The organism is Pseudomonas paraeruginosa (assembly GCF_003025345.2).
GTDB lineage: Bacteria > Pseudomonadota > Gammaproteobacteria > Pseudomonadales > Pseudomonadaceae > Pseudomonas > Pseudomonas paraeruginosa.
In genome coordinates this window covers 2,467,869-2,524,113 of record NZ_CP020560.1, presented here as the reverse complement: position 1 = coordinate 2,524,113, position 56,245 = coordinate 2,467,869, and the positions used below count along the sequence as shown (strand labels likewise).

Here is a 56,245-nt window from a genome sequence, read left to right as displayed (position 1 = left end):
TGGAACTACGCGCGCGAGATGGGCTACACCAAACTGGCCACCCGTGCTCAGGCGTGAAACGGAACAGAGAGCGCGGGCGTGATGTGTATGTCGAGGATGACCTCTATGCAGCGGTCTATGAAGCGGCAGATCAGGGACTGAAGGATGCCATGGACCTTTCTTACCTGACGGCCCAGCGCGTGGCCGACACCCTGAAGATGGATGAGCGCGATATCCGCGACAGCACTCTGGCAATTCGCCAAGGCAAGACGTTGGCGAAGCGTCGTATCGAGGTGATCGGGGAACTGAAGCTGCTGATCGACAGGATTATGGCCTGGAAGACTGGATACCGCGTCCGCTCGACGCGCCTGGTCGTCATCGATGACGGCCAGCCGATGACCTATCACATGCTCAGAGGTCGTTTCGACAGGGCCAGGGATGCAGCCGGGATCCCAAAATCTGCTTTCCAGTTCAGGGATCTGCGGGCCAAGGGAGGGACCGATACCGCCGAATCAAGTGGCGACATTCTGCAGGCCCGGGACCAGTTGGGTCACACGACGGTAACGATGACCGAGCACTACATCCGCGACCGAAAAGGCAAGAAAGTGAAGCCGACGAAGTAGAAAATTGCGGAAGTGATCGGGAATTGCGGAAAGAAAATATGGAGGGATTTTCTTACTGGAATCGGCGGAACGCCAGGAAACACGATGGTGCCCGGAGCCGGGGTCGAACCGGCACGGGGTTGCCCCCGAGGGATTTTAAGTCCCTTGCGTCTACCGATTTCGCCATCCGGGCAGGATCTCGCTTCAAGTGAGCTGGCTGTGGGAGCCAAACCGGCATCCCAACCGAGACCCACCCCAAACGGTAGATAAATCATTGTCTTACGTTACCTGACCGGGCGCAACAGTTAATTTCCGTGGGTTCCGCCGGTGTGCCCGGGCGCTTCCAGGGGCAGGACGATGCGGAAGGCGCTACCGATGCCCGGCTGGCTGCGCACCTCGATGGTGCCAGCGTGCTTCTGGACGATGCCATAGGATAGCGAGAGGCCCAGGCCGGTGCCCTTGCCAACCGGCTTGGTGGTGAAGAAGGGGTCGAAGATACGTGGAAGGACATCGGCGGCGATGCCCTGCCCCGAGTCCTCCACCTCGATCCAGGCGTTTTCCTTGTCACATCCGGTGCGAATCACGATGCGCCCCCGCTCCGGCCCCATCGCCTGGGCGGCGTTCATCACCAGGTTCATCACCACCTGGTTGATCTGCGACGGCAAGCACCGCACTTCGGGCAGCTCCCCGTATTCGCGGATCACGTCCGCCCGGTATTTCAGTTCGCTGGCGACGATATTGAGGGTCGACTCGATTCCCTGGTGCAGGTTCGCCCATTGCCAGTCGTCCTCGCTGTCGACCCGCGAGAAGTTCTTCAGGTCCTGGACGATCTTGCGCACCCGTCCTATCCCCTCGCGGGACTCGCGCAGCAGCACGGCGACGTCCTCCTTGACGAACGCCAGCTCGACACGCTCGCCAAGTTGCTCCAGGCGATCCGCCAGTGCCTGGTCGCGAATCGCCGGGCGGGCCTCTTCGTAGGCCTGGAGGACCTCCAGCAAGCGCCTGACATGGTCCTCCAGGGTGGTGTAGTTGGAGGAGATATAGCTGATGGGATTGTTGATCTCATGGGCGACGCCGGCGGCCAGATGGCCGATCGAGGCCAGCTTTTCGGTCTGGACCAGCTGGCTCTCCAGTTCCTGGCGTTCGCCGATCTCCTTCCGCAGCGCGTCCCTGGCCCGCCCAATCTCGTCGGTGATCCGCTGGATATCCCGTTCCATCCGGCTCACCTGCGACTGCAGGTAGGCCGCCAGGCTCCACTTGGCGCAGAGGTTGCCGGCCATCTGGCGCACTTCCGCGCCTTGCGCCGGCGAGCCGAGCAGCAGCAGGCGCTCCTCCGCCGCCAGCGCGGCCAGCAGAGGGAATTCGGCGGGGTGGGAACAGATCACCAGTTGCAGGCGCGGATCGAGCTGCCAGAGCAGCCCGGGCAGCGAGCAGCGGCCGGACACCAGCGACATGCCCAGGAAAGCCACCGCATAAGGCTGGTCGACGTCCAGCGCCGCGCGTATCCGGGCCGGCGCGTCCTCGCCGCTGGCCACGGCATCCACCTCGTAGTCGCCGGCGAGCGCCGCGCACAAGCGGTCGCGTTCCACCTGGAGCTCCTCGACCACCAGCAGACGCCGGTTCCTGATGGGTAACGCCTCCATGATCCGCTCCTCCGGCCGCCCGCACGGCTCTCCTGCGTGCCGTCGCCCGGACCGGAGTAGGACTATGCTTGCCTGAAACATTCAGGCATGACCTTATCCGGTGGACAGACACTCATGAACGATAGCGCACCTCCTTCCAGCGAGACGGAGATCCGCTTCAGCGTCCTGCTGGTCGACGACGAACCGTTGATCCTCAGCAGCCTGCGGCGCCTGCTGCGCAACCAGCCCTACGACCTGCTGCTGGCGGAAAGCGGCGAGCAGGCCCTGCAACTGCTCGACAGTCGTCCCGTCGACCTGGTGGTCTCCGATGCGCGGATGCCGAACATGGACGGCGCCGCCCTGCTGGCGGAAGTCCACCGCCGCTTCCCGGAGACCATTCGGATCCTGCTCACCGGCCATGCCGACCTGCCGACCATCGCCAAGGCGATCAACGAGGGACGCATCCACCATTACCTCAGCAAGCCGTGGAACGACGACGAATTGCTCCTGACCCTGCGCCAGGCGCTCGAGTATCTCCACTCCGAACGCGAGCGGCGGCGCCTGGAGCGGCTCACCCAGGAACAGAACGATCGCCTGCAGCAACTCAACGCCACGCTGGAGAAACGCGTGCAGGCGCGCACCGCCGAGCTGCAGCAGACCGCCGACATGCTCGACCTGGCCTACGAGGAGCTCAAGCGCAGCTATGTGGTCGGTACCGAGGTCTTTTCCCTGCTGGTCAACCAGCGCCTGCCCAAGGACAAGCAGACCAACCAGCAGATCATCGAGCTGGTCCGCGCCTGCTGCGCCACCGGGATCGTCGACGAATCGGACGCACGCGACCTGGCGATGGCCGCCGCGCTGTACAACATCGGCAAGCTGAGCTGGAACGACACCCTGCTCAGCGCGCCCTCGGACCTGCTCTACCATCACGACCGCGACCGTTTCCGCGGCTATCCGGAACTCAGCGAATCGCTGCTGATGTCGCTGGAACCCATGCAGGACGCCGCCCGCCTGATCCGCCACCACCAGGAGCACTGGGACGGCAGCGGCTATCCGGACCATCTGAAGGGCGAGGCGATTCCGCTCGGCTCGCGCCTGCTCAAGCTGGCGGTGGACTTCGTCGAACTGCAGCGTGGGCTGATCCTCGAGCGGCGGATGAACCGCGACGAAGCGTTGATGTACATCCGCAAGTACGCTGGCCGGCTGTACGATCCGGACCTGATCGAACCGTTCATCCAGGTCTGCGCGAGCATCCTCGCCGACGTCACCCTGGCCGACCCTCAGGTCAGTGCCCACGGCACCCGCGACCTGGTGCCGGGCATGGTGCTGGCGCGCAACCTGAACGCCAACAACGGAATGCTCCTGCTCAACGCGGGCAAGGTTCTCAACCTGGCGCTGATCGAGAAGCTGATCGCCTTCGAAGCGATCGAAGGCGCGCGCTACACACTGTTCGTGCGCCTGCCCGAGTCGACCGGTTGATCGCGTTCAGATCCTGAAACGCTCGACCGAGGAGCGCATGGTTGCCGCCACCTCGTTGAGGCGCCGGGCGGTGGCCGCCATCTCGTGCATCGCCTGGGTGTTCTGCTGCGAACGCTGGGCGATGAGCTCCACGCGCTGGGCGATTTCGTCGCTGGCGCGCGACTGCTCGCGGATGGTCTGGGAAATCTCGTCCACCACCGAGGCGGCATGACGAGTTCCCTCGAGGATCTCGTTGATCGACAGCCCGGCCTGGCGGGCGAACGATACCCCTTCGTTGACCCGGCTGACACCGGCCTGCATGCTGCTGATCGCTTGCCCGGTGCTGGCGCGGATGCGCTCGATCATCGCGGTGATCTCCTGGGTCGACTGGGTGGTGCGCGCCGCCAGGCCACGTACTTCGTCGGCGACCACGGCGAAACCGCGCCCGGCCTCTCCGGCCCGGGCCGCCTCGATGGCGGCGTTCAGGGCCAGGAGGTTGGTCTGCTCGGCGATCCCCTTGATCACCTGGATGATCGAATGGATCTCGTCCGACGACTCGCCGAGGGCGGTGATGCTGCTAGAGGACTGGTTGACCACCTCGGCGATGCGGCTCATCCCCTCCACCACATTGAGGATCACCTGGCCGCCACTGCTGGCCAGCTCCTCCGACTTGGCCGAGATCACCCGGGCATTGTCGGCATGGTCGGAGATCTGCGAGATATTGCTGATCATCTGCTCCATGCTCGTCGCCATGCTGGTGGCGCTGTCGGCCTGCTGGCTGGCGCCCTGGACGATAGACTGCGAGGTCTGGCCGATGGCCTGGGAAGTGCCGTGGAGCTCCTCGCTTTCCTCACGGATGATGGTGATCATCTGCCGCAGGTTTTCCTGCATCTCGCCCAGCGCCCGCTGCAACTGCCCGGCTTCGTCGTCGCTGTCGACGCCGATCGGCTCCTGCAGGTTGCCCTGGGCGATCACCCTGGCCGAGGAAAGCAACTTGCGCAGCGGCTTCAGGACGGCGCGCAGCAATTGGCGACAGAGCTGGCCGAGGACCAGGCAGGCGACCAGAATCCCGCCCCCCAGCATCCAGGCCGAATAACGCATGCTGTCCTCGCGCTCGCGGTGGGTCTGCTCGACATGCGCCTCGATCAGGCTGCTGAGCGCTTCGTTGCGCCCTTCGAGTTCCTTGAAGGCCTCGCCGAACGACGGCAGGTCGGCGCGCGCCGCCAGCGGATCGCGCAAGGCCTTTTCGACGATGCCCTCGGCGGAACCGATGTAGGCCTGCAGGTCCGGCTGCAGTTCCACCAGCGCCTGGTGGGTGGCATCGTCGAGCGGCAGGTCGAGGTTCTGCTGGACGACCTTGCGGAACCACCGGCTGTGCTCCTGCAGGTCCTGCCGGACCTGGTCGCCGGCGGCGCTGTCGCCGGGCTGCACGACGAACGCCGCGAGCACGTCGGCGCGCAGCGCATCGTGCATCATGTCGCCTTCCATGTGATTGCGCATGGCGTTGACGCTCAGTTCGTTCTCCGACAACGCCTTGCTCAAGCGGATCTGCCCCCAGAAGCCGACGCCACCAAGGAAGATGGCCGCCATGATGCTGATGGCGCCCGCTGCGATGATTCTCTGCCGAATGTTCATCCCAGGCTCCTTTCCCTGCCGAGATACAGCCAAGGATAGACAACCCGGCGCGACGCGGGACTGCCCGAACGAAGAGCTATCCGGACGGGACCGGCAGGACTCGCCGGGGCCGGCTCAGGAAGCGGCCGGAGTGTCGCTCTGCTCGGCCGATAGCTGGTACTCCTCGCCCGCATAGTAGGCCTTGACCTTGGGATCCATGACCGCGCGCCACAGCGGCGGGATCAGCGCCAGCACCACCATCCCGGCGTAGCCGCTGGGCATCTGCGGGCTGTCGTCGTAGTGGCGCAGGACCTGGTAGGGACGCTTGGCATAGGCGTGGTGGTCGGAATGCCGCTGCAGGTGGAACAGGACCAGGTTGGTGAAGACGAAATTGCTGTTCCAGGAATGCGTATGGTTGGTCCGCTCGTAGCGCCCGTCCTCTCCCTTGCGCCGATGCAGGCCGTAGTGCTCGACATAGTTGATGATTTCCAGCAGGGTCACCGCGACGAACGCCTGGCCGAGGAAGAACAGCACGCCCAGCCAACCGAACGCCCAGCCGAAGCCGACCAGCAGCGCCAGGCTGAGCAGGTACCAGCCGATCAGTTCGTTCTGCCAGCCGAGCACCGGCAGGCCCTTGCGCTTCAGGCGCTCGGCCTCCAGGCGCCAGGCGTTGAGGAAGTTGTACTTGTAGGCATGCGGCAGAAACTGGTAGACCGATTGGCCGAAGCGCGCCGAGGAGGCATCCTCGGGAGTGGAAACGTGCACATGGTGGCCGCGCACATGCTCGACCTTGAACCCCGCGTAGCAGACCGCGGCCAGCAGGATGCCACCGGCAGCCTGCTCCAGCGCCGAGTCCTTGTGGATCAGCTCGTGGGCGACGACGATGCCGACCGCGCCCATCACCGTACCCATCGACAGGATCCAGCCCAGGCGGCCGAGCCAGCCCCAGCCCTGGTAGTCGACGAACACCCCGGCGGCCCAGACCAGCGTACCGATGAGCACCGGCACCGTGGTCAGGGTCAGCAGCACGTAGTACCCCTGGCCGAGCAATTGCGGCGTCTGGGTTTCCTCGTCGGGATTGGCCGGATCGCGGCCGAACAGCATGTCCAGCACCGGACCGACGCCGAATACCGCGAACACCAGAGCAAATGCCCAGAACGCCGGATGCTCGCTGTCCCGGGCCATCCAGTAGTTGAACGGCATCGACAGCGCCAGTAGCAGCCAGAGCCAATAGGCATATTTCTTGATAGCGAGCATGGTGGTGGGGGAAAGCCTTTCGAACATGGTTTGCTCCATAAATTGTCCGACAATCCTACAATCACTACCCTCCCCGAGCCCGCCTCCCGGGTCACCATCACTTAAGGTTGGCCGCCCTTCTTACCCACCGAGAGACTGACCTGGATCAAAAGTCCCGCTCGCACACCTCCTTATGCCCATCGACTTTCTCGATATTCCACTTTCATGCGCCGCCCCCCATGAGCCTGCCGACGCTCCAGCACTGGCCGGCAGCCGGGCTTTCCGCAGGCTGCCGGCATTCATCGCACCAGCCGATAGGAATCACCGGTTATTTCCCATTGATCTCATCGAAGCCGCCGCTAATATCCAATCCAATTTCCAAACAAGGAGCCTCACATGTCTGACGCATTCCTCGCCTCCATCAAGAACCGCCGCACCATCTACGCCCTGGGCAAGCAACTGCCCGTCGCCCAGGAGAAAGTCGTCGAGCTGGTCAAGGAAGCCGTGGCGCACAGCCCCTCCGCGTTCAACTCGCAGAGTTCGCGAGTGGTCGTGCTGTTCGGTGCCGAGCACGAGCAGTTCTGGAACATTGCCAAGGACGAACTGAGGAAGATCGTTCCGGCCGACGCCTTCGCCGCCACCGAAACCAAGCTCGACTCCTTCGCCGCCGGCGCCGGCACCGTGCTGTTCTTCGAAGACCAGTCGGTGGTTCGTCAGCTCCAGGAGCAGTTCGCCCTGTACGCCGACAACTTCCCGGTGTGGTCGGAACAGGCCAGCGGCATGGCCCAGTTCGCGGTCTGGACCGCGCTCGCCGAGCACAAGGTCGGCGCCAGCCTGCAGCACTACAACCCGCTGGTCGACGCCCAGACCCACAAGACCTGGAACCTGCCGGAAAGCTGGAAACTGCGCGCGCAGATGCCCTTCGGCTCGATCGCCGCCGCGGCGGGCGAAAAAGCCTTCATCGCCGAAAGCGAACGTTTCAAGGTCTTCGGCAACTGATCGGCTGACCTCACCATGCAAAAAGCCCCGCGCCCGCCGCGGGGCTTTTTCATTCCCGGCGCATCGCCGGCCGCGTCAGGCGCACCCCCCAGCCCTGCTGCATGCCCGCCGCGGCGAGCAGGATGGCGACCACGCCGAGCCACTGCGCCAGGCCCAGGCGATGTTCGAAGACCACCCAGTCCACCAGGATCGCGGCGACCGGATAGATGAAGGACAGCGCACCGGTCAGCGCCGTCGGCAGCTTCTGGATGGCGCCGTAGAGCAGCACGTACATCAGTCCGGTATGCACGATGCCCAGCGTCGCCAGGCTGGCCCAGGGCACTGCGCCGCGGGGCGGATCGGCCAGATCGGCCAGCGGCGCGAGGATCAGCGCGCCGGCGCCCACCTGGATCAGCGCGATCAGGTGCGGCGGCGTGTCTCGCAGGCGTTTCACGATCAGCGCGGCGAAGGCATACAGCAGCGCGGCGGCCAGCGCCAGGAGAATACCGAGCAGGTAGTCGCCGCGCGCGCCGCCGCTGTCATCGTGGGCACTGGCGATCGCCAGCATGCCGGTGAAAGACAACCCCAGCCAGCCCAGCGTGCGCGCCGTGATCCTCTCGCCGAGGAACACCGCGCCAAGGGCGACCAGCATGAACGGCTGGACGTTGTAGACCGCGGTACCGATGGCGATCGAGGCCCGCGAATAGGAAGCGAACAGCAGAACCCAGTTGCCGACGATGAACACTCCGCTGAGCAGCGCCAGCAGGAATGCCTTGCGCCCCAGGCTCCCGCGGCGCAGGAAGCCGAGCGCGGCGCAGGCCGCCAGCAAGGCGGCGAAGCCGAACACGCAGCGCCAGAACACCACGTCGAGCACCGGCTCACCGGATAGCAGTACCAGCCATCCGATGGTGCCGCAGATCAGCATGGCCGAAGTCATTTCCAGCGTACCGCGACGGATCGGATCGTTCATGAGCGCTCTCCCGCAAGACAGGCCTATGATTATCCGAGGCCACTCGCCGCCTCTCCAGCGCATGGAAAAGGCAAAAGTGAGTCGCGAGCTTTTTTATCGAGGTTATCCTGGCGAAAAACCTTTCGAGACGAAAATGATCGACGATATCGACCAACGCCTGATCAACGCCCTCATGGGCGATTCCCGGCTGTCCCTCAAGGCTCTCGCCCAGATCGTTGGGCTGTCCGCCCCGAGCGTCGCCGAACGCCTGCGCAAGCTGGAGGAACGAGGCGTGATCCGCGGCTATACCCTGGACGTCGACCCCCGCTGCTTCGGCTACCAGTTCCAGGCGATCGTGCGCATCCGCCCCCTGCCCGGCAAGCTGCACGAAGTCGAACGGCAGATCCAGGAGATCGCCGAATTCACCGAATGCGACAAGGTCACCGGCGACGACTGTTTCATCGCCCGCCTCCAGGTCCGTTCGATGGAGCAGCTCGACACGCTGCTGGACCGGGTCAACGGCTACGCGGAAACCAATACCGCCATCGTCAAGAAGTCTCCGGTGAAGCGCCGGCTACCCCCGATGACCTGAGCGAGGCACTCCGCATGCCCATACCCGGCTCAGGTTGCGCCTCGGAACTGCAACTCGTCCCGTTCCAGCCGGAACACTTTCCCACGCTGCGGCGCTGGTTCGCCACGGAAAAGGAATTGGTGCAATGGGCCGGGCCTGCCCTGCAGCATCCGCTGACCTTCGGGCAGTTGCAGGGCGACCTCGCGGAAAGCCGCCGACAACCGCCGCTGCGCCTGCTCTGGAGCGCCTGCCGGGATGGCGAGGTCATCGGCCATTGCCAATTGCTGTTCGACCGCCGCAACGGCGTCGCCCGCCTGGCTCGCATAGCCCTGGCGCCAACCGCGCGCGGCCAGGGCCTGGGGCTGCGGATGCTGGATGCACTCCTCGCCGAGGCCTTCGCCGATACCGACATCGAACGCGTGGAATTGAACGTGTACGACTGGAACTCCGCCGCCCGTCATCTCTATCGACGCGCGGGATTCCGCGAGGAAGGCCTGCGCCGTTCCGCCACCCGGGTCGGCCGGGAACGCTGGAACGTCGTTCTCATGGGGCTCTTGCGGCAGGAGTGGGAAGCGGGAAGCGCCGGCAACGACTGAGGCGCAGCAGCACGCTGCGCCTATCCCGGCACTACAGGCTGGAACGCAGCCGCCACAGCTCGGGGAACAGAATGGTATCGAGCATGCTGCGCAGATAGCCCACCCCGTCGGTGCCGCCGGTACCGGGCTTGAAACCGATGATGCGCTCCACCGTGGTCACGTGGCGGAAGCGCCACTGGCGGAACGAGTCCTCGAGATCGATCAGCTTTTCCGCCAGCTGGTACAGGTCCCAGTAGCGCTCCGGCGCCTGGTAGACCTGCCGCCACGCCTCCTCCACCGACGCCTCGTAGCGGGTGCCGGCGGCCGCCTCCCGGGCGAGCCGCTCCTGGCTCACCGGCAGCCCCTGGGCGGCCATCAGGCGGAGCGCCTCGTCGTACAGCGACGGCGTGTGCAGGGCCTGCTCCAGGGCTGCCAGCAGCTCCGGTCGATGGGCATGAGGCTTGAGCAGGGTGGCGTTCTTGTTGCCGAGGATGAATTCGATCTCGCGGTACTGGTAGGACTGGAAGCCGGACGACTGGCCCAGGTAGGGACGGATGGTGTTGTACTCCGTCGGTGTCATGGTCGCCAGCACCGCCCAGGCATGCACCAGTTGGTCGAAGATCCGCGAGACCCTGGCCAGCATCTTCAGCGCCGGCCCCAGCTTGCCGCTCCTGACGTGCTCGCGGGCGGCTCGCAGCTCATGCAGCATCAGCTTCATCCAGAGTTCCGAGGTCTGGTGCTGGATGATGAACAGCATCTCGTTGTGGTCGGGCGACAGCGGGAACTGGGCATCAAGGACCTTGTCCAGCCTCAGGTAGTCGCCGTAGCTCATGGCATGGGTGAAGTCCAGCGCGGCGTTATGCCACTCAGCCTCTCCGTCCGTTTCTCCCTGGGCCTGGGAGTGAGGGCAAGGACACATGTGAATCTCCTGAATTCGGCGGCAGGCGTTCGCGGCACCGGGAGCCGGGACCGATCCTGCCAGCGGCATTGTCGGGGTGGCTTCGAATCGCTCGAAGCGGGCTCATTTTACGATGCGCCCAATCGAATATTCGTGCAAACCGGCCGGATCGGGCGGTTCTTCATGAAAGCAAATTCGACGGATCGGGGGAAAATTCGAATTTAAGACCAGCCCCGACGCGCCGGGTAAACGCCCGGAACCGGATCGCTTGCCGGCATCGTTCGACACCACACCCTGTCCGCCCTCATCTCCGACGACAAGCCACGGGAGCCGCCCCGACTTCAAGCGGCGTTGCCGAATACCCTGTCCAGATGCGCTTCATAGGCGGCCACCGTCGCCGGCACATCCGGACGCTTCATCACGTCCACCGCCAGAAAGGTCGGCAAGCCGGACATCCCGAGGAACTGGTTGGCCTTGTGAAAGGGGAAGTACACCGCATCGACGCCCTTTCCTTCGAAGAAATCATCCGGTTCGTCGAATGCCTGCTGCGGGGCGTTCCAGGTCAGCGAGAGCATGTAGCGCTTGCCCCTGACCAGCCCACCACTGCCGTATTTCTGGGAATGGTCGGAACGCGTACGACCATCGTTGGCATAGAGACTACCGTGTCCTGCCGTGAACACTTCGTCGATATAGCGTTTCACTGTCCACGGCGCGCCCATCCACCAGCCGGGCATCTGGTAGATCACCACGTCCGCGCGGAGGAACTTGCCCAGTTCTTCCTGGATGTCGTAGCCGCCATCGATGAAGGTCTCGCAGACGTCGAAACCGCGACGATCCAGGTGGACCAGGGCAACCTCGTGCAGGGTCTGGTTGAGGCGGCCGTCGGAATGGGCGAAGCGTTTGCCGCCATTGAGCAGGAGAATGTTTTTCATGGGGATCCGCAGTGGAGGGACCGGCGGTGTGGGCGCCGGACCGGTGTAGGACGAGAGCGGAGGAGATTAGATAATCGAAAAGCAACGGAAAAGCACGTCGGCGACAAAACAGATTTGACCTCGCTTCATGAATGCTTCGTCGGATCGCGCCTTTCCTGAACCGCCGTCATGGGAGCCATGCTGCGCCCCGGCAAAGAGCCCTTGAGGTCGTTGTTTCGATGACAGCGGAAGCCGAGACGTGCCTCGCGGAAAGCCCCCTAGGCACGGGCACTCCCTCGATCACCCTGCGCGGAGGCTCACTGGTAGCTGAAAGTGAAGGTAGCCGTACCGTTCGCGGTCCCTGCCGTCACTTTCTGCCCGGTCTTCTTGTAGCCCGCTTTCAGGGGGATGGATACTTCGACATTCCCATATTCCCCGACTTTCCACTGGTTGACGTTATTTGCCACGGTGGAGTCCGGCCCGAACTTTATCGCCGTATTGTCATCACGCCTGATCTGAATGCCTACTCCAGTTGCAGTGGAACCGGAGGAGAGCGACAGTACGTCGGATGTGTTGGTTGGATTCACGGCGTCCGTGAAGGTGACGAACATTTTCGTTCTCGTCCCTGTCTCGCCACCCGCGCACAGCAGCTTCAGTTCGAAGGAGCGGAACGAGGACTGAGCCTCGAGAATCACCTCGCTCATATCGAGCTGACCGAAGTTGACAGGAATCGTCGGGGTCTGCAATTTGCAAGTGGGTACCCGTGGCCTGATCGGTATCGACCCGTTCACCATTATTCTCCGGGCAATCAAGTTCTCATTGAGCGCCACCGTATACCCAAGTTCTCCGGTAATTTGCCCAGCGGCAGTAATGTTCCCGGTCTTGACCAGCTCAATCGTGAAGTTCGTAGCCGCATTCAGGTTATAGGTCAGGCTGGTTGGCTCATCATGGTACTGCGGCCACCATGCGTCAGGATTGATACCGCCCCGGATACGAAAACCGACTCCCGCCACCGGCGTTGGATAGGTATCGTACTTTCCCGGCCCCGCAGCGGTGGTTCCCACATAAATCACAATGCCAACCGGAGTGGTACAGGATATCTTCCCGCCCGTCCCCGTCGAGGTGCCGGCGGACGAGAAGATAACCGTCCCCTCGGCAATATTGGGGTCGAACTCCGCAGGAGTGAACTTCGGCAAGGTCACGATAAGAGAGGGAACAGTGACGCCGTCGGTTCTTATCACCTTGCAAGTGGCGAAAACCGGGCAGGACAAGAGAGAGAGCAGCAGGATGCAGAAGCTCGTTCGAAGCGAGAACATACTCATGTACTTACAGGAAGGGAATTAGTTAGAGAATGGTTAGCGAAATCCTACTTAAGATCTCTCCCCACATATGTAGGAAAACTCTTAGAGAAAAATGTGAAGCATCCTAAAACCTGATGGATGAGTCTGATTGAGCCCCTTACCCCTGACATCCAATCTCCCGGACGAGCGAGCCACATCGTCCGGGTAACGAACAGCCTTGGTTGATGAAATACGGACATGAGCCCCTTCAGCGCGACATACGGACCGGCCGGGAGACATCGCGTCCCCGGCTCCTCCCGCGGCAGGATCAGGCGTGTCCGGGCAACGTCGCGATGGCCTGGCGCAGGTATTCCAGCAGTTCGTCGGTCACCCACGAACCCAGGCGCAACTCCGGTTCGCAGGCGAGCGCCGCGCGAATCTTCTGCTGGGTTCGCGGATCGTCGCCGGCAAAGGAGCGGAACAGCTCCAGCCAGTGCCGGGCAAGGTCCCGGACCTCGTCGCTGGCGGGGTCCACACCGGCTTCCAGCTTCTCGCGCAGCGCCGCCACCAGCGGCGGCCACTCGTGCATGCGCCTGGGATAGCGCTCGCAAAGGAAAGCGAACTCCTCCGCATCCAGCCAACGCCGGTAGATGGCCAGCCGGGCCTGGTTGAACGCCGCCAGCACATAGTCGCGGATTTCCGCCGTGATGCCGGTCCGCTCGCGCAGCCCAGGCTCGGCAGCGTGCATGGCGTCGAGCTTGGCGAGCAGACGCGGATCGCCAGCGGTATCCTCCTCCAGCATGCTCATCCAGCGGCGCGACAGCGCCTGCGCTTCTTCCGAGGTGGCAGCAAGCCCACATGCCATCGCCTGGCGCACCTCGTCCACCAGCGCGCGCCACTCGGCCTGCCGCGCCGCATCGGCCTGATGGAAACGCAACTGCTGCAGTTCCTGCCGGGTGAAATAACGGTCGTACATATTCATCAGTTCCATAGTCGTCAGCCAATCGGCCAGTTCCGGCTCCTCTCCCCTCGCCAGTTGCGCACCCAGTTGCAACAGGCGATCACGCAGTTGCGTGCGGTGGGCGATCTCCTGCTCCAGGATCCTGACCTGCCGTTCGATCACCGAGCCCAGCGACAGCGCTGGACGGGCAAGCAACTCGCCGATCTCGCCCAGCGACAAGCCGAACCGTCGCAAGGCCTGGATACGGTGCAGACGGGCGACATCCTCCCTGCCGTAGAGGCGGTAGCCGGCATCCGTACGCGCGACCGGGACCAGCAGGCCGATATCGTGATAGTGGTGCAGCGTCCGGACGGTCAAACCAGTGCGCCTGGCCAGCTCACCCACTTTCAGCAACATCGTCGCGACTCCCGTTTTCGTGCGTGGCGGTATCTTCGATCCTCACGTCGCGTGAGGGTCAACAGGAAGAAGGCAACCAGAAGAAAGACGCGGCCGAATCACGTCTTTCGGCGGACTCACGCAACCGGCGCTGCGAGGGAGCCGCCATCGGGCGGCTGCGCTGATGTCGAGCAAGACGGGCCATGCAGTTCCCGCTGGCAGGATCGAAAGCCGGTGCAGGCTCCCATTTGGCAGCTAAGCGAGTAAACTGCAACCCTTCCCGCCTTCACATCCGGCATTGACTCATAGAGATAAGGATATCTTATGAAAACGCTCGCCCAGCGTCTGACCCCCTTCGCGTTCCTGGCTTCCGCAGGCTTCCTGGCGGCCTGTGCGCCTCTCGGCGGAACCGGACTCGGCAGCCCCCAGCGGAACCCCACCAACCAGCTCCTGGACATGCTCGACGAGGCTACCCGCGAGGGCATGTCCGTGGTGCTGGTGCCGGCACTCATGCCCAACAAGAGCGTCACCGACCTTTCCAGCTACTCGCACCGGGTCATCTTCAAGAACAAGGACGTGCCCGGGATCGCCTACATGCAGGCCTTCGCCAACAATGACCTGGAGAAGATCAAGGACGCCGTCTACCTGTGGGATTTCCTCGAGGTCAACATCGTCCCGCCGGGGACCTACCTGCTGTCTGGCGGGATCGACTACAAGATCGACAGCACCCTGGCCCAGGTCGAGGCTCCCAAGGGGCAACCGAAAGCCAGCCCACAGGGCCTGGTGAACCTGTCCGCCGTGCTGTATCGCACCTTCGTCAAGGAGAGTTACTGGCGCGATGCGGCCTATGCCGACAATACCTACACGCAGAACGTCTGCAACGCCGTGCACGTCGCCTCCGGCCAGTGCGTAGGCTGGAGCGCGCAGCAATACAGCCAGCGGGAAAAAGTCTCGGACGGCGGCTGGACCGAAGGCACGAAGATCAAGGATGTCCCGTCCATCAAACTGCAGGCGCAGATACCCGACGCCCACGCCCCACTGTCCTTCACCATACAGCCCGGGCAGATCCTGCTCAGCGATCGCTTCCACCTGAAGACCCCGGCGGTGAGCTACGACAGGAAAAGTTGCAGGGCGGTAGACACGCAGAATATCCAGTGTGCCCTGAAGGACATCCAGGTCTACATGAGACCGGCACCGATGGAACTGACGAAAAAATTCATCGCTCGCGAGCAGCCGACGCTGACCGAGACAGGCCGCCAGGTGCTCGCCCGCATCCAACCGATGAAGACCCGGATCCTTGGCGAGGAAGGCATGCAGGACCTGACCTGGGGTCTTCCGGTCTCCCTGAAGCGGACAGGCAGGTAAGCGAGCCGCCCCGAACTACCGCGCCGAACAGCGTCGCCCCGATCGGCCAGGCGCGGACGCCCCACGGCACGCCACCGGCGGAAACGAAAAGCCCGGCACAAGGCCGGGCTTGGGGCGGCAGTTCCATCAGCGAGCGGCGGGCTCACCACGAAAACGCTGCAACTCTTCGCGGGTCACCCGGCGGTCGCCATCCGCATCGGCCAGCATCAGCAGGGTGACGGCCGAATCCGAATATTCCTGCCCGGTGACCTTGCCATCGCGGTTGCCATCCCAAAGCTCGACAGTGCTCTTCGACACCGCGGCCAGTGTCACCGGCGGAATGACCATCCCCGGCCCGGCCTCGGCAACCATGTTCGCCGCGATTTCATCCGCGTCGACGATGCCATTGCCGTCACGATCAAGACGGCGAAAAGCTTCCGGAGCGGCGGCGCGCGCCTCCTCGAGCGAAAGCGCGCCGTCCTTGTCGGTATCCTGCGAGCGGAAGATATCGTCGATCCCTGCGGCGATTGCCTGGCTCGCCATGCTCCCGAGCAGCAGGCCGGCGCATAGCATTCGTGTAAGCAAGCGCATATGGAAACTCTCCCTGTAGTGGATGCGGTCGGGGCATCCTAACTGCCGCGGCCTGCTGCCGCTACGCGGGAACAGGAAAATTCGGCGTGTTGCGCAAGGAAACTGCGCGCAAAGGTAAAAAGCACCGAACGGATCGAACCCTTGCAAGCGGATCGAGCGGCCCGGGCGCATGCCGGCGATCATCCAGCCGGCTTGCCGTCACGCAGATAACGGGGGCGCTGCGAAGCCTTGGGGTTTCGCCCGGGCAAGGAAAGAAAAAAGCCCCGTAACTCATTGAGCTACGGGGCTTTTCTATTGGAGGCTGAGGTCGGAATCGAACCGGCGTTCACGGATTTGCAATCCGGTGCATAACCACTCTGCTACTCAGCCTTTGAACGAAGCGCCACGCGATCGGCGTGGCGCTGAAATTCTCTTTCCTGGGTAAATTTGACCTTATAACTCTTTGATTTCAAAAGAGTTTTAAGTCACTTACCGCTGGAATGGACGCAATTATGGACGGATTCGCCGACCTTGGCAAGCGCTGCGCGAAAAAAACTTTGCATATCAGTCCATTGCGTTCCATGTAGCCCGTCCGGACAGGCACTCAGTCTCGGAAGATGAATTTCACCACCGCGTCGGCGTGCGCCTCGATCGCTTCGTTCGCCAGTACATCGCGCTCGTGGGAGAACTGCAGTTCGGCGGTGACCAGGTAGGGCATCTGGGCGATCGCCACCACCATGTACAGGAGCATGACCGGGTCCATCCCGGTTAGCCCGGCAGGCAGGCTGGCGCCCTCGATCAGCTTCAGGGTCCGGGCATGATTGGGGCGGATGTAGTTCTCGGACACCCATTGCAGCCGGTCCGACGCCACGATGGACTCCTGCACCATCAGGCGCGCGTGTTCCGGGTGCCGGGCGCAGTAGTGGACGTAGTCCTTGATGTAGCGCTTGAGCGCCGCCACCGGATCCGCCTCGCTCGCCAGGTCCGGAGCCGGAATCTCCTCGGCCAGGCGCTCGAACAGATAGGCCGCGCTGTCCCGCCAGAGCTCCTCCTTGCTGCCGAAGTGATAGCGGATCATCGCGTGGTTGACCCCTACCCGCTCGGCGATGTCGCGCAGGCTCACCGCGGCGAACCCCCGCGTCGAGAAGAGATCCAGCGCCGTCTGCAGAATGTCCGTCCGGGTCTGCTCGCTGCGTTCCTGCTTGGCTACTCGTCGATTCATAGGCCCGCTTCTACCTGCCCCATCTGATTGGATGGTCCGGAGTCTGGCGTAGGTCCCCTCCCATTGACAATACCATTTCAGCCAGGTATCTATCCGATCGGATAATTTAATGACTCCCTCCGATCTCATCCTCTTCCGCCGGCCTCGGCATCGGACGGGCAATAACAACAACAGGCTCGGAAAGGCAGGAACCAGATGTCCGACGCTCTTCCCTCCGCGCACTCCGTTCGCCACAGCAGAGAGCGCCACCTCCCTCGCCCAGCATCGTGGCGCGACGCGCCCTCTCCGTCTCGTCTCCCCGCCCGGCGCCTAGCGGCGTCGAACCGTCACGCCACACAACCAGAAAAAAGGAGCTTGCCATGACGCCATCCCCCGCCCCCTTCAATCCCGGTTTCATCTGGGGGGTAGCCGCCTCGGCCGCCCAGACCGAGAGCCGCAACGGGCGCGGCCGCAGCAACTGGGACCTGTTCTGCGACGAGCGCGGCGGCGTTCTGGACGGCTCGACCAATGCGCTCTGCACGGGTTTCGAAGAGCGCTACCCGCAAGACCTCGCCCTGCTTGCCGACGCCGGCGTCCAGGCTTTCCGCTTTTCCATCGCCTGGCCCCGGGTGCAGCCGAACGGTCCTGGACCGGCCAGCGCCGCGGGGCTGGAGGTCTACGAACGGATGGTCGATGCGATGCTCGAATGCGGCCTGACCCCCTGGCCGACCCTGTTCCACTGGGACGTGCCGACCTGGGCCGGCGACTTCCGTGATCGCGACATCTGCCAGCGCTTCGCCGACTACGCCGAGGTCGTCGCCGGCAGGCTGGGCGATCGCATCGACCAGTGGATCGTCCTCAACGAACCGAACAGCGTCGCGCTACGCGGCTATGCCGCACAGGTCCATGCCCCGGCACTCGACTCCGCGAGCGCCGCGTTCGCCGCCATCCATCACCAGAACCTGGCCCAGGGCCTGGCGTTCCAGGCGCTGCGGGCAAGCCTGCCGGGACGGCCGCGCATCGGTACCACGGTGAACCTGCAGCCGGTGCGCGCCGAGCATGGGCAGCGCTACGACACCCAGGTCCACCTGGTGGACGCACTGTGGAACCGCGCCTTCGTCGATCCCCTCTACGGCAAGGGCTATCCGGCGCCCGTCGACCAGCTGGTGGCACCGCTGGTGCGCGAAGGCGACATGCAACTGATCGCGGTGAAACCGGACTTCCTCGGCCTCAACTACTACAGCCGCATCTACGTTCGCCCGGACAGCGGCGGCTCCCTCGGCGTCGCCCAGGGCGAAGCGCCAGCGCAGTTGCCGCGCACCGACTATTTCCATGTCGAGCCCGATGGCCTTACCGAAATGCTCCTCAGGCTGCACCGCGACTACGACGCCCCCGAGCTGTACATCACCGAGACCGGTTTCGCCCTGCCGGACCCCGCGCCTCGCGACGGCGTGGTGGAGGATCACCAGCGGATCGGATACCTGGCCAGCTACCTGAAAGCGGCCCAGGCCGCCCAGGCGGAAGGAGCTCGGTTGAAAGGCCTGTTCTACTGGTCGGCGACCGACAACTGGGAGTGGGCCCAGGGCTTCGCCAAGCGCTTCGGGCTCATCCATGTCGATCGCAACGACCTGTCGCGGACCCCGAAACGCAGCCTGCATTACTTCGCCGAGTGCATTCGCGCCAACGCCGCCCTCGACGCACCGAAGCACTGAAATACCGCCGCCGGGCAGCACCGTCTCGCGGTGCGGCCCGACGCGCCTGTGACGGCGCTCCGTCACCGGGCGACGAAGCGACGACGCTACACGCCGGATCGACAACAACAGGGCCACAGGCCCAATAACAATGATCAGACCAAGGGGTGTTTCGCCATGGGTACCTTCTCTCTCAAGCCGCCAGTGCGTACCGCCCTGGCTTTCGCCGGACTGCTGCCGCTGTGCCTGGCGGAACAGGCCCAGGCAGTGGAGTTCAGCTTTCTCGACAACGAAGTCTCCGGATCGCTGGACACCACCATCTCCTACGGCGCGCTGTGGCGCGTCCAGGGCCGCGACAAGAACAACGACGACATCAACGGCAACGACGGCAACCGCAACTTCGATCCCGGCCTGGTCTCCGAGGTCTACAAGATCACCTCCGACCTCGGCGCCTCCTGGCGCAACTATGGCCTGTTCCTGCGTGGCTCGACCTTCTACGACACGCAGATCATGGACAAGCGCAACGACTACTACGACAACGACTCGCCGCGCCTGCCCAGCCAGTCGTATCCCCGCGACGACCATTTCACCGATGCGACGCGGGATGTCGCCGGGCACCGCGCGGAAATTCTAGACGCCTACGTCTATGGCAACTGGGATGTCGCCGGTAGACCACTCACAGCCCGCCTCGGCCGCCAGGTCTTCAACTGGGGCGAAGGCCTGTTCTATCGCGGCGGCGTCAACACCACCAACCCGGTCGACGCCTCGGCCTTCCACCTGCCGGGTTCCGAGGTGAAGGAGGTGCTGATCCCGATCGAGGCGATCAGCTTCAATGCGGGCCTGACCGACAACCTGTCGATGGATGCCTTCTACCAGTGGAACTGGAAGGAAACCCGGATCGACCCGGCAGGCACCTTCTACTCGGGCACCGACCTGTTCGCCGATGGCGGCAACACGGCCTACGCAAGGGTCGCTTCGCTGGCCAACCCCCAGTTCCAGGACCTGTATCGCCAACTGGCGGGCAACCATGTCGCCGGCCTGCAGGGCAATCCCTACCTGGACGGCAACGGCGTGCTCAAGGTCGCCAGCGTCGGCCCGGATATCAACGCGCGCAACGACGGGCAGTTCGGCGTGGCCTTCCGCTACTTCGCGGAATCGCTCAACTCCACCGAGTTCGGCTTCTATTTCGTCAACTATCACGCCAAGGAACCCTCGGTGACCGCCCACCTGGACGACGCCTATGCCGGAGTGAACCTCGACCGGCTGGCCTCGCTCGGGGGCTTCGGTAGCTACGCCGAGCTCGCCGCCGCAGCTCGCGGTGGCAATGCGGCCGCATCCCAGGCATTGCGACTGATCAACGGCGCGACGGTCGCCGATGTGACCAACCAATTGGTTGCCCAGCGCGAGTATCCCGAGGATATCCGCATGTTCGGCGTGAGCTTCAACACCACGCTGGGCAATGCCACGGTATTCGGAGAACTGGCCTACAGGCCGAACCTGCCGATCGGCATCGCCGCAACCGACGATCTGCTCGGCGATCTGATGAGCCAGGCTCCCCGGCTGAATGCCGGCCAGATCGTGAATGTCGGCGGCCAGCCGATCAGCCTGGGAAGCTCCACGGTCCACAACTATGAACGCGTGGAGTCCTTCAACACCTCCATCGGCGCCCTCTACAACTTCGGCCCGGCGCTGTCCTTCGACAGCCTGGCGGGGGTGGCCGAACTGGCTGGTGATCACCTGCGCGGCAGCAGTCTCAAGTACACCGCCTTCGACGGCAGCGTGCGCCACTACGCCAGCGGGGCCAACAAGGGCGCCGGCTTCGGCCGCGACGGCCAGGTCGACCGCAACGCCTACGGCTACACCCTGCAACTGTCGGGTACCTGGAACGACGTGGTGGCCGGCATCAACCTCTCGCCATACCTGGTCTACAAGGAGGACTTCAAGGGCAACTCCTCCTCGGCCGGCAACTTCATCGAAGGCCGCAAGGCCCACACCCTCGGCCTCAGGGCCAGCTACCGCGCCTCTCTCGAGGCGGAACTGCAATACACCGAGTTCTACGGCGCCGGGCAGCGCAACAACATGCGCGACCGCGACAACCTCGGCCTCAACCTCAAGTACTCCTTCTGACCCGGCCCCGCCGTGCCCTGGCGGCCCGGCGGGCCTCTCCATGGAGAGCAACCATGCGCAACCTGTACCCCCTGCTCGGCGCCGTGCTGGCGCTTGCCACCAGCGCCGCCCTGGCCGCGGTCCCCGCCGGGGAAGCGGCGCGGCTGAAGAACGACCTGACGCCCCTGGGCGCGGAGAGAGCCGGCAATGCCGCCGGCACCATCCCGGCCTGGGAGGGCGGCCTGGCCCAGCCACCGGCGGGCTATGTTCCCGGACGCCACCGCCCCGACCCGTTCGCCGCGGACAAGCCGCTGTTCACCATCACCCAGGCCAACCTGGCGCAGTACCAGGCCAACCTGACGCCTGGCGAGATCGCCCTGTTCAAGGCCTACCCGGACAGCTTCCAGATGCCGGTCTATCCCACCCGGCGCACCGGCGCAGCGCCGCAGTGGGTCTACGACAACGTCTTTCGCAACGCCACCAGCGCCAGGCTGGCGGAGGGCGGCAACGGCTTCACCGAGGCGTTCGGCGGGGTGCCCTTTCCGATCCCGGCCAACGGGCTGGAAGCGCTGTGGAACCATATCGCCCGCTATCGCGGCAGCTACTTCGTGCGTAACTCCTCGGAAGCCGCCGTGCAGCGGGACGGTAGCTTCACACCGGTCACCACCCAGTACGACATGCTATTCAAGTACTACCAGCAGGGCGGCAACTTCGCCGGCCTGAACAACACCCTGTTCTACTACCAGACGCTGACCAAGGCGCCAGCGCGCATGGCCGGCGCGGCGAACCTGGTGCGCGAAACCCTCGACCAGGCGAAGGAACCCCGCCAGGCCTGGACCTACAACCCGGGACAGCGCCGCGTCCGCCGCGCCCCGCTGTTCGCCTACGACACCCCCGGCAGCAGCACCGACGGGCTGCGCACCATGGACGATACGGACATGTTCAACGGCGCGCCGGACCGCTTCGACTGGACGCTGGTAGGCAAGCGGGAAATCTACATCCCCTACAACAACTATCGGCTCGGCAGCCCCCAGGTGAAATACAAGGATCTGATCGAGCCCGGACATCTCGATCCGCAATACACCCGCTACGAGCTGCACCGGGTCTGGGTGGTGGAAGGCAGGCTCAAGCCCGGCGCTCGCCATATCTACAGCAAGCGCACCCTGTACCTCGACGAGGACAGCTGGAGCGTGGCGGTGGTGGACCAGTACGACAGCCGGGGCGACCTGTGGCGGGTGTCGATGGCCTACCTGGCGGGCCTCTACGAGCTGCCGGCCACCGGGGCGATACTGGATGTCTTCCATGACCTGCAGTCGCGCCGCTACATGGTGCAGTGGCTGGATAACGAGCAGCCCGGCACCACCGACTACAGCCAGCCGGCCCCGAACGAAGACTACTTCAGCCCGGCGAGCCTGCGGGCGCGTGGCGTTCGCTGAGCACGCGCCGCGCCCGGGTACGTTTCCCGCGTCACATCCCGGCCGGAGTCATCCGGCCGGGAATCTCCAGCCCTCAGCCAAGCCGTGACCTGATCGCCTCCACGACACGCTTGCGCAGGAAGAACCACAGGTCGAACACCGGTTTCTCCGGATCGAAACGCCCTTCCAGCACCCGCACCAGGTACTCGGAGGAACTGCGCACGTCCTGGTCGTCGTCCTCGGCGCAGGTCTTGAGCGCCGGCAGCACCGCTCGCGCCGGCGCGCCGCAATAGGTCAGCGCGTTGATCGCCTGCAGGCGCAGCGGCTTGTCCCGCCCAGGGTCGAGGTAGCCGGCAAGCAACGCGATCGCCGGTCCTTCCTCATGCAGGTGAACCAGGGCCTCGGCGGCGACGATGCGCGTCTGCGAGGTGTCTTCGTGGAGCGTCTTCAACAGTCTTTCGCGCGCCGGCGCTGCCCGCTCGCGCAACATCAGCAGCCCGCTCGCGGCCCAGAAGCGGATGACTTCGTTCTCGTCGTCGAGACTGGCGATCAGCACGTCCAGCGAGGCCGGATCGCGACGCGCGGCGATCACGGCCAGGCGCATGATCCGTTGCAGTGGGTAGGCGCCCGGCTTCCGGCTCTCGAGATAGCCCTCCAGCGGCGAACCCTCGGGGATGAAACCATTGTCGTTGATCTGCAGCATGTGCCGGTCGAGGACACCCCGCAGTTCCTCGAGCTTTTCGCGATGCGCGGGCGAATCCGCCAGGTTGGCCACCTCGTCCGGATCCTGCCGGAGGTCGTAGAGTTCCTCGTGGGGCCGTTCGCCGAAGAATGCCGCCTGCTGCGGCGAGAGCCGGCCCTCCTGGAACAGGCGCAACCAGTCCCGGTAGCCCCCGGCCATCCAGCCGAATGCCTGGTACTGGCCACAGATGCGGTGCGGCAGGTAGTTGCGGATGTAGCGATAGCGGGTATCGCTGACCGTTCGTACGAAGTCGTAGCGCTCGTCCATGCGGTTGCGCATGCCGAAGGCATGGCGCTGCGTCCTCGGCTCGGCGACGGCGAACAGCGCCGAGCCCTGCATCTGCGCTGGAGCGGGCAACCCGGCCAGGGCCAGCACGCTGGGAGCCAGGTCGATGAAGGTCACCGGCGTGTCGACCTGGCTACCCGCCAGCATGTCCACCAGGTGCGCCCATTTCTTCGGAACCCGCACGATCAACGCGCAGCGCAGCCCCTCTTCGTAGCAATAGCGCTTGCTGCGCGGAAGCACGCCGCCGTTGTCCGAGTAATAGAAAACGATGGTGTCCTCGGCCAGGCCATCCTCCTCCAGCTCGGCCAGGCGTTCGGCGATCTGTCCGTCCAGGCGCTCCATGAGGTTGTAGTAGGAGGCGAAGTCCTGGCGGATGGCTGGAGTGTCCGGCAGGTAGGCCGGTACCCGGATGTCCTGCGGCCGCACCGCGCCGCCCCTGTCGAAGAAAATTCGCGACTCGTGCGTCGTCTCGTGGTTGAACACCGCCATGAACGGCGTGTCCCGTGGGCGCGAGCGCCAGTGCGCGCTGCCGCTGCATTCATCCCAGATGGCGGACGGATCGACATCGCAGTTGTAGTCCGTCTTGGCGTTGTTGCTGCAGTAGTAGCCGGCCTCGCGAAGATACTGCGGATAGGTCTTCAAGACATCCGGCAGCCTGGCCCGGGCGCGCATGTGGTTGGCGGGGGCGCAGGACTCGGCGTACACCCCGGTAAGGATGCCGAAGCGCGAGGGCGCGCAGACCGGCGCGTTGGAATATACGTTCCGGTAGAGGATGCCCTCGCGGGCGAGCCTGTCCAAGGTAGGCGTCCTGGCCAGTGGATCGCCGTAGGCGCCGATGAAAGGACAGTTGTCCTCGCTGACCAGCCACAGGATGTTGGGCCGGGATTGCCTGCGACTCGTCGAGGCCAGGGAAACACCGGTCAGGGAAGATGCCAGGAACATGGAGCCCCACTGGAGAAGTCGACGGCGGTCGATCTGCGGCATGTTTTTCGGCTCGGTCCAGGGGCCGCCAAGGCGGCCGGATGAAGGGACGAACTCCGTCGAGCCACCTCCGGACGGCGATGACCAGGGGGTCTCACGGAGCCCGCATTCAGCGCAAAATATCCAAACGGATAATTTATGGCAAGCCGAACTCCCAGGAGTTCTCTCTCCTGGCGCCGGGCAGGCATTGACAAGCATCGGGACGACAGCAATTATCCGAACGGATAATTTCGACCAACACATGCCGACCACCCCGCCCCGGACGCGAAACACCGCACCAGCCAGGTACAGGTCCCTGCGCACGCCAAATAACAACAACACCACAGAGGAACCCGATATGCACCGACCAGGACAACAGGAAAAACCAGCCAGGCGCCATTCGGCGGATGGCCGGAAAATGGGGAAAACGCCACTCGCCATGGCGGTTCTGCTCGCCGGCGCGATCATGTCGGCGTCCGTCCAGGCGGGGGCCCGGCAGCCGAACGTACTGGTCATCGTCGCCGACGACCTGGCCTTTTCCGACCTTGGCGCGTTCGGCGGCGAGATCGACACGCCGAACCTGGACGCCCTGGCCAGGGAGGGCGTCCGCTTCACCGGCTTCCACACCGCCCCCACCTGCTCGCCCTCGCGCGCCATGTTGCTGACCGGCACCGACAGCCACCGCGCCGGCTTCGGCACCATGGCCGAACGGGTGGCGCCCAACCAGAAAGGCAGGCCAGGCTACGAAGGCTATCTGCGGCCGGACGTGGTGACCCTGGCGGAGCGCTTCGCCGCCGCCGGCTACCGCACCATGATGGCCGGCAAGTGGCACATGGGCCTCGCCCCGCAACAGGATCCGCACGCCCGCGGCTTCCAGCACAGCTTCGCGCTGCTGCAGGGCTCCCACAACCACTACGGCCTGGACTTCGCCGCGGACCTGAACAAGGCGCCGGAGCAGAACACCGGCGGTGCGGTCTATACCGAGGATGGCGTACGGCTCGCGCAACTGCCGCGGGGTTTCTATTCCTCCGACTTCTTCACCAGCAAGCTGCTGGAGTTTCTCGGCCGGCGTGACGAAGGGGCCAAGCCATTCTTCGCCTACCTGGCCTTCTCCGCTCCCCATTGGCCATTGCAGGCGCCGAGGGAAGTCATCGAGAAATACAAGGGACGCTACGACCAGGGCTACGACCGGCTCCGCGAGAGCCGTCTCGCCCGGCAGGCGGGACTCGGCCTGCTGGCTCCGAGCACGCAGGTCCGGCCAATGGTCATGACCCGGCGCTGGGACGAGCTGGATCCGGAACAGCAACGACTCGCCGCCCGCGACATGGAAGTCTATGCCGCGATGGTGGACCGCCTGGACCAGAACGTCGGCCGTGTCGTCAGCGCACTCAAGCGCAGCGGCGAGCTGGACGACACACTCATCCTGTTCCTTTCCGACAACGGTCCCGAAGGCCGCGATACCGCCACCACCAAGGAAATGCCGGCCAGTGCCGACAACCGCCTGGAGAATCGCGGCAACGCCACGTCCTACTTCGGCTACGGCCCCGGCTGGGCCCAGGCTGGCAGCGCGCCGTCCTGGCTGATCAAGTACTATGCCACCGAGGGCGGCACCCGCAATGCCGCGTTTCTCCGGTACCCCGGCCTGGGCAGGTCCGGCGCCGTCTCGACGGCCTTCCTCTCGATAATGGACGTCACCCCGACTCTCCTTGAATTCGCTGGCATTCCGCTGACCGACGGTAGTTTCCAGGGCCGCGCGGTCGAGCCGCTACGCGGGCGGAGCTGGGTGCCCTACCTGAAGGGTCGGCGCGAGTACGTCTACGGACCGGACGACGCGATCGGCACCGAAGTCTTCGGCTCGCGCTCCCTCCGCCAGGGCGACTGGAAGATCACCGATACCGGCAATGGCACCTGGCGCCTGTTCGATGTGGCCCGGGACCCGGGTGAAACCCATGATCTGGCCGCCGAGATGCCGGACCGGCTGAAGCAGCTGGAAGCCGCCTGGGGAAGCTATGCCAGGGACGTGGGTGTCGTCGCGCCGCCCATGGCGGTCCTTCCGCAACCCTGACGCAGCCTCGCTCCGGACCTTTCGCCGGCGGGGGCGAGAGGACCGGAGCCGGTGGCGGGAGCCGCCCTATGCCGGCGGCTCCCGTCGCACGCAACGGAATCCCACATGGCCGGTGGTGGTATCGATGGATTGGGGAATCCGCGCCGCCGGTCGATAGCGCTGGCAATAGTTCTCCGCACACAGGTGCGAGCCCCCTTTCAGCACCTTGCGGCCGATGCGCAGAGCCGGCAGCGCCGGGTCGTAGCTGTCTTCTTCGCGGCCACCGCGTGGATTGCGGCTGGCGCAACAGCTCGATGCCTGTCGATCGGTTGCGGCCGGCTGTCGGAACCAGTCGGCGGTCCATTCCCAGACATTGCCGATCATGTCGAACAAGCCATGGCCATTGGCGGGAAACGCGCCCACCGGAGACGTCCGCTCCCAGCCATCGAGCAGCAGGTTTTCCAGCGGAAAGCGCCCCTGCCAGTAGTTGGCGAGTATCTGGCCACCCGGTTCGAGCGTATCGCCCCAGGCGAACTCCTCGCCGTCCCGCCCTCCCCGCGCCGCATATTCCCACTCGGCCTCGCTCGGCAGCGCCTTGCCGACCCAGGCGGCGTAGGCGGCGGCGTCCTCGTAGGCGACATGCACCACCGGGTGCTCCTCGAGGCCGGCGATGCTACTGCCGGGACCCAGCGGCTCGCGCCACCAGGCGCCGAAGCGGAACGACCACCAGCGAGAGGGATCGGCGAGATCGACCGCTCCGCTGACCGGCGTGAAGACCAGCGAGCCCGCCCTGGCCATTTCCGCCGGCATGCCGGGATAGTCCGCCGGCTCCGGAGCCTTCTCGGCGAAGGTCCGGTAGCCGGTGGCTTCGACGAAGGCGGCGAACTGGCGATTGGTGACCGGCGTAACGTCGATCCAGAACGGGTCGACCCTGACCTGGCGTACGGGGCGTTCCTCGGGATAGAAGCGTTCCGAGCCCATGCGGAACACCCCGCCCGGCAGATACCGCATGTCCGGGGTCCGGACGGTCTCGCCTGACATTTCCTGCTCCTTCGACACGGCAGCCTCGGTCGCTGCCCGGGTTTCGAGATTCCTGACAGCGGGCGGCCCGACACCGCCCCAGAAAAAAATCCGGATGGATAGATATTCGAGCCATCAGAGCTTGTCAATCCGCGTCTCGTGCACTGGATCGCCGTCGCCCAACCTGTCGCTCCGGGCAATTGACAAGGTAGGAGCCGACAGGCAATTATCCATATGGATAATTTATCATCATGGCGTCCCCCCGCCGGTGAAGTCCCGTACGCCAGGTTCGCGGCACGGAAAAAACAATAGCCAGAAACGGCAATCACAAAGGGTTGGAAAATGATGGACCGGGCGCCTTCGATGGCACAGCAGCGCATTCCGATGATGCGCAAGATCGCTCTGGGTGCAGGCGACTTCGGGGTGAACATCTATTGGCAGATCGCTTCGCTCTTCCTGCTGTTCTTCTATACCGACGTCCTTGGCCTATCCGCCTACGCGGCGGGCCTCATCTACATGAGCGCGCTCATCTGGGACGCCGTCGTCGACCCCTTGATCGGCGCCCTGGCCGACCGGACGCGGACCCGCCTGGGCCGCTTCCGCCCCTACCTGCTGCTGGGAGCGCTGCCCCTGGCCGTGGCGTTCGTCCTGATGTTCCTGCTGCCCCGCGGAGAAGGCCCGCAATTGCTGGTGTTGACGGCAGCGACCCACCTTGCCTTCCGGACCCTCTTCGCCCTGGTCTCGGTCCCCTATGCGTCGCTCTACGCGCGGGTGACCCGCAGCAGCGAAGAACGTGCGACCATGGCCGGCATCCGCATGGTATTCGCCATTCTCGCCGCGATGGCGGTGTCGGCGCTGACCCTGCCAGCCGTCCGCTATTTCGGTGGCGGCGCCTACTCCTGGGGCCTGGTGACCGCGCTCTTCGCCTGCGCCGCCTGCGTCATGCTGTGGATCGCCGCGCTGGCGGCAGGGTCCGGCGATGCCTGCGAGGAAGACACCCCGGCGGACACCTGGCCCGGCATGCGCTACGCACTCGCCGCGCTGCTGCTCAACCGGCCTCTTCTGCTGATGCTCGGCATCGCCCTGATGAACTCGTTCGCCGGCACCTTCTTCTCGAAGAACCTTCTCTACTACTTCAAGTACGTGCGCAACGACGCCGACTTCGGCGGCACGGCGCTCGCCCTGATGGCTGTCGTCGCGGCGCTCGCCGCCCCGCTCTGGGCACAGGTGGCGCGCCGCTGCAGCAAGCGTTTCGCCTTGCTGCTCGGTACGGCGTTCTATGGCCTGGGCTTCGCGCTCTGGTTCCTGTGCAGCGCTGCCGGCTACGTCGGGCTCATGATCGTGCTGACTTTCATCGCCATCGGCGTCAGCGCCAACGCCGTGTGCTTCTGGGCGATGATTCCAGATACCGTGGAGTATGGTCAGTGGCGCTCGGGCATCCGCACCGAGTCGCTGATCGTCGGCACGGTGATCTTCGCCCAGAAGGCCGCGCTCGGCCTCGCCGCTGGCGCCCTGGGCATGGTCCTGGGAGAAATCGGCTTCGTGGCCAACAGCGTGCAGTCGCCGGATACCTTGCAACTGCTCGTGGCCACGATGTCGCTGGTGCCGCTGCTGGGCACCACGGGCGTGTTCCTGCTCACCTGGTACTACCCCATCGGTCCTGCCGAACATCGGCAGATTCTCGAAGCCCTGTCCGACCCCGCGCGACGCGAAAGCGCCACGGGACACGAGACACCGCCGCTATCCCTCTCCTTCCTGCCGAAGAAGAGCGGTGAGGCGTCCTGACGTCCCGCCAGGAAGACACCAAGCCAGGCTTCGCAGCTTGCCCGTCGCCCAGGTGGCAACCGCTCGCCACGGCGAGAACGTGCCATTGCGCCTCCGCGGCAGCAGGCATGGAGCCTCCGCAGCCCCCGAGCCACATCGACCCAGGCATGAACGCCAGACCCGAGGAGGAACGAGATCATGCAGCCGTCACGACGGAGCCCACGCTCCAGCGCCGAGCCCACGCCAGCCAGGTTCGCCTGCACAGGTCTCCTGCAACCGGAGGCATCCCCGGCATGTGCGGACTGATCGGCCTGGACTGGGGTTCCTCCAGCCTGCGCGCCTACCGTTTCGATGCGCACGGCATCGTCCGGGAGACACGCCACCGCCCCTGGGGCGTCGCCCAGCTCCCAGCTGGCGGTTTCGAGACCGCCCTGGCCGACATCAGCAGCGGCTGGCCGAGCCTGCCCCGGTTGGCCTGCGGCATGGTCGGCAGCCGTCAGGGCTGGCAGGAAATGCCCTACCTGGAGCTTCCGACCGACGCGCCTCGATTCGCTCGCGCCATCGGTCGCCTGGCCATGCTCGATGGAAGCGCCCTGCACCTCGCAGCGGGGCTCCGCAACCCGGGTACCGCCGACGTGATGCGTGGGGAGGAAACCCAGGTTTTCGGTGCGCTCGGCCTGTACCCCGAGCTGGCCGCGGAGTCCGAGTGGATCCTGCCGGGGACCCACTGCAAGTGGGTCCGTGTGAAGGACGGCCGGATCGTCGAGTTCCATACCTTCATGACCGGCGAGCTCCATGCGCTCCTGCTCCGCCATTCCCTGCTCGCCACCGGACGGACGGCCACGCCGCATGTCGCCGGGGCGTTCGAGCGCGGCGTCACGAGCGCGCGCGACAGCGGGGCTGAGGGCGTGTTCGCCCGCCTGTTTTCAACCCGCGCGCTGCGCCTGGCAGGGCAACTCGCCGACGCGGAAGTCGCCTCCTATCTGTCGGGCCTGCTGATCGGCGAGGAGTTCCGCGCCGGTCTCGCCGCCGGCCGCCTGCGCGCCACCGCGCCATGCCTCATCGGCGAAGCCGCGCTGTGCCAGCGTTATCGCCAGGCCGCCCGGCTGTTCGATCTCCATCTGCCGGAGCCACTGCTGGAAGCCAGCGCACACGGACTCTGGCTGCTTGCCCATCATGCGGGCCTCCTGTCCGCCGGGGCGCCCCTGACGCCAAAGGAACCATCCTCATGCTGAACAGTTGGCTCGAACCACTCCCACTCGTTGCCATATTGCGTGGCATCGAGCCGGACGAAGCCGTCGACATCGGCCACACCCTGGCCGATGCCGGTTTCCACATGCTCGAAGTCCCCCTCAGTTCTCCCTCCCCCTCGAGAGTATCCAGCGCCTCCGGGAAGTGCTGGGAGAGCATTACCTGATTGGCGCCGGCACCGTGACGAGCGAAGACCAGGTGGAGGCAGTCGCCTCCGTGGGGGGAGACCTGATCGTCATGCCGCACGCCGACGCCCGCCTTATCCGCGCCGCCAAAGCCAGCGGGCTGCGCTGCATTCCCGGAGTCGCCACACCCAGCGAAGCGCTGCTTGCGCTCCAGGCCGGAGCGGACGCGCTGAAGCTGTTTCCGGCCGGCGCCATCACGCCCGACGGGCTCAAGGCCTGGCGAGCGGTGCTGCCCGGCGATCTGCCGGTCCTTCCGGTAGGCGGCATCACTCCGGACAGCATGGCTGCCTGGCTGGACGCCGGAGCCCAGGGCTTCGGCATCGGCACGGCACTCTACGCGCCGGGCCTGGAAGTCGCCGCGGTCGCCAGCCGCGCCCTCGCGTTCGCCCAGGCCTGGACGAACGCCTCGACCAGCAGAAGGGAGCAACGCCCATGAAGATCACCCGACTCACCACGTTCCTGGTTCCGCCACGCTGGTGCTTCCTGCGCATCGATACCGACGCCGGACTGTGCGGCTGGGGCGAGCCCGTCGTCGAAGGCCGGGCGCACACGGTGGCCGCCGCCGTCGAGGAGTTGTCCGATTACCTGGTCGGCAAGGACCCGCGCCACATCGAGGACCTGTGGAACGTCATGTACCGCGGCGGCTTCTACCGTGGCGGTCCGATCCTGATGAGCGCCATCGCCGGCATCGACCAGGCCCTGTGGGACATCAAGGGCAAGCACCTCGGCGTGCCCGTCCATGAGCTGCTCGGCGGACCGGTGCGGCAGCGCATCCGCGTCTACTCCTGGATCGGCGGAGACCGTCCGGCGGACACCGCCCGGGCGGCCAGGGCGGCGGTGGAGCGCGGCTTCACGGCGGTGAAGATGAACGGCACCGAGGAGCTGCACTACATCGACAACCACGCCAAGGTCGACAAGGTCCTGGAGAACGTCCAGGCGGTACGGGACGCGGTCGGCCCGCACATCGGCCTCGGCGTGGACTTCCACGGCCGGGTGCACAAGCCCATGGCGAAGGTGCTGATGCGTGAGCTGGCTCCTTACAGGCTGATGTTCATCGAAGAGCCGGTACTCTCGGAGCACCTCGAGGCGATCCCGGAGCTGGCCGCCATCTCCCCCGCCCCCATCGCCCTGGGCGAACGCCTGTATTCGCGCCATGACTTCAAGCAGGTCCTCGGCAGGGGCGGAGTCGACATCATCCAGCCCGATCCCTCCCACTCCGGCGGCATCACCGAGACCCGCAAGATCGCCGCCATGGCCGAAGCCTACGACGTCGCCGTGGCGCTGCACTGCCCCCTGGGACCGATCGCCCTGGCCGCCAACCTGCAACTCGACGCGGTGTGCCACAACGCCTTCATTCAGGAGCAGAGCCTGGGCATCCACTACAACACCGCCAACGACCTGCTCGACTATCTGCTGGATCGCAGCGCCTTCGCCTACCGGGAGGGCTACCTGAGCATACCCGGCGGCCCCGGGCTGGGCATCGAGATCGACGAAGCCTACGTCAGCGAGCGCGCAGCCATCGGCCATCGCTGGCGCAACCCGCTATGGCGCCACGATGACGGGAGCGTCGCCGAATGGTAAGCCTGGACAGCCACATTCCGCCGGCATCGGCGGGGTTCGCCCGCTATCCCAGCCTGGTCGACCGCAACGTGTTGATCACCGGCGGCGCCAGCGGCATCGGCGCCGCCTTCGTCGAGCAGTTTGCCCGCCAGGGCGCCCGCGTCGCCTTCCTCGACGTGGATGACGCGGGCGCCGCCGCCCTCCTGGCGAGGCTGGACGACGCACGTCGCGTTCCGTACTACCTGCATTGCGACCTGACCGACCTGGGCGCCCTGGAGACAGCCATCGCGGCCGTGCGCTCGCGGCTCGGCGCGATCGGCGTACTGGTCAACAACGCGGCCAACGACACCCGCCATGGCCTCGACGGTATCCAGGAAGAAGACTTCGAGCGCAGCCTGGCGGTCAACCTGCGCCATCAGGTCTTCGCCACGCGGGCCGTCGTACCGGACATGCGTGACCAGGGAGGAGGCTCGGTCATCTGCCTGGGCTCCACCGGCTGGATGAAGAAGAACCCGGGCTACCCTCTCTACGCGGCAGCCAAGGCGGCGATTCGCGGTTTCGTCAACGGCATGGCGCGGGAACTCGGGCAACAGGGCATTCGCATCAACTGCCTGGTTCCCGGCTGGGTGATCACCGACAAGCAGGCGCAGCTATGGCTGGACGACGCTGGGCGGGAGGAAATCAGGCGCTACCAGTGCATGCCCGGGCTCCTGCAGCCCGAGGCCCTGGCACGCGCCGCCCTGTTCCTCGCGGCAGACGACAGCAGCATGTGCACCGGACAGGACTTCATCGTCGATGGCGGCTGGGTATGAAAAGCGCTGAAATGGACGTCGTCCTGGCCGCCGGCAATCTGCTCGGCGAAGGGATTCTCTGGTGCGAACGCAGCAAGGCGCTGTTCTGGACCGACATCCAGCGCGCCACGCTGTATCGCCTGGATCCCGAGGACGGCACCTTGCGACAGTGGCCCATGCCGGAAAGACTGGCCAGCTTCGCCCTCTGTGAAGCCGAGGGCTGGCTGCTGCTGGCCCTCGCTTCACGGCTGGCCTTCTTCCGCCTCGCCGATGGCGAGCTACGCTGGCTGCACGATATCGAACCGGGCCTGCCCACCCGTTGCAACGATGGCGCCTGTGATCGTCAGGGACGTTTCGTGTTCGCCACCCTGCATGAGAGCCGCGAGGGGCCGCCGCAACCCATGGGTGGCCTCTGGCGCCTGGGACTCGATCTGGAGCTGGGACGCCTGCCCCTGCCAGCGGTCGCCATCGGCAACAGCATCGCCTTCAGCCCGGACGGTGGCGTGCTGTATTACTGCGATTCCCCTACGAGGCGCATCCAATGCTGCCCATACGGCGACGCTCTGGGCGCACCCCGGCTGTTCGTCGAACTCGACGATGGGCGAGGCGTGCCGGATGGCTCATGCGTCGACAGCCAGGGACATCTGTGGAACGCCCAGTGGGGCCTCGGACAGGTGGTTCGCTATGCGCCCGATGGAGAGGTACGGCAGATCGTCACCCTCCCCACTCCGCAACCTACCCGCCCGGCATTCGGTGGCCCCGGCCTGGACCGGCTGTACGTCACCAGCGCACGGGAAGGACTCGTCGACGCCGGAGCGGATGCAGCGCGCCTGGCTGGCGCGCTGTTCCAGTATCGTCCGAACGTCCGGGGGCTACCCGAGCCGCGCTTCGCCGCGAGCCCGGATTGAATGCCCGGCGCAACGCACGTCAGACCGCCTCAGGCGCCGGCGTCTCACCGCCCTCGGATACGGGGGCGGACTCCTCGGCGGAATTCCGCGCCCGCTTGGCGCGCTTCTCGCGCATCTGGTCACGCTGGCGGCGCGAGGCCTGGCGCTTCGCGTAGACCGCCTGCTCGGCAGTGACCTTGCCCGCTACCTGGCCCTGCAGGTCCAGGCGCGGCGCATCTTCCACCATGCAGGACCAGTAGCGGTTGCCCTGGCACCAGGTGGCGATGGCCTGCTTGAGTTGCTCGGCGGTGATACCGAGGCTCTCCAGATGCTGCTGAGCATCCTCGAGGATGCCCTGCTTGAGCGGCACCTTTGGGGCAGGATTCTTCGGAAACGCCAGCGGAAAATGCCGTTGCAACCGCCAGATGGCCTCGACCTCGGGATCCACGGGTTCGCGCTTCTTCGCCGCACGCCCTGGAGAAGCCTTGGCTTTGGATTGAGCCGATTTGGCCGGTTTCGCCTGTTCCGCCTGCGCCCGCAGACGGTCCCTCAGCTCGGCAAGTTGTTCAAAACCCATCGTTCGCTTCACTAGTGCTGGTTCATTTGCCCGAGAGATTACCCGATACGTCGGCGCGCGGCACGCAAAACGGTAGGCCTTGTCCTCTTTCGGCCCAGAATCCGCCACCGATCCATCGGGACGCGACTCAGCCAGCCAGGCCCCGCCGCAGCCGCGACAGCACCTGCTCACGGGTGGTGAAGCCGGCGGCGAGCAATAGCAGTTCCCCGCGGCGCTCGACAGCGAGCGTCGGGAACGCACGCACGCCCCACTGCCTGCAACGTAGGAAAGCGGCTTGCGTCGCCTGCCGGGCCTCGGCGGACAGGAACAGCGAACGGAAGGCCCCGAAGTCCAGGCCTGCCTCCTCGCAAAGGTCGGCATAGAACGAGGTTTCCTTGGGGTCCCTGCCCTCGACGTAGAACCTGCGCTGTACCGCGGAGAAGAAACGCCGGGCGCTCGGGTCCGCGCTGTCCGCTCCGAGTATCTGTGCGCAGACCACCGCCCGGCACGCGGGCTCGGTGTCATAGTCGAAATACGGCGCATCGAGCAGGGTGAAGCCGAACGGCTGGCCGGTGACTTCGCCGATACGTCGCCATTCGGCGCGCAGGAACTCGATGAAATCCGCGTTCCAGGGATCGCCGCCACCGGCGCGCAGGCCACCCACCGTGAGCGCGAAGCCGATGCCCTCGGCGGCGCAGAAGGCCGCCAGCTCGCCGACCACCGGCTCGATGCCCCAGCACCAGGAGCACATCGGATCACCGATGTAGTGAACGATTGGAGCGGCGTGCGCCCCAGATTGCGCAACGCTTTGCGCAGACTCTGGCTCGGGCAGGAGGCAGGTGCCGGTGACGGGATCGCAGGTCATCATGTTCGCATCTCTCTTCAGGTTGCAGGGACGGCCCGGCCGCCCGTCGATCAGGGGGCTCACCGCGCCGCCGGGGCAACGCCGAACGGGTTGTCGATCGCGTATATCCAACTGCCGTCGGCTCGCCGGATCACCACGTCGGTAGCAGTGCCACGCATGTCCACCGGACTGCCATCCCTTCCTTCGCCCTCGATCCGCCAGTCCCCCAGAATCAGCGCCATGTCGCCGGCCCGGTAGACCTGGCGAACGCTGAATCGAATCGGTGCGCCCGTCGCCATGAACCGCTGCAAGGCGCTCCGGATCCGGGCGGCACCCAGGATCTGGGTACCGGGGGCGCTCACGAATGCACTGTTCTCCCCGTACAGCGATGCCAGGCCATCGAGGTCACCGGCGTTGAAGTAGCGCTCCAGGGCTTGCGGCACTTCTTCCGGAGAACGCGGAAGATCCTGCGCCCAGGCGCAGATGGGAGCTACCAGGAACAATGCGCAGAGCAGGGCCTTGGACATGGGATCGCCTCGGAAAGTGAAGGTGAGGCGAATACTATTTGTTAAATTCTTATCGATATATATGCTAGGAAATCACTCTTCGTTCTTTTTTATTTAACAATCCCAATGGACAAGCTCACAGCGATGGCCACCTTCGGCGCGGTGGTAGAGGCCGGCAGCTTCACCCGCGCCGCCGAACGACTGTCGATCCCCAAGGCGCGCGTCTCGCAGCGCATCTCCGACCTGGAACGCCACCTCGGCGCACGGCTGCTGCAACGGACCACCCGCAGCCTCAACCTGACCGAGGACGGGCGCGCCTACTACAGCAAGTGCGCTTCCATCCTCCAGCAGGTGGATGAGCTGGAAGCGACCCTCAGGGGTGGCCTGATCGAACCCCGCGGCAGCCTGCGGATCGAGGCCCTGGCCTCGGTCGCCCGCTGGGTGCTCGCTCCCCGCCTGCACGAGTTCCAGCGCCGCTACCCGCAACTGACGCTCACGCTGTGCGCCAGCGACCGCGTCAGCCACCTGCTCGAAGAGGGTATCGACTGCGCGATCCGTGGCGGTACGCTGCCGGACTCCAGCCTGGTCGCACGCCACGCCTGCGACGTGCGGCTGGGCCTGTATGCCGCGCCGGGCTACCTCGAGGACGCGGGCAACGCACGGCATCCCCGGGAGTTGCGCGAACATCGCCGGCTCTCCTGGTTCACCGGCCAGCGCAACCCTTTCGCCTGGAAACTGGAGTCGACCGACGGCTCCTTCGATCTCGGCGCAAGCCAAGGCCTGCGCTTCGACCATCCCGACGTCGCCATCGCCTCCTGTCTCGCCGGCAGCGGCATCTGTCCGGCGGCCCCCTTCGCGGTGGAAAGCTGGGTGCGCGCTGGCGCGCTGGTGCCGGTCCTGCCGCAATGGAGCTTCGCGCCACGCCCCATCCACCTCGTCTACCCTGGCGACCGCCACCTTTCCGCGCGGGTACGCTGCTTCGTCGACTGGGCCCTGGAGCTGATGCGCCAATCGCCAAGCCTGTCCATGAGCCCGCAGGAATTGGCCGGAAACACGGCGGGACGCGAATGAGCACGGCCTGGCCGCCCCAGAACGCCGCCAGGTCAGGCAAAAGCGCTGCGAATGCTCGGTGATGCTTCCCGCCGGCCCCGTCGAGGCGCTGACACGATGCGCGCCATCGGGAGTTTCCCCGGATGAGGAAGCGATCGGCGCGGAGGCCTAGGCTGTCGTCACCGTCCTTCCGAGGCAGCGAAGGGGTATGGAGTGACCCCGATGATCATCCGCTGCTCCCACCGGCCAGCGGGACAGCAGGACCGAACACAGAACTACAGGCGAAATTCTGTAAGAAAATTCATGAGCCACTGGCAAGCATCAGCGGCCTCGTCAGAAAATTTCATCTTCCTTGCACTATGAGGCCGCCAGGCCATCATCTAGGATATGGCGCGTCAGCCGGGTCCAGGCATGACCGGGCTGTCGTTTCAGCGGCCGCTGGATAGTCGGAAACATCATTGGGGGCCCCGTCGATCGGGAACGCCCCTTCTATCGCAAAGAGCCGTTCCTATGATGAAAGCGCAGAGATGGGCGACCTCCAGATGGTCGGGCTATCTGGTGTTCCTCGTCGTTTTGCTCGCAACCACATTGTCTGCCCTGAAAGCAAGCCACCCTGTTGCAGAACGCCTTCTCACCCGCTCGATCGGCAACCAGGGCGCGGAGGTGATCGCACAGGTCGACCAGGTCATGGCCTCGGTGGTACGCACGCTCACCGCCATCGACCGCTCCGGGCATGCCGCGTGCAGCGCGGCGGACCTGTCGCTGCTGCGTTCGGAACTGATGCGCTCGAAGTTCACCAAGGACCTGGGGCGCCTGGAAGGCAACGACCTCGCCTGTACGACGATGCTGGGCGTCCTGCCTGAACCTTTTGTCCCGAAGCAGCGATCCATACCCCTCGACGGCGGCCTGCAACTTTTCTGGAAAGCGGGACTGCTGCTGGACCCCAGCACCCTGGGTGTGGTGGTCCGGGCGAAGCGATCCAGCCTGCTGATCGACCTCGATGCCTTCGGCGTGCCAACCTCGCCCGGCCTCAACTATGTCATCTCGCTCCGCGACGAACCGACACCGCTGGTCATAGGCCTGGACAGGCACGGCCTGCCCGGCTACATCGAGACCGCGCGGGTGGCGGGTTTCGAACAGGGAAAAAGGTTCTGCTCCGCACGCGTCCCGCTGTGCGCCACCGTGGTCCAGGCTCGCCCCGCAGAAGACCACGCCAACCGCCAGGCAGCCTGGCTGCTGGGCAGTGCCGGCATACTGCTGGGCAGCGCCCTGGGCGGCCTGGCCCTGCTCCTGCACCGCCGCCGGACCGCACTCTCGGCCCAGATCCGGCGGGCGCTGGCGAACGGCGGATTCACCGTGCGCTATCAACCGATCATGCGCCTGGGCGAACCGCCGGAGATCGTGTCGGCCGAAGCGCTGATCCGCTGGCCCGACGGTCCAGCCCCGCCGGACGTGTTCATCGCCGAAGCCGAGCGCTGCGGCGTGATCGGCGCCATCACGGCCTTCGTCCTGGACACCGTACTGGAGGACATGCGCGGCCTGTTCGAGAAGCTGCCGGACTTCCGCGTGGCCATCAACATCAGCACCCCGGAACTGCTGGACGGCAGTCTGGCGGGCACCCTGCAGCGGCTCTGGCCGGAAGGCCTTGGCCGGCACCATGTCGGCTTCGAACTGACCGAACGCTCCACAGCGGAACTGCAGGACATCCTCCCGCAACTCGAACGCCTGCGCGGACAGGGGCATCCCATCTACATCGACGACTTCGGCACCGGCTACTCCAGCCTGGCGCAGCTGCAGCACCTGCCGGTGGACTACATCAAGGTCGATCGCTCCCTGCTACCCGGCTCGGCCCGGCAGCGCGCCTCGCTCATTCCGGAGATCCTCGCCATCGCCCGCCGGCTCGAGGTCGGCCTGGTCTTCGAAGGGCTGGAAACGCGGGAGCAGGCGCAACTGCTGGAGGGCGTCGGACAGACGATCTTCGCCCAGGGCTGGTATTTCGGCCATCCGGAAACACCCGATAAACTGCAGGAACGCCTGAAACCGGGGACACGGCGCTGCGAGTGAGCCGCCGGCCGACTCGGCGCCGTTACGCCAATCGCTCCAGATAGGGCGGCAACTCCGGCTCGGGCAGGACGACAGCACCTCGAGCCGCTGCAGGGTCCGGTCGCGCGCACGGAGCAGGTGGTCGTGCAGGCACGAAGAGGCGGATTCGACGGTGCCGTAGAGCAACGACTCGAAGACCAGCCGGTGCCGAGCGCCTCGTGCAGGATGCGCCCGACGTTCATCGGAATCCGGGACGGGCGGATGATCGCCGCCATGTGCGCGTTGCCAGGCCCGCCAGGCAGGTGGTTCACATCGGTGCGTGGAATTCAGTGATCGACGAGCACAACTATCTGGTGCGCAAGTGGGGTGACTTTCTGAAGGCGGGTCGATGAGAACCGGCAAGGAGTCCGGGCGATGCGGATGCTGCTCCGGCACCAGGCCGGCGAAGCATGCGGAGAAACGAAAAAAGGGCCTTTCGGCCCTTTTCGTGACCTGCAGAATCCAGTGGAGTTCTGCAGGTCGATATCTGGAGCGGGAAACGAGACTCGAACTCGCGACCCCGACCTTGGCAAGGTCGTGCTCTACCAACTGAGCTATTCCCGCTTTGTCTTGGTGACGGGCGCCATTGTATAGGATCGTGGCGCCGTGTCAACTCCTTGATTCAAAAAAGTTTATTTCTCTTTCGGGGTGGTCGACAGGTGCGGCCAGGCGGCCAGCAGGTAGTGCACCATCGACCACAGAGTCAACGCCGCGGAGATGATCAGCAGGACATAGCCGAGAATCACCCAGAACGTCATCAGCGGCGGATTCGCCAGCAGGATGACCAGCGCCAGCATCTGCGCGGCGGTCTTCCACTTGCCCAGGTTGGAAACGGCGACCTGCGCCCTCGCCCCCAGCTCGGCCATCCACTCGCGCAGCGCGGAGACCACGATCTCCCGGCCGATAATGATCACCGCCGGCAGGGTCAGCCACAGGTTGGCGTGCTCCTCCACCAGCAGGACCAGCGCCACCGCCACCATCAGCTTGTCCGCCACCGGATCGAGGAAGGCGCCGAACGGCGTGCTCTGCCCGAGGCGACGGGCGAGGTAGCCGTCCAGCCAGTCGGTGGCGGCGGCCAGGGCGAACACGGCACTGGCGGTCAGGTAGCTCCACGACGTCGGCAGATAGAACAGCAGAATGAAGATCGGGATGAGCAGGACGCGCAGTAACGTGAGCAGATTGGGGATATTCATCGGACCATCTAGGCTGCGAGGTGAGCCGGCATTCTACTCGCTGTGCAGGACGGCATAAATCTGCTCGGCGAGCTTTTTACTGATACCGGGTGCTTTGGCCAGTTCATCGATACTGGCCCGTGACAATTCCTGCAACCCGCCGAAATGCTTGAGCAGGTCGCGCCGACGTTTGGGACCGACGCCCGGCACGTCTTCCAGGGTCGAGGTCCGCCGCGCCTTGCCGCGCCGCGCGCGATGGCCGGTAATGGCGAAACGGTGGGCTTCGTCGCGGATCTGCTGGATCAGGTGCAGCGCCGGCGAATCGGCCGGCAAAGTGAATTCGTGGGCGGCGTCGTTCAGGTAAAGGGTTTCCAGCCCCGGCTTGCGCGTCACGCCCTTGGCCACGCCGAGCAGGATCAGGCCGGCGACCGCCAGTTCCTGGAGTACTTCCTGGGCCATGGCCAGTTGCCCCTTGCCGCCATCCACCAGGAGAATGTCGGGCATCTTCCCCTCGCCCTCCTTCAGCCGGCTGAAACGGCGGGTCAGCGCCTGGTGCATCGCCGCGTAGTCGTCGCCGGCGGTGACGCCTTCGATGTTGTAGCGGCGATAGTCCGACTTCAGCGGCCCCTCCGGGCCGAACACCACGCAGGAAGCCACGGTGGCCTCGCCGCTGGAATGGCTGATGTCGAAGCACTCCAGGCGCTGCGGCGGCTCGGCCAGGTCGAGCGCCTCGGCCAGCGCCTCGAAGCGTGCGGCCACGTGCTGGCGGTTGGCCAGGCGCGCGCCCAGCGCCTGCTCGGCGTTGGTCACCGCCAGTTGCTGCCAGCGGGCGCGGGTGCCGCGCACGCGGTAGCTGATTTCCAGCTGGCGGCCGCGGGCCTCGGCGATCGCCGCGACCAGTACCGGGAAATCCTCGTGCATCACGTTGACGATCAGTTCCGCCGGCAGGTCGCGCTCCTGGTGGCTGAGGTAGTACTGGCCGAGGAACGCCAGCAGCACTTCGCCGACCTCCTCCTCGATCGCTACCTGCGGGAAGAAGTTCTTGCTGCCCAGCACCCGTCCGCCGCGCACGCTGATCAGGTGGACGCAGGCGCCGCCGGGGGTGACGATGGCCGCGACGATATCGACGTCGCCGTTGCCGCCCTCCATGCTCTGCTGATCCTGGACCCTGCGCAGGATCGCCACCTGGTCGCGCAGTTCGGCAGCCTTCTCGAAGTCCAGGCGCATCGCCGCCTGCTCCATGCCGGTGTTCAGCTCATCGGCCAGGGCGTTGCTCCGCCCTTCGAGGAACATCACCGAGTGGCGCACGTCCTCGGCGTACTCCTCCGGGCCGACCAGGCCCACGCAGGGTCCCTTGCAGCGCTTGATCTGGTACTGCAGGCAAGGCCGCGTGCGGTTGCGGAAATAACTATCCTCGCACTGGCGGACGAGGAAGGCCTTCTGTAGCAGGTTGAGGCTCTCGCGAATCGCCCCGGCGCTGGGATACGGGCCGAAGTAGCGTCCCTTGCGCTTCTTCGCGCCGCGATGCAGGGACAGCCGCGGATACTCGTCCTCGCTGGAGAGAAAGACGAAGGGATACGACTTGTCGTCCCGCAGCAGGATGTTGTACGGCGGACGCCACTCCTTGATCAGCGTCTGCTCCAGCAGCAGCGCCTCGGTCTCGTTGGCGGTGATGGTGGTTTCCACCTGGGCGATCCGCGCCACCAGGGCGGCGGTCTTCGGCGCCAGGCCGGACTTGCGGAAATAGCTGGCCAGGCGCTTCTTCAGGCTCTTCGCCTTGCCGACGTAGAGCAGCTTGGCGTCCGCATCGAACATGCGGTACACGCCTGGCCGGTTGCTACAGGTGGCGAGGAAGGCGCTCGCGTCGAAAACGGCGGTCATCTAGCTGGCGGCGTCGACCATGCCATGACGGACGGCGAGCAACGCCAGTTCCACATCGCTGGTGATCGAGAGCTTCTCGAAGATACGGTAGCGGTAGGTATTCACCGTCTTCGGCGACAGGCACAGCTTGTCGGAGATGCTCTGCACCTTGTGGCAGTTGGCGATCATCAGGGCGATCTGGATCTCGCGCTCGGACAGCGAATCGAAGGGGGAATCGTGCTGCTGCGGCTGGAAGGATTTCAGCGCCAGCTGCTGGGCGATCTGCGGGCTGATGTAGCGCTGGCCGGCGAACACCTGGCGGATCGCCTGGACCATCTCCTCCAGCCCCGCGCCCTTGGTCATGTAGCCGGCGGCGCCGGCCTGCATGAGGCGAGTGGGGAACGGATCCTCCTCGCAGACGGTGACCACCACGACCTTGATGTCGGGCTGGCTGCGCAGCAGCTTGCGGGTCGCTTCCAGACCGCCGATGCCGGGCATCTTGACGTCCATCAGGACCACGTCCGGCTTCAGCTCGCGCGCCAGTTTCAGACAGTCCTCACCGCAGTCGGCCTGGCCGACCACTTGCAAGCCTTCGATGTCGGCCAGCATGCGGGTAATACCGGTGCGTACCAGATCGTGGTCGTCGACCACCAGCACCTTAATCACGCTGCACCTCGTCGCGCATTAGCAGACTACTGCCCACAGGGGCCCCCAGGAGATTTCGGCAACCTTAACAGAAAGCCATTCCATGACCTAGCTTGGCGCAAAGGCGTCATAAATCAAGCGTCAGGGAAACATCATTCGACGAGGTCGAACGGGCGTCGCCGATTATACCGCCACCCCGCGCCGAGCGGCAGGGCGGAGCAGCGCGAGCGATTGCCGGGCCCCGCCGCAAACGCCTACATGACTGGCACAGGTCGGCCGAGCCTGCTCGAAAAAAGCGAAAGAGACCCACCCAGCCAAGGCCACTTCCATCGGAAGCGGAAGCAGCTCTCTTCCATCTCTTCGCGCGGCCGCGCCCTGGCATCCACCGCTACGACAAGGCCAGCTCGCCGACGCCGTTGAACAGCCTCCGGTGCAGACGCCTGCGGCTGGCGTCCGGTACCAGGCGAACGGCGGTGTTGCGCAACCAGACGCTCCAGGGTGACTCCCACTGGCCCAGGCGACCGACGAGCCAGGACTGCTTGCGGATGAATTCGATGCGGGCCTCGCGCTGCTGCTGGAACAGGATCAGCGTCTCTGGACGCGGCGCCAGGCGCCACAGGCGCGCCAGGAGAAACGCGTCCTCCGCCGCCATCGCCGCGCCCTGCCCGAGGTTCGGGGTCATGGCGTGGGCGGCGTCGCCGATCAATACCACCCTCCCGCGATGCCACGACGCCCCCGGCAATTCCTCGAGATCGTTGTGGACCATCGCGGTGGCGCTCGGGATCAACCCGGCGATGTTCGCGCCGATGCCCCGGAAATCCTCGTAGTGGAGGGCGAGCCGGCGCGGCGTGACGAAGCCCTCCTCGTCCTCCGGGTCCTCCCGGCGCACCTTCAGGGTCGCATAGACATAGAGTTCGCCTGGACTGACCTGGATGAAGCCGAGTCGCTTGCCGTGGCCCCATACTTCCCCCGCCTGCCCGGCATCCTCCAGCCGATGGGGAACCATCAGCCGCCAGCAGGTTTCCCCGGAATGACGCAGTGTCGCCCCCGGCCAGACATAGCGGCGAAGGCTCGAACGGATGCCGTCCGCGCCGACCACCAGGGAGCACTCGAGGCGGGTGCCGTTGCTCAAGGTCACCCGCTCGTGTTCGGGGCCATCGAGGATCTCGACGACGGAAACGCCGGTGAGGATCCGCGTCTCGTCCAGACCATCGAGCAGCGCCGCGTGCAGCTCGTGGCGCTGCAACGCCAGGCCGCCCCGCGCCTCGCCGCCCAGGCTCGAGGGCATGGACATCAGTCGCGCCCCGTCGTGGGCATAGACGTGAATGCCGGCCAGCGGCATCCCGCGGCGGAACAGGCGCTCGATATCCAGGGTGCTGGACAACGCGGCCAAGGCGTTTCCCGCCAGGGTGATGCCGGTACCCACAGGCCGGATCTCGCTGGCCCGCTCGACCAGCAGCCAGTCGATGCCGGCCTTGGTGAATTCGCGCGCCAGCGCCAGGCCGGCGATCCCGGCTCCCTGGATAAGAACGGTCATCCGACACTCCTTATTAGTGGCCCCATGGACCTTGCACTATCACGACGCACCTGCCCGGGACAGTGGAAAAATCCTCATCCTAGCCGCCCCGGACGCTCCGCCGGCCCTGCCAGAATTTCGAGTTGACCCCAACCCGCAGAGCCGCTCCGCCATCGCCAAGCCAACATCCCGGCCCCTGCGAGACGCCGACAAACGCTGCCGTACCGGCCCACGGCCGCACGCTACCCCGCCATGCCTGGCCGGAAATCCCCGGCGACCGCCGGCATCGGCGTACCCGGGATCGACTTCAGCCAGGCAGATCCGGCTCGCCACGGGGAGACGATGCCTCCTGCGGCTCGGAAGTACGGCCATGCGCCGAACCGTTTCGTACCGCCCCTCTTCGCTCTGGAGTCCCGACGTGGTGGCCGTCTCGCCCGCTGGCCGGTCCCCGGCGAGGAATGCCCGCGAACGCCTGGGACGGACGTTGGCGGAGACCAGCTATACGCAGAGGGCCACCCTGTCAACCCCTTACGCAAGGTAGTGATTAACGGCCGCCCTGCGTATGAAAATCGTCCGCAAGACAAACATCCGTAGTAAAAAGCCCCGCCGTCATCGGGGCGTTCTCGCAACGCGTGCAGCAAGAGGTAACCGATGAGCCAGTCCGAGAACATCCAGTACGACTTCGAGTGGCGACCACTCAGCAACTACCTCGCCGTGCAACGCATCGTCCCGCCGGACCTCCACCAGCCCCTCGGAACCGTCCCCCGATTGCCCAGCGAGGCGCTCTACGAATGGATAGTCCTGAATGCCCGTTCGCCCCTGGAAGGACTCAGCCTGGGAGAGCACTACCGGCTTTCCGACTACGGCGTCGCGGGCCTGGCCCTGCAAAGCGCCGGCACCGTGGCAGAAGCCCTGCAACTGGTCAGGACCAACATGCTGCTGTTCAACCGGGACGTCAGCGGCATCGAGGTGAAACGCTCCAGTTGCGATACCGTCGACGTGGACATCCATCTGCAGACCAGACCGGACTGGCCGGCGCCGGCACGCATCTATCATGCGAATGTCCTGGCGTCGGCGGCCTACGCGCTGTTCCGCGACCTGCTGCTGGGCGACCTGGAACTGGTCCGTCTGCGCTTGCCGGAGCGACCCGGCGAGGCAACGCCATACGAGGAATATTTTCGGGTACCGGTGTATTTCGCTGGCGCGGGCATCACCTTCACTCTTCCGGCGGATCTGCTCGAAACCCGCATCGCCACCGCCAACGCCGCGGTCTTCCAGGCCTCCCTGGCGCTCAGCAGCGAAACCTTCAACATCCGGGTCGCCCGGGAAATGGGCGGTTATCGGCAGCGCATCGTGTCGCTGCTGGAGTCGCTGCAGGACCGCTATCCGAACATTGCCTGGGTCGCCCGACAATTGAGGGTCACCGAAAGAACGCTGCGCCGGCGGCTCGCCGAAGAGGGCACGACCTACAGGGCGGTGCTCGACCTGGTACGCCGGGACAGGGCCCGGCAACTGCTCCGGAACAAATGCCTGCGCATCGAGGATATCGCCGAGAGACTCGGCTACATGGACACCTCCAGCTTTCGCCATGCCTTCCGTCGCTGGACGGGACAATGTGCCAACGATTATCGCCAGGATCACACCCAGCCCCGGGCAGTGCGCCGCAAGGGGGAGCGCTGACCCAGCCCGGAACCGCCGATGCCAGCCGGGCTATCTCGCGGCCACGGCCCGTGGCGCCGGAGGGTTGATCATCAGGGCGAAGACCTCGGAGTGGGACTTCACGTTCAACTTTGCGTAGATATGCCGGCGATGGACCTTGATGGTGGCGATAGACAAAGCCAGTCGATCCGCTATCTCCTTGTTCGAATGGCCATCGAGCATCAGGCGGATGACATCCGACTCCCGCGCGGTGAGCGGTGAGATCAATCCTTTCCAGGCTTGCATGTCCATGTCCTCCACCTTCGCCTCCACGCCCGCCTCCTCCCGGAGCGCGCCCTCGAAATGGACACGCTTCTTCATCAACGCGATCACCCAGGGACGAAGCAATTCGAACAGGGCGATCTGTTCGGCGCCGAAGCGACTCTCACTGCCCAGCGAAAGGCACAAGGTCCTTTCGTGGTCGAGCGGGACGTTATATTGAACTTCATCCGTCACGACATAATGAGAAAAGTACGCATTGTAATATTCGGTCGCTTCAAACTGTTCCGAGACGATATCCGGAAGATGGTACAGCCCACCATGCCGGCAGGTTCTGGATATCAGGTAGAAAGGATCCTGACGATAGAGCCCGGTTATATATCTGCTGATCAGCGGATCGGGTTCGACTTCCTCTCTTTCCTCCTCCATGAAGGAAAGAATCAGCGGAGTGGAATTGCTGAATATCAGCGCCGCCCAGTTGTCGACCGGCGCGAACTCGCCAAGCGTCCCCGCCAGGCTGCGCCAGAAATCCGCCCTGTCCAGCCGTTCGATCAACGCTCCCAGTGAGTCGTGCCAGGTGCTGCCGCGCAGTGCGATATCCACACAACTACTCCTCTGGGATTAGTCACTCGGCGTTATGTCAGGAAGAATTCGAATGTGCATAATATCGACGCATTCGGAGATAGCCACAGGTCAGAACTACCAGTTCTGGTAGGTGCAAAAAACCAACTTGTTTCGTTTCGGAAAGGAAATCCAATGAAAAAAGTTTGTGCACTGGCGTTATCGATCCTGACCATGATCGGTGCGACAGCGGCGAACAGTGCATGGGCCGCACAAACCAGCGTCCATCTCTACAACTGGTATGACTTCATCGCCCCGGAAACGCCCGGCGACTTCCGCAAGGAAACCGGCACCCGCGTGATCCTCGACACCTTCGACAGCGCCGAGACCGCCCAGGGCAAGCTGATGGTCGGCCGCTCGGGCTACGATGTGGTGGTGATCACCTCCAACATCCTGCCCGGACTGATCAAGGCCGGCGTTCTCCAGGAGCTCGACCGCGACAAGCTCCCGCACTGGGCGAACCTCGACCCGCAGATCCTCGGGAAACTGCAGGCCAACGACCCCGGCAACCGCTACGCCGTACCCTACCTCTGGGGCACCACCGGCATCGCCTACGATGTCGACAAGGTGCGCACGCTGCTCGGCCCGGACGCGCCAGTCGATTCCTGGGACCTGATCTTCAAGGAGGAGAACATCTCGCGCCTCAGCCAATGCGGCGTCGCGACGCTCGACTCGCCCACCGAGCTGGTTTCCATCGCCCTCAACTATCTCGGCCTGCCGCACAACAGCCGGAATCCCGAGGACTACCAGAAAGCCCAGGCGCTGCTGCTGAAGATCCGTCCCTACATCAGCTATTTCGACTCTTCGAAGGTCGACTCCGACCTGTCCAACGGCAACGTCTGCGTGGTGGTCGGCTGGCAGGGCACGGCCTACATGGCCCAGGTCAACAACGAACAGGCCGGCAATGGCCGCAGGATCGCCTACAGCATTCCGCGGGAGGGCTCGCTGGTATGGGCGGAGAACCTGGTGTTGCTCAAGGATGCGCCGCATCCCGAGCAGGGTTATGCGCTGATCGACTACCTGTTGCGCCCCGAGGTCATCGCCAGGACCTCCAACTATGTGGGCTATCCGAATGGCAACCAGGCAGCGCTGGCGCTGGTGGAACGGAAGCTGCGGGAAAACCCGGCGGTTTACCTGAGCAAGGAAACCATGGCCACCCTGTTCCCCCTCGAGACCCTGCCACTGAAGCTCGAAAGAATCCGCACCCGGGTCTGGAGCCGGGTCAAGAGCGGCAGTTGACGGCCGACCCGCCACGCCCCGCCGGGCGAGTTGCGGGAAGCCTCGACAGCAGAACGTCCAGCAAGCTCAGCCGGAAGCGGCGAGGGTCTCGCCACTCACTGGAGCGGGGCTTGCCGGCGGCCCCATAACCGATCGACAGGCCTCTCCCCCGAGGCCCGGAAGCCTCGGGCACGCCCGATGGAGACAATCATGCTTATCCATTTCTGCCCCAGGCTGCTGACGCCCGCGGGGTTCGACCTGCCGTGCGAGCTGATCGACATCCGCATCAAGGAGTTCGACCTGCACCTGCTGGGCGGACGCGACGTGGTGGCGCGCCATCCCCTTCCCGACAAGCGCTACCACGTGGCCTGCCGCAAGGCCGGCTGCAAGGCGGTGAACGGCCTGCTGGTGGAGGTGGAGAAGCACGTACCGCTGTTCACCGTTGACACCCGCTGGAGCATCGACGCCGAGGTGGTCCTGCGCCACCGCGTCGAGTACGTGGTCCTCGATGCCGAGCACGACGCGGTGAGCGACTACATGCTGCTGTGGTGCGACGAGGTGCCCAACTATTTCCTCGGCCAGAGCAGCCCTGCGATGCAGGTGCCGCTCATGGAACTGATACGGGGGAATGCGCTGCAGACCGAGCGACAGGATGTGTTCCGCCTGCCGACGCTGAGATCCGAACGCCTCGACCGACAGCATGCCGACGCCAACCAGCACCTGCCGAGCCGGGACCAGGCGTTCCACGTGAAGGCCGAGCAGATCAGCTACGGGCTGGCCTGACGGCAAGGTCCTCCCGACGGTGTCCACGGGATCCTCGCTATCCGGCGGGCCGTGATCCACCAGCGGTTCTCGCGCGATGCCGTGAAAGCACCACGGACCGACGACCTGGCGGTTCGAGAGGGCTCAGAAACGCAAAAGCCCCGTTCGGCGGGGCTCTGAGGACGCGGATATGGCGGAGGCGGTGAGATTCGAACTCACGGAAGAGTCTCCCCTTCGACGGTTTTCAAGACCGTTGCCTTAAACCACTCGGCCACACCTCCGCATCGCGGGGCGCCATAGTACCGGATAGCAACACACTGTCAAACTCTATCGATTGGCCCTGGCAGAGGCTTTGCTATGATGGCTTCCAGTACGTCATGGACCCGTTCCCGTTAAGGAGTACCCACACCATGCAAGAACAGCAATATCAGCTGAACTCCGCCGTCGCGGAACAGCGTGAAGTCAGCGGGGTTCTGCGCAATACCTACGGCCTGCTGGCCCTCACCCTGGCCTTCAGCGGCCTGGTGGCCTACGCCTCGCAGCAGATGCGCCTGCCCTATCCGAACGTGTTCGTGGTGCTGATCGGCTTCTACGGCCTGTTCTTCCTCACCGTGAAGCTGCGCAACAGCGCCTGGGGCCTGGTCAGCACCTTCGCCCTGACCGGCTTCATGGGTTACACGCTCGGCCCGATCCTCAACATGTACCTGGGCCTGCCCAACGGCGGCAGCGTCATCACCTCGGCCTTCGCCATGACCGCCCTGGTGTTCTTCGGCCTGTCCGCCTATGTGCTGACCACCCGCAAGGACATGAGCTTCCTGTCCGGGTTCATCACCGCCGGCTTCTTCGTCCTGCTGGGCGCCGTGCTGGTCTCGCTGTTCTTCCAAATCAGCGGCCTGCAACTGGCGATCAGCGCCGGCTTCGTGCTGTTCTCCTCGGCGATGATCCTGTACCAGACCAGCGCGATCATCCATGGCGGCGAACGCAACTACATCATGGCCACCATCAGCCTGTACGTGTCGATCTACAACCTGTTCATCAGCCTGTTGCAGATCTTCGGTATCGCCGGCGGCGACGACTGATAGAAGCCACCTCCGCAAAAGCCCGTCCCCGCGACGGGCTTTTTCATTTGCGGTCCGGCAAAACACAGGCATTGGTTTATCATTCGAACAAATCCCTCGCGTATCGCAGCATGAAATTCGCCATCGCCCTCTTCGACCCACCCCACTCGCCCGCCGCCCGCCGCGCGCTGCGCTTCAGCGAAGCCGCGCTGGCCGGCGGACATGAGATCGTCCGCCTGTTCTTCTACCAGGACGGCGTGCACAGCGCCTCGGCCAACACCGTCAGCGGCCAGGACGAGTTCGACCTGCCCGCCGCCTGGCGCGAACTGGTCGAGCGCAACGGCCTGGACGCCGTGGTCTGCATTGCCGCCGCCCTGCGCCGCGGCGTGCTGAACGCCGAGGAGGCCGAGCGCTACGGCCGTCCCGGCGCCAACCTCGGCGCGCCCTGGGAACTCTCCGGGCTCGGCCAGTTGCACGAAGCGGCGCAAAGCGCGGACCGCCTGGTCTGCTTCGGGGGTGATCGATGAGCCGGTCGCTGCTGATCATCAGCCGCCAGTCGCCCTGGTCCGGCCCGAGCGCCCGCGAGGCGCTGGACATCGCCCTGGCCGGCGGCGCCTTCGATCTGCCGGTGGGCATGCTGTTCCTCGACGACGGCGCCTTCCAGCTGGCTCCCGGCCAGCAGCCGGCGCAGCTGCAACAGAAGGACCTGCAGGCCAACCTGCAGGCCCTGCCGATGTTCGGCGTGGACGACCTCTACGTCTCGGCGCGCAGCCTGCGTGAACGCGGCCTGGCGGAAGAACGCCTGGCCCTGGCGGTCGAGGTGCTCGACGACCAGGCCCTGCGCGACCTGTTGCAACGCTATGACCAGGTGATCACCCTCTGATGGCCACGACCCTCCACGTACTCTCCCGCTCACCGTTCAACGACGGCCGCCTGGGCAGTTGCCTGTACCTGCTCAATCCCGCCGACGGCCTGCTGCTCTGCGGCGACGCCGTGCACGCCCTGCTCGCCGGCAGCAACGCCTGCCAGGCGCTGGAGCTGATGCCGGCGGAGATCGAACTGTTCGCCCTGCTGGAAGACCTCCAGGCGCGCGGCATCGAGGATGTCCCGGCGCGCCTGCGGGCGGTGGACTATCCCGGCTTCGTCGAACTCGCCACCCGCTTCGACAAGGTCAACAGCTGGCTATGACGATCCTCTCGCTCGCAGGCCGGGAAATCCGCCTGGACAAGGACGGCTACCTGGTCGACCTCGACGACTGGTCGGAACCGGTGGCCGAAGCCCTGGCCGCCCGCGAGGAGCTGACGCTGACCCCCGGGCACTGGGAGATCCTCCACCTGCTCCGCGCGTTCTACGCCGAGTTCCAGCTATCCCCGGCCAATCGCCCATTGATCAAGTTCGTCGCCCAGCGACTGGGCCCGGACAAGGGCAACAGCCTGCACCTCAACCACCTGTTCAAGGGCGCCCCGGCCAAGCTTGGCGCGAAACTGGCCGGCCTGCCGAAACCGAGCAACTGTCTATGACTCTCCCGATTCCCGCCGAACATCCGTTCGCCCAGTTCGTCCGCATCCTCGGCAAAGGCAAGCGCGGAGCACGCAGCCTGAGCCGGGAGGAAGCCCGCGAGGCCCTCGGCATGATCCTCGACGGCAGGGTCGAGGACACCCAGCTGGGCGCCTTCCTCATGCTTCTGCGGCACAAGGAGGAAAGCAGCGAGGAGCTGGCCGGTTTCACCGAGGCGGTGCGCGAGCGCCTGCAAGTCCCGTCCTTGCGCGTCGACCTCGACTGGCCCAGCTACGCCGGCAAGAAGCGCCACCTGCCCTGGTACCTGCTGGCCGCCAAGTGCCTGGCCGGCCATGGCGTGCGCATCATCATGCACGGCGGCGGCGCGCATACCGCCGGACGCCTGTATAGCGAACAGTTGCTGGCGGCGCTGGAAATCCCGCTCTGCCACGACTGGCTGCAGGTCGAGCAGGCGCTAGAGCGCACGCACCTGGCGTTCATCCCGCTCGGTGCCTGGATGCCGGTGCTGCAGCGGATGATCGACCTGCGCAATACCCTCGGCCTGCGCTCGCCGACCCATTCGCTGGTGCGCCTGCTCAACCCGCTGGGCGCGGATTGCATCCTGCAGAGCATCTTCCATCCCGGCTACCAGGAAACCCACCGCGAGGCCAGCCGCCTGCTCGGCGACCGCGCCATCGTCATCAAGGGCGAAGGCGGCGAGATCGAAATCAACCCGGACGTCGTCGCCCACCTGTATGGTTGCGACCAGGGCGAGGCCTGGGACGAGGTATGGCCGGCATTGTCGACGCACCGGCACATGAAGCCGGAACAGCTCGACCCGGGCTTCCTCCGGGCCGTCTGGGACGGCCGTGAAGGCGACGCCTATGGCCATCTGGCGGTGCTCTCCACCGTGGCCCTGGCGCTACGGGCCCTTGGCAGGAATCGCGAAGAAGCCTTCAAGGAAGCCTCGCACTACTGGGCAACCCGAAACGAATCGATCTGATCGATACGAATAGCCCTTTATTTATATAAATTTATCGATCATCCAACACTAGACTGTTCCTCAACGACGTATGGAGGAACCGCTCATGGGACAATTGATCGATGGCCGCTGGCACGACCAGTGGTATGACACACAGAAGGACGGCCGCTTCCAGCGCGAAAATGCCCAGCGCCGCCATTGGTTGGGCGAGCCGGCGTTCCCCGCCGAGGCCGGGCGTTACCACCTGTATGTCTCGCTGGCCTGCCCCTGGGCCCACCGGACCCTGATCGTGCGCAAGCTGAAGGGGCTGGAATCGCTGATCGACGTTTCCGTGGTCAGTTGGCTGATGCGCGAGAACGGCTGGACCTTCGACCCGGCCCACGGCTCCAGCGGCGACCACCTCGACGGCCTGGCCTTCCTGCACCAGCGCTATACCCGCGACGACCCGCACTACAGCGGCCGGGTCACGGTGCCGCTGCTGTGGGACAAACAGGCGCAGAAGATCGTCAACAACGAATCGTCCGACATCATCCGCATCTTCAACAGCGCCTTCGACGCCATCGGCGCCAACGCGCTGGACTTCTACCCGGAGCCGCTGCGCGAGGAGATCGAACGCCTCAACGGACGCATCTATCCGGCGCTCAACAACGGCGTGTACCGTGCCGGTTTCGCCACTCGCCAGGACGCCTACGAGGAAGCCTTCGTCCAGTTGTTCGAGGAGCTGGACTACCTGGAAGGATTGCTCGGCGAACGCCGCTACCTGGCCGGTGAATACCTGACCGAGGCCGATATCCGCCTGTTCACCACCCTGGTGCGCTTCGATGCGGTGTACCACGGACACTTCAAGTGCAACCTGCGACGCATCGAAGACTACCCGAATCTCTCCGGCTGGCTGCGCGAGCTGTACCAACGCCCAGGCATCGGCGAGACAGTGGACTTCGAACACATCAAGGGGCATTACTACGCCAGCCACCGCACCATCAACCCGACCGGGATAGTACCGCTGGGCCCGCGTCTCGACCTGGCGCGCGCGCCCGGCCGGGAACGACTTCCCGGCAAGGGCATCTGGGGAGAAGGCTGAAGGCTCAGGCGCCCTCGCGGGCGCCTTCGAACCAGGCCAGCTTGTCGCGCAGTTGCACGACCTCGCCGACGATCACCAGGGTCGGCGCATGCACTTCATGCTCGGCCACCAGTTGCGGCAGGTTTTCCAGGGTTCCGCTGAATACCCGCTGCTGGGCGGTGGTCCCCTGCTGGATCAGCGCCGCCGGGGTCTGCGCGGAGCGACCGTGGGCGACCAGTTGTTCGCAGATCACAGGCAATCCCACCAGGCCCATGTAGAACACCAGGGTCTGGCCAGGCGCTACCAGATCCTTCCACGGCAGGTCGGTGGTGCCATCCTTCAGATGACCGGTGACGAAACGAACCGATTGCGCATGGTCGCGATGAGTCAGCGGAATCCCGGCGTAGGCCGCGCAGCCGCTGGCCGCGGTGATCCCCGGCACGACCTGGAAGGGAATCCCGTGGGCGGCCAGCTCGTCGATTTCCTCGCCGCCGCGGCCGAAGATGAACGGATCGCCGCCCTTCAGGCGCAGCACGCGCTTGCCCTGGCTGGCCAGTTCCACCAGCAGGCGGTTGATCCGCTCCTGCGGCACCGCATGCTCGGCGCGACGCTTGCCGACGTACAAACGTTCGGCATCGCGGCGGCATAATTCGAGGATCGCAGGCGCCACCAGGCGGTCGTAGAGCACCACGTCGGCCTGCTGCATCAGGCGCAGGGCACGGAACGTCAGCAGGTCCGGATCCCCCGGCCCGGCCCCGACCAGATATACCTCGCCCGTGGCCATGTGCGCGAGGCCGCCGGCCAGGCGCTCTTCTAGGAGACGCTCGGCTTCCGCTGGACGTCCGGCCAGGACCCGCTCGGCGATCTCGCCCTGGAACAGGTTTTCCCAGAACACCCGGCGCTGTTGCAGATCCGGCAGCAGTTCCTTGACCCGGTTGCGGAAACGGCTGGCCAGTCCGGCCAGCTGTCCGTAGCTGGAAGGAATCCAGGTTTCCAGCTTGGCCCGGATCAGCCGCGCCAGCACCGGCGCGTCGCCGCCGCTGGAGACCGCCACCACCAGCGGCGAACGGTCGACGATGGCCGGGAAGATCACGCTGCACAGGGCCGGCGCGTCTACCACGTTGACCGGTATCCCGCGCGCATTGGCCGCCCGCGACACCTCGGCGTTCAGCGGTTCGTCGTCGGTGGCGGCGATGATCAAAGCGCAGCCGGGCTGGTCGCCGTCCTGGTAGTCGCGTTCGAGCAGCTCGCCGCCGCCCTGCTCCACCAGATGCCGCAGTTCGATGTGGATCTGCGGCGCGACCACGCGCAGGCGCGCGCCGGCGTCGGCCAGCAGGCGCGCCTTGCGCAGGGCGACTTCGCCGCCGCCGACCACGAGCGCCAGGCGCCCTTGCAAGGAGTGGAACAGCGGCAGGAAGTCCATGTCAGCCGATCACCTCGATGCCACCCATGTAGGGCTTGAGGACGTCCGGCACACGGATCGAGCCGTCCGCCTGCTGGTAGTTCTCCAGCACCGCCACCAGGGTGCGGCCGACGGCCAGGCCGGAGCCGTTGAGGGTGTGCACCAGCTCGGGCTTGCCGGTTTCCGGGTTGCGGTAGCGGGCCTGCATGCGCCGGGCCTGGAAGTCGCCGCAGTTGGAGCAGGAGGAAATCTCGCGGTACTTGTCCTGGCTCGGCACCCAGACCTCCAGGTCGTAGGTCTTGGTCGCGCCGAAGCCCATGTCGCCGGTGCACAGCGCCAGCACCCGATACGGCAGTTCGAGCAGTTGCAGGACGCGCTCGGCGTTGGCGGTCAGGCCTTCCAGCGCCTCGTAGGAGGTGGCCGGATCGACGATCTGCACCATCTCCACCTTGTCGAACTGGTGCTGGCGGATCATGCCCCGGGTATCGCGCCCGGAGGCACCGGCCTCGCTGCGGAAGCACGGGGTATGGGCGACGAACTTCAGCGGCAACTGCCTGGCGTCGAGGATCTGCCCGGAAACGATGTTGGTCAGCGAGACCTCGGCGGTCGGGATCAGGTAGAGGTCGGCTTCGCCGTCGCGACCGATCTTGAACAGGTCTTCCTCGAACTTCGGCAACTGGCCGGTGCCCTGCAGCGCCGGAGCCTGGACGAGATAGGGGGTGTAGGCCTCCTCGTAGCCGTGCTCGGCGGTATGCAGGTTGATCATGAACTGCGCCAGGGCGCGATGCAGGCGGGCGATCGGGCCGCGCATCAGGGCGAAGCGCGCGCCGGAGAGCTTGGCGGCGGTCTCGAAATCCAGCCAGCCGTGCCGCTCGCCGAGGGCGACATGGTCCTTGACCTCGAAATCGAAGGCCTTCGGCGTGCCCCAGCGACGCACTTCGACGTTGGCGTCCTCGTCGGCACCGACCGGTACCGACTCGTGCGGCAGGTTGGGAATGCCCAGCAGCATCGAATCAAGCTCGCCCTGGATGGCGTCCAGCTGGCGCTTGCCCTCTTCCAGCTCGGAGCCCATGCGGTCGACATCGGCCAGCAGCGGCGCAATGTCCTCGCCACGCTGCTTGGCCTGGCCGATCGCCTTGGAGCGCGCGTTGCGCTCGGCCTGCAGCTGCTCGGTACGGGTCTGCACCGACTTGCGCTGTTCTTCCAGCGCCTCGATGCGCGCGACGTCCAGTTGGAAGCCACGGGTGGCCAGGCGGGCAGCCACTTCTTGCGGCTGGGTGCGTACCAGTTTGGGGTCGAGCATGCTCTTTTCTCGTCTCGTGTCGGTTATCGGCGGTTCGGGGCCCCGCTGGCGCTTCACCATGCCCGATCGACGTCGTCGCGCGAGCCTGGCGAGCTCCGGCGAGCCCGTACCGCTCAGGATTTTCTGCGTTGGCGGGGACTGGTGCGATCCAACTCCGCCAGGTGTTCCAGCTTGTCGCGGATCTTCAGTTCCAGGCCCCTTGGCACCGGTTGATAGTAACGCCGCGGCTCCAGATCCTCGGGGAAATAATCCTCTCCGGCGGCATAGGCATCCGGCTCGTCGTGGGCGTAGCGGTATTCTTCGCCGTAGCCGAGGCTCTTCATCAATTTGGTCGGTGCGTTGCGCAAGTGCAATGGCACTTCCCGCGAG

The 56,245-nt window shown here is 65.3% G+C and carries 49 protein-coding genes, 4 tRNA genes and 2 pseudogenes (2 of these 55 only partly in view); 28 read left to right on the top strand and 27 right to left on the bottom strand.

The annotated features are described in order from the left end of the window. Positions 1-602, top strand: a pseudogene (locus B7D75_RS29735) (tyrosine-type recombinase/integrase); it begins 427 nt to the left of the window's first position. Between the two features lie 85 nt (positions 603-687). Here B7D75_RS29735 and B7D75_RS12225 read toward each other — a convergent pair. After that, a tRNA-Leu gene (locus B7D75_RS12225) sits at positions 688-774 on the bottom strand. Between the two features lie 112 nt (positions 775-886). After that, complete coding sequence (locus B7D75_RS12220; protein WP_107114049.1) at positions 887-2,305, bottom strand: ATP-binding protein; 1,419 nt, start codon at positions 2,303-2,305, stop codon at positions 887-889. Between the two features lie 33 nt (positions 2,306-2,338). Between B7D75_RS12220 and B7D75_RS12215 the strand changes: the two genes are divergently transcribed. Continuing rightward, entirely contained in the window at positions 2,339-3,682 is a 1,344-nt protein-coding gene (locus B7D75_RS12215; protein ID WP_034080490.1) for an HD domain-containing phosphohydrolase, read from the top strand. Positions 3,683-3,688: 6 nt separating this feature from the next. Here the strand turns inward: B7D75_RS12215 and B7D75_RS12210 are convergent, their stop codons facing one another. Together B7D75_RS12210 and B7D75_RS12205 are read right to left on the bottom strand one after the other, a co-directional pair. After that, on the bottom strand, positions 3,689-5,296 hold the full coding sequence (locus B7D75_RS12210; protein ID WP_034080491.1) for a methyl-accepting chemotaxis protein: 1,608 nt from the start codon (positions 5,294-5,296) through the stop codon (positions 3,689-3,691). A 114-nt stretch (positions 5,297-5,410) separates the two neighbouring features. Next, positions 5,411-6,559, bottom strand: a complete 1,149-nt coding sequence (locus B7D75_RS12205; protein ID WP_053817110.1) for an alkane 1-monooxygenase — start codon at positions 6,557-6,559, stop codon at positions 5,411-5,413. A gap of 348 nt (positions 6,560-6,907) precedes the next feature. Here B7D75_RS12205 and B7D75_RS12200 point away from each other — a divergent pair, with 348 nt between their 5' ends. Then, complete coding sequence (locus B7D75_RS12200) at positions 6,908-7,510, top strand: nitroreductase family protein (RefSeq protein ID WP_003149489.1); 603 nt, start codon at positions 6,908-6,910, stop codon at positions 7,508-7,510. A gap of 49 nt (positions 7,511-7,559) precedes the next feature. On the opposite strand, the gene B7D75_RS12195 is transcribed toward B7D75_RS12200, so the two are convergent. Continuing rightward, a complete protein-coding gene (locus B7D75_RS12195) occupies positions 7,560-8,459 on the bottom strand; it encodes a DMT family transporter (RefSeq protein WP_107114048.1) in 900 nt (299 codons plus the stop codon). A 133-nt stretch (positions 8,460-8,592) separates the two neighbouring features. Here B7D75_RS12195 and B7D75_RS12190 point away from each other — a divergent pair, with 133 nt between their 5' ends. Together B7D75_RS12190 and B7D75_RS12185 are read left to right on the top strand one after the other, a co-directional pair. Beyond that, positions 8,593-9,030, top strand: a complete 438-nt coding sequence (locus B7D75_RS12190) for an Lrp/AsnC family transcriptional regulator (protein ID WP_034080494.1) — start codon at positions 8,593-8,595, stop codon at positions 9,028-9,030. A gap of 14 nt (positions 9,031-9,044) precedes the next feature. Further along, on the top strand, positions 9,045-9,605 hold the full coding sequence (locus B7D75_RS12185; RefSeq protein WP_003149483.1) for a GNAT family N-acetyltransferase: 561 nt from the start codon (positions 9,045-9,047) through the stop codon (positions 9,603-9,605). Positions 9,606-9,636: 31 nt separating this feature from the next. Here B7D75_RS12185 and kynA read toward each other — a convergent pair whose 3' ends face one another. The 4 genes from kynA to B7D75_RS12165 all read right to left on the bottom strand — a co-directional run bounded on the left by kynA (position 9,637) and on the right by B7D75_RS12165 (position 14,030). Next, the gene (kynA, locus tag B7D75_RS12180; protein WP_012075492.1) at positions 9,637-10,503 is read right to left on the bottom strand and encodes a tryptophan 2,3-dioxygenase; all 867 of its coding nucleotides are present in this window, start codon (positions 10,501-10,503) and stop codon (positions 9,637-9,639) included. A gap of 320 nt (positions 10,504-10,823) precedes the next feature. Further along, complete coding sequence (locus tag B7D75_RS12175; protein ID WP_107114047.1) at positions 10,824-11,414, bottom strand: NAD(P)H-dependent oxidoreductase; 591 nt, start codon at positions 11,412-11,414, stop codon at positions 10,824-10,826. A gap of 296 nt (positions 11,415-11,710) precedes the next feature. Then, positions 11,711-12,715 (bottom strand): fimbrial protein, encoded by a 1,005-nt coding sequence (locus tag B7D75_RS12170; RefSeq protein WP_053813800.1) that lies wholly within the window; start codon positions 12,713-12,715, stop codon positions 11,711-11,713. Positions 12,716-13,001: 286 nt separating this feature from the next. Then, on the bottom strand, positions 13,002-14,030 hold the full coding sequence (locus B7D75_RS12165) for a MerR family transcriptional regulator (RefSeq protein ID WP_053813799.1): 1,029 nt from the start codon (positions 14,028-14,030) through the stop codon (positions 13,002-13,004). A 303-nt stretch (positions 14,031-14,333) separates the two neighbouring features. Between B7D75_RS12165 and B7D75_RS12160 the strand changes: the two genes are divergently transcribed. Then, positions 14,334-15,374: a hypothetical protein gene (locus B7D75_RS12160; protein ID WP_107114046.1), complete on the top strand. Its 1,041-nt coding sequence runs from the start codon at positions 14,334-14,336 to the stop codon at positions 15,372-15,374. A 126-nt stretch (positions 15,375-15,500) separates the two neighbouring features. On the opposite strand, the gene B7D75_RS12155 is transcribed toward B7D75_RS12160, so the two are convergent. The 3 genes from B7D75_RS12155 to B7D75_RS12145 form a co-directional block, all read right to left on the bottom strand. Beyond that, a complete protein-coding gene (locus B7D75_RS12155) occupies positions 15,501-16,127 on the bottom strand; it encodes an EF-hand domain-containing protein (protein WP_107114045.1) in 627 nt (208 codons plus the stop codon). A gap of 112 nt (positions 16,128-16,239) precedes the next feature. Beyond that, positions 16,240-16,313, bottom strand: a tRNA-Cys gene (locus tag B7D75_RS12150). A gap of 214 nt (positions 16,314-16,527) precedes the next feature. Beyond that, positions 16,528-17,145 (bottom strand): TetR/AcrR family transcriptional regulator, encoded by a 618-nt coding sequence (locus tag B7D75_RS12145; protein ID WP_034082452.1) that lies wholly within the window; start codon positions 17,143-17,145, stop codon positions 16,528-16,530. Positions 17,146-17,504: 359 nt separating this feature from the next. Here B7D75_RS12145 and B7D75_RS12140 point away from each other — a divergent pair, with 359 nt between their 5' ends. The 3 genes from B7D75_RS12140 (at position 17,505) to B7D75_RS12130 (ending at position 22,357) form a co-directional block, all read left to right on the top strand. Beyond that, positions 17,505-18,836, top strand: coding sequence for a glycoside hydrolase family 1 protein (locus B7D75_RS12140; RefSeq protein WP_034082455.1), 1,332 nt, complete (start codon positions 17,505-17,507; stop codon positions 18,834-18,836). Between the two features lie 156 nt (positions 18,837-18,992). Next, entirely contained in the window at positions 18,993-20,942 is a 1,950-nt protein-coding gene (locus tag B7D75_RS12135; protein ID WP_053813798.1) for a DUF1302 domain-containing protein, read from the top strand. A 53-nt stretch (positions 20,943-20,995) separates the two neighbouring features. Next, complete coding sequence (locus B7D75_RS12130) at positions 20,996-22,357, top strand: DUF1329 domain-containing protein (RefSeq protein WP_053817104.1); 1,362 nt, start codon at positions 20,996-20,998, stop codon at positions 22,355-22,357. Positions 22,358-22,430: 73 nt separating this feature from the next. On the opposite strand, the gene B7D75_RS12125 is transcribed toward B7D75_RS12130, so the two are convergent. Then, positions 22,431-24,347 carry a sulfatase-like hydrolase/transferase gene (locus B7D75_RS12125; protein WP_107114044.1) on the bottom strand — a complete coding sequence of 639 codons (1,917 nt, stop codon included), beginning with the start codon at positions 24,345-24,347 and terminating at the stop codon, positions 22,431-22,433. Positions 24,348-24,762: 415 nt separating this feature from the next. Between B7D75_RS12125 and B7D75_RS12120 the strand changes: the two genes are divergently transcribed. Next, positions 24,763-26,388, top strand: coding sequence for an arylsulfatase (locus tag B7D75_RS12120; protein WP_107114043.1), 1,626 nt, complete (start codon positions 24,763-24,765; stop codon positions 26,386-26,388). Between the two features lie 66 nt (positions 26,389-26,454). Here B7D75_RS12120 and B7D75_RS12115 read toward each other — a convergent pair whose 3' ends face one another. Beyond that, a complete protein-coding gene (locus tag B7D75_RS12115; RefSeq protein WP_176540988.1) occupies positions 26,455-27,408 on the bottom strand; it encodes a formylglycine-generating enzyme family protein in 954 nt (317 codons plus the stop codon). Between the two features lie 321 nt (positions 27,409-27,729). Here B7D75_RS12115 and B7D75_RS12110 point away from each other — a divergent pair, with 321 nt between their 5' ends. The 6 genes and pseudogenes from B7D75_RS12110 to B7D75_RS12085 all read left to right on the top strand — a co-directional run bounded on the left by B7D75_RS12110 (position 27,730) and on the right by B7D75_RS12085 (position 33,846). Further along, on the top strand, positions 27,730-29,172 hold the full coding sequence (locus tag B7D75_RS12110) for an MFS transporter (RefSeq protein ID WP_079383595.1): 1,443 nt from the start codon (positions 27,730-27,732) through the stop codon (positions 29,170-29,172). Between the two features lie 272 nt (positions 29,173-29,444). Continuing rightward, on the top strand, positions 29,445-30,386 hold the full coding sequence (locus B7D75_RS12105) for a 2-dehydro-3-deoxygalactonokinase (protein WP_058135472.1): 942 nt from the start codon (positions 29,445-29,447) through the stop codon (positions 30,384-30,386). Then, positions 30,380-31,023 (top strand): annotated as a pseudogene (locus B7D75_RS12100) (2-dehydro-3-deoxy-6-phosphogalactonate aldolase). The gene B7D75_RS12105 and the pseudogene B7D75_RS12100 overlap by 7 nt, the downstream one beginning before the upstream one ends. Further along, entirely contained in the window at positions 31,020-32,168 is a 1,149-nt protein-coding gene (gene dgoD / locus B7D75_RS12095; RefSeq protein WP_034082467.1) for a galactonate dehydratase, read from the top strand. Before B7D75_RS12100 ends, dgoD begins: the two are co-directional and overlap by 4 nt. Beyond that, positions 32,162-32,959 carry an SDR family NAD(P)-dependent oxidoreductase gene (locus B7D75_RS12090; RefSeq protein WP_052151141.1) on the top strand — a complete coding sequence of 266 codons (798 nt, stop codon included), beginning with the start codon at positions 32,162-32,164 and terminating at the stop codon, positions 32,957-32,959. Before dgoD ends, B7D75_RS12090 begins: the two co-directional genes overlap by 7 nt. Further along, on the top strand, positions 32,956-33,846 hold the full coding sequence (locus B7D75_RS12085) for an SMP-30/gluconolactonase/LRE family protein (protein WP_107114042.1): 891 nt from the start codon (positions 32,956-32,958) through the stop codon (positions 33,844-33,846). Before B7D75_RS12090 ends, B7D75_RS12085 begins: the two co-directional genes overlap by 4 nt. A 19-nt stretch (positions 33,847-33,865) precedes the next feature. Here the strand turns inward: B7D75_RS12085 and B7D75_RS12080 are convergent, their stop codons facing one another. From B7D75_RS12080 to B7D75_RS12070, 3 genes are all read right to left on the bottom strand, one after another. Then, positions 33,866-34,402, bottom strand: coding sequence for a ProQ/FINO family protein (locus tag B7D75_RS12080; RefSeq protein ID WP_034082470.1), 537 nt, complete (start codon positions 34,400-34,402; stop codon positions 33,866-33,868). Positions 34,403-34,529: 127 nt separating this feature from the next. Next, positions 34,530-35,249 (bottom strand): DsbA family protein, encoded by a 720-nt coding sequence (locus tag B7D75_RS12075; protein WP_107114041.1) that lies wholly within the window; start codon positions 35,247-35,249, stop codon positions 34,530-34,532. A gap of 56 nt (positions 35,250-35,305) precedes the next feature. Continuing rightward, a complete protein-coding gene (locus B7D75_RS12070) occupies positions 35,306-35,752 on the bottom strand; it encodes a YybH family protein (RefSeq protein WP_107114040.1) in 447 nt (148 codons plus the stop codon). Positions 35,753-35,857: 105 nt separating this feature from the next. On the opposite strand from B7D75_RS12070, the gene B7D75_RS12065 reads away from it, so the two are divergent. Beyond that, positions 35,858-36,802, top strand: coding sequence for a LysR family transcriptional regulator (locus B7D75_RS12065; RefSeq protein ID WP_107114039.1), 945 nt, complete (start codon positions 35,858-35,860; stop codon positions 36,800-36,802). A gap of 642 nt (positions 36,803-37,444) precedes the next feature. Beyond that, positions 37,445-38,845: an EAL domain-containing protein gene (locus B7D75_RS12060; protein ID WP_204101226.1), complete on the top strand. Its 1,401-nt coding sequence runs from the start codon at positions 37,445-37,447 to the stop codon at positions 38,843-38,845. Between the two features lie 506 nt (positions 38,846-39,351). Here B7D75_RS12060 and B7D75_RS12050 read toward each other — a convergent pair. The 5 genes from B7D75_RS12050 to B7D75_RS12025 all read right to left on the bottom strand — a co-directional run bounded on the left by B7D75_RS12050 (position 39,352) and on the right by B7D75_RS12025 (position 44,077). Further along, positions 39,352-39,427: transfer RNA gene (locus B7D75_RS12050), tRNA-Gly, on the bottom strand. A gap of 68 nt (positions 39,428-39,495) precedes the next feature. Further along, positions 39,496-40,056, bottom strand: a complete 561-nt coding sequence (gene pgsA, locus B7D75_RS12045; RefSeq protein ID WP_003090349.1) for a CDP-diacylglycerol--glycerol-3-phosphate 3-phosphatidyltransferase — start codon at positions 40,054-40,056, stop codon at positions 39,496-39,498. A 33-nt stretch (positions 40,057-40,089) separates the two neighbouring features. After that, the gene (gene uvrC / locus B7D75_RS12040; protein WP_033996661.1) at positions 40,090-41,916 is read right to left on the bottom strand and encodes an excinuclease ABC subunit UvrC; all 1,827 of its coding nucleotides are present in this window, start codon (positions 41,914-41,916) and stop codon (positions 40,090-40,092) included. After that, a complete protein-coding gene (gene gacA / locus B7D75_RS12035) occupies positions 41,917-42,561 on the bottom strand; it encodes a response regulator transcription factor GacA (protein WP_003090351.1) in 645 nt (214 codons plus the stop codon). Between the two features lie 367 nt (positions 42,562-42,928). Further along, entirely contained in the window at positions 42,929-44,077 is a 1,149-nt protein-coding gene (locus B7D75_RS12025) for an FAD-dependent monooxygenase (RefSeq protein WP_107114037.1), read from the bottom strand. 630 nt (positions 44,078-44,707) lie between these two features. On the opposite strand from B7D75_RS12025, the gene B7D75_RS12020 reads away from it, so the two are divergent. Continuing rightward, the gene (locus tag B7D75_RS12020; protein ID WP_107114036.1) at positions 44,708-45,736 is read left to right on the top strand and encodes an AraC family transcriptional regulator; all 1,029 of its coding nucleotides are present in this window, start codon (positions 44,708-44,710) and stop codon (positions 45,734-45,736) included. Between the two features lie 30 nt (positions 45,737-45,766). Here B7D75_RS12020 and B7D75_RS12015 read toward each other — a convergent pair whose 3' ends face one another. Further along, positions 45,767-46,576, bottom strand: a complete 810-nt coding sequence (locus B7D75_RS12015) for a helix-turn-helix transcriptional regulator (RefSeq protein ID WP_043100558.1) — start codon at positions 46,574-46,576, stop codon at positions 45,767-45,769. Positions 46,577-46,729: 153 nt separating this feature from the next. On the opposite strand from B7D75_RS12015, the gene B7D75_RS12010 reads away from it, so the two are divergent. Both B7D75_RS12010 and qteE read left to right on the top strand, forming a co-directional pair. Next, a complete protein-coding gene (locus B7D75_RS12010; RefSeq protein ID WP_053817100.1) occupies positions 46,730-47,833 on the top strand; it encodes a polyamine ABC transporter substrate-binding protein in 1,104 nt (367 codons plus the stop codon). A 189-nt stretch (positions 47,834-48,022) separates the two neighbouring features. Then, the gene (gene qteE, locus B7D75_RS12005) at positions 48,023-48,595 is read left to right on the top strand and encodes a quorum threshold expression protein QteE (RefSeq protein ID WP_034082487.1); all 573 of its coding nucleotides are present in this window, start codon (positions 48,023-48,025) and stop codon (positions 48,593-48,595) included. A gap of 170 nt (positions 48,596-48,765) precedes the next feature. Here qteE and B7D75_RS12000 read toward each other — a convergent pair. Continuing rightward, positions 48,766-48,855 (bottom strand) — tRNA-Ser (locus B7D75_RS12000). Positions 48,856-48,984: 129 nt separating this feature from the next. Between B7D75_RS12000 and B7D75_RS11995 the strand changes: the two genes are divergently transcribed. The 7 genes from B7D75_RS11995 to B7D75_RS11965 all read left to right on the top strand — a co-directional run bounded on the left by B7D75_RS11995 (position 48,985) and on the right by B7D75_RS11965 (position 53,192). Then, complete coding sequence (locus B7D75_RS11995; protein ID WP_003153609.1) at positions 48,985-49,653, top strand: Bax inhibitor-1/YccA family protein; 669 nt, start codon at positions 48,985-48,987, stop codon at positions 49,651-49,653. 110 nt (positions 49,654-49,763) lie between these two features. Beyond that, positions 49,764-50,159 (top strand): sulfurtransferase complex subunit TusD, encoded by a 396-nt coding sequence (tusD, locus tag B7D75_RS11990; RefSeq protein ID WP_003153611.1) that lies wholly within the window; start codon positions 49,764-49,766, stop codon positions 50,157-50,159. Further along, entirely contained in the window at positions 50,156-50,515 is a 360-nt protein-coding gene (tusC, locus tag B7D75_RS11985; RefSeq protein ID WP_003153613.1) for a sulfurtransferase complex subunit TusC, read from the top strand. The genes tusD and tusC overlap by 4 nt, the downstream gene beginning before the upstream one ends. Then, on the top strand, positions 50,515-50,820 hold the full coding sequence (tusB, locus tag B7D75_RS11980) for a sulfurtransferase complex subunit TusB (protein WP_003153615.1): 306 nt from the start codon (positions 50,515-50,517) through the stop codon (positions 50,818-50,820). Before tusC ends, tusB begins: the two co-directional genes overlap by 1 nt. Further along, complete coding sequence (locus B7D75_RS11975) at positions 50,817-51,152, top strand: TusE/DsrC/DsvC family sulfur relay protein (protein ID WP_053817074.1); 336 nt, start codon at positions 50,817-50,819, stop codon at positions 51,150-51,152. Before tusB ends, B7D75_RS11975 begins: the two co-directional genes overlap by 4 nt. Beyond that, complete coding sequence (locus B7D75_RS11970; RefSeq protein ID WP_107114035.1) at positions 51,149-52,132, top strand: glycosyl transferase family protein; 984 nt, start codon at positions 51,149-51,151, stop codon at positions 52,130-52,132. Before B7D75_RS11975 ends, B7D75_RS11970 begins: the two co-directional genes overlap by 4 nt. Before the next feature lie 85 nt (positions 52,133-52,217). Further along, complete coding sequence (locus tag B7D75_RS11965) at positions 52,218-53,192, top strand: glutathione S-transferase family protein (RefSeq protein WP_107114034.1); 975 nt, start codon at positions 52,218-52,220, stop codon at positions 53,190-53,192. 4 nt (positions 53,193-53,196) lie between these two features. Here B7D75_RS11965 and cysG read toward each other — a convergent pair whose 3' ends face one another. The 3 genes from cysG to B7D75_RS11950 all read right to left on the bottom strand — a co-directional run. Further along, the gene (cysG, locus tag B7D75_RS11960; RefSeq protein ID WP_012075462.1) at positions 53,197-54,594 is read right to left on the bottom strand and encodes a siroheme synthase CysG; all 1,398 of its coding nucleotides are present in this window, start codon (positions 54,592-54,594) and stop codon (positions 53,197-53,199) included. A gap of 1 nt (position 54,595) precedes the next feature. Further along, positions 54,596-55,876, bottom strand: coding sequence for a serine--tRNA ligase (gene serS / locus B7D75_RS11955; RefSeq protein ID WP_034082492.1), 1,281 nt, complete (start codon positions 55,874-55,876; stop codon positions 54,596-54,598). A gap of 113 nt (positions 55,877-55,989) precedes the next feature. Continuing rightward, positions 55,990-56,245, bottom strand: partial view of a replication-associated recombination protein A gene (locus B7D75_RS11950; protein ID WP_107114033.1) — the 3' portion only. It continues 1,070 nt past the right edge of the window; the window shows 256 of its 1,326 coding nt (coding positions 1,071-1,326); the start codon falls outside the window, past its right edge; it ends in the stop codon at positions 55,990-55,992.

Coding starts and splice junctions, on each gene's coding strand:
- B7D75_RS12220 (WP_107114049.1), bottom strand. CDS start 2,305: ATGTTTCAGGCAAGCATAGTCCTACTCCGGTCCGGGCGACGGCACGCA.
- B7D75_RS12215 (WP_034080490.1), top strand. CDS start 2,339: ATGAACGATAGCGCACCTCCTTCCAGCGAGACGGAGATCCGCTTCAGC.
- B7D75_RS12210 (WP_034080491.1), bottom strand. CDS start 5,296: ATGAACATTCGGCAGAGAATCATCGCAGCGGGCGCCATCAGCATCATG.
- B7D75_RS12205 (WP_053817110.1), bottom strand. CDS start 6,559: ATGTTCGAAAGGCTTTCCCCCACCACCATGCTCGCTATCAAGAAATAT.
- B7D75_RS12200 (WP_003149489.1), top strand. CDS start 6,908: ATGTCTGACGCATTCCTCGCCTCCATCAAGAACCGCCGCACCATCTAC.
- B7D75_RS12195 (WP_107114048.1), bottom strand. CDS start 8,459: ATGAACGATCCGATCCGTCGCGGTACGCTGGAAATGACTTCGGCCATG.
- B7D75_RS12190 (WP_034080494.1), top strand. CDS start 8,593: ATGATCGACGATATCGACCAACGCCTGATCAACGCCCTCATGGGCGAT.
- B7D75_RS12185 (WP_003149483.1), top strand. CDS start 9,045: ATGCCCATACCCGGCTCAGGTTGCGCCTCGGAACTGCAACTCGTCCCG.
- kynA (WP_012075492.1), bottom strand. CDS start 10,503: ATGTGTCCTTGCCCTCACTCCCAGGCCCAGGGAGAAACGGACGGAGAG.
- B7D75_RS12175 (WP_107114047.1), bottom strand. CDS start 11,414: ATGAAAAACATTCTCCTGCTCAATGGCGGCAAACGCTTCGCCCATTCC.
- B7D75_RS12170 (WP_053813800.1), bottom strand. CDS start 12,715: ATGAGTATGTTCTCGCTTCGAACGAGCTTCTGCATCCTGCTGCTCTCT.
- B7D75_RS12165 (WP_053813799.1), bottom strand. CDS start 14,030: ATGTTGCTGAAAGTGGGTGAGCTGGCCAGGCGCACTGGTTTGACCGTC.
- B7D75_RS12160 (WP_107114046.1), top strand. CDS start 14,334: ATGAAAACGCTCGCCCAGCGTCTGACCCCCTTCGCGTTCCTGGCTTCC.
- B7D75_RS12155 (WP_107114045.1), bottom strand. CDS start 16,127: ATGATCGCCGGCATGCGCCCGGGCCGCTCGATCCGCTTGCAAGGGTTC.
- B7D75_RS12145 (WP_034082452.1), bottom strand. CDS start 17,145: ATGAATCGACGAGTAGCCAAGCAGGAACGCAGCGAGCAGACCCGGACG.
- B7D75_RS12140 (WP_034082455.1), top strand. CDS start 17,505: ATGACGCCATCCCCCGCCCCCTTCAATCCCGGTTTCATCTGGGGGGTA.
- B7D75_RS12135 (WP_053813798.1), top strand. CDS start 18,993: ATGGGTACCTTCTCTCTCAAGCCGCCAGTGCGTACCGCCCTGGCTTTC.
- B7D75_RS12130 (WP_053817104.1), top strand. CDS start 20,996: ATGCGCAACCTGTACCCCCTGCTCGGCGCCGTGCTGGCGCTTGCCACC.
- B7D75_RS12125 (WP_107114044.1), bottom strand. CDS start 24,347: ATGCCGCAGATCGACCGCCGTCGACTTCTCCAGTGGGGCTCCATGTTC.
- B7D75_RS12120 (WP_107114043.1), top strand. CDS start 24,763: ATGGCGGTTCTGCTCGCCGGCGCGATCATGTCGGCGTCCGTCCAGGCG.
- B7D75_RS12115 (WP_176540988.1), bottom strand. CDS start 27,408: ATGTCAGGCGAGACCGTCCGGACCCCGGACATGCGGTATCTGCCGGGC.
- B7D75_RS12110 (WP_079383595.1), top strand. CDS start 27,730: ATGATGGACCGGGCGCCTTCGATGGCACAGCAGCGCATTCCGATGATG.
- B7D75_RS12105 (WP_058135472.1), top strand. CDS start 29,445: ATGTGCGGACTGATCGGCCTGGACTGGGGTTCCTCCAGCCTGCGCGCC.
- dgoD (WP_034082467.1), top strand. CDS start 31,020: ATGAAGATCACCCGACTCACCACGTTCCTGGTTCCGCCACGCTGGTGC.
- B7D75_RS12090 (WP_052151141.1), top strand. CDS start 32,162: ATGGTAAGCCTGGACAGCCACATTCCGCCGGCATCGGCGGGGTTCGCC.
- B7D75_RS12085 (WP_107114042.1), top strand. CDS start 32,956: ATGAAAAGCGCTGAAATGGACGTCGTCCTGGCCGCCGGCAATCTGCTC.
- B7D75_RS12080 (WP_034082470.1), bottom strand. CDS start 34,402: ATGGGTTTTGAACAACTTGCCGAGCTGAGGGACCGTCTGCGGGCGCAG.
- B7D75_RS12075 (WP_107114041.1), bottom strand. CDS start 35,249: ATGATGACCTGCGATCCCGTCACCGGCACCTGCCTCCTGCCCGAGCCA.
- B7D75_RS12070 (WP_107114040.1), bottom strand. CDS start 35,752: ATGTCCAAGGCCCTGCTCTGCGCATTGTTCCTGGTAGCTCCCATCTGC.
- B7D75_RS12065 (WP_107114039.1), top strand. CDS start 35,858: ATGGACAAGCTCACAGCGATGGCCACCTTCGGCGCGGTGGTAGAGGCC.
- pgsA (WP_003090349.1), bottom strand. CDS start 40,056: ATGAATATCCCCAATCTGCTCACGTTACTGCGCGTCCTGCTCATCCCG.
- uvrC (WP_033996661.1), bottom strand. CDS start 41,916: ATGACCGCCGTTTTCGACGCGAGCGCCTTCCTCGCCACCTGTAGCAAC.
- B7D75_RS12025 (WP_107114037.1), bottom strand. CDS start 44,077: ATGACCGTTCTTATCCAGGGAGCCGGGATCGCCGGCCTGGCGCTGGCG.
- B7D75_RS12020 (WP_107114036.1), top strand. CDS start 44,708: ATGAGCCAGTCCGAGAACATCCAGTACGACTTCGAGTGGCGACCACTC.
- B7D75_RS12010 (WP_053817100.1), top strand. CDS start 46,730: ATGAAAAAAGTTTGTGCACTGGCGTTATCGATCCTGACCATGATCGGT.
- qteE (WP_034082487.1), top strand. CDS start 48,023: ATGCTTATCCATTTCTGCCCCAGGCTGCTGACGCCCGCGGGGTTCGAC.
- B7D75_RS11995 (WP_003153609.1), top strand. CDS start 48,985: ATGCAAGAACAGCAATATCAGCTGAACTCCGCCGTCGCGGAACAGCGT.
- tusD (WP_003153611.1), top strand. CDS start 49,764: ATGAAATTCGCCATCGCCCTCTTCGACCCACCCCACTCGCCCGCCGCC.
- tusC (WP_003153613.1), top strand. CDS start 50,156: ATGAGCCGGTCGCTGCTGATCATCAGCCGCCAGTCGCCCTGGTCCGGC.
- tusB (WP_003153615.1), top strand. CDS start 50,515: ATGGCCACGACCCTCCACGTACTCTCCCGCTCACCGTTCAACGACGGC.
- B7D75_RS11975 (WP_053817074.1), top strand. CDS start 50,817: ATGACGATCCTCTCGCTCGCAGGCCGGGAAATCCGCCTGGACAAGGAC.
- B7D75_RS11970 (WP_107114035.1), top strand. CDS start 51,149: ATGACTCTCCCGATTCCCGCCGAACATCCGTTCGCCCAGTTCGTCCGC.
- B7D75_RS11965 (WP_107114034.1), top strand. CDS start 52,218: ATGGGACAATTGATCGATGGCCGCTGGCACGACCAGTGGTATGACACA.
- cysG (WP_012075462.1), bottom strand. CDS start 54,594: ATGGACTTCCTGCCGCTGTTCCACTCCTTGCAAGGGCGCCTGGCGCTC.
- serS (WP_034082492.1), bottom strand. CDS start 55,876: ATGCTCGACCCCAAACTGGTACGCACCCAGCCGCAAGAAGTGGCTGCC.